The 52,255-nt window shown below is 70.0% G+C and carries 76 protein-coding genes (1 of these 76 cut by a window edge); 49 read left to right on the top strand and 27 right to left on the bottom strand.

Features of this window, described 5'->3' with window-relative positions:
- The 5 genes in view from MQP27_RS49670 to MQP27_RS49650 are tightly spaced (at most 14 nt apart) and all read left to right on the top strand, a layout consistent with a single transcriptional unit that may run on beyond the window.
- Positions 1 to 379, top strand: the 3' end of a protein-coding gene (locus MQP27_RS49670; protein WP_242778880.1) for a hypothetical protein. 488 nt of this gene lie to the left of the window's left edge; the window shows 379 of its 867 coding nt (coding positions 489–867); its start codon lies off the left edge, out of view; it ends in the stop codon at positions 377 to 379.
- Positions 376 to 852 carry a hypothetical protein gene (locus MQP27_RS49665; RefSeq protein ID WP_242778877.1) on the top strand — a complete coding sequence of 159 codons (477 nt, stop codon included), beginning with the start codon at positions 376 to 378 and terminating at the stop codon, positions 850 to 852. The genes MQP27_RS49670 and MQP27_RS49665 overlap by 4 nt, the downstream gene beginning before the upstream one ends.
- On the top strand, positions 849 to 1,409 hold the full coding sequence (locus tag MQP27_RS49660; protein WP_242778874.1) for a hypothetical protein: 561 nt from the start codon (positions 849 to 851) through the stop codon (positions 1,407 to 1,409). Before MQP27_RS49665 ends, MQP27_RS49660 begins: the two co-directional genes overlap by 4 nt.
- Before the next feature lie 14 nt (positions 1,410 to 1,423).
- Positions 1,424 to 1,768, top strand: a complete 345-nt coding sequence (locus tag MQP27_RS49655; RefSeq protein ID WP_242778871.1) for a hypothetical protein — start codon at positions 1,424 to 1,426, stop codon at positions 1,766 to 1,768.
- Positions 1,765 to 2,316 (top strand): helix-turn-helix domain-containing protein, encoded by a 552-nt coding sequence (locus MQP27_RS49650; RefSeq protein ID WP_242778868.1) that lies wholly within the window; start codon positions 1,765 to 1,767, stop codon positions 2,314 to 2,316. The genes MQP27_RS49655 and MQP27_RS49650 overlap by 4 nt, the downstream gene beginning before the upstream one ends.
- Before the next feature lie 62 nt (positions 2,317 to 2,378).
- On the opposite strand, the gene MQP27_RS49645 is transcribed toward MQP27_RS49650, so the two are convergent.
- A complete protein-coding gene (locus MQP27_RS49645; RefSeq protein ID WP_242778865.1) occupies positions 2,379 to 3,587 on the bottom strand; it encodes an RNA-guided endonuclease InsQ/TnpB family protein in 1,209 nt (402 codons plus the stop codon).
- A gap of 161 nt (positions 3,588 to 3,748) precedes the next feature.
- Here MQP27_RS49645 and MQP27_RS49640 point away from each other — a divergent pair, with 161 nt between their 5' ends.
- From MQP27_RS49640 to MQP27_RS49620, 5 genes are read left to right on the top strand one after another with little or no spacing between them, the layout of a single operon-like run.
- The gene (locus MQP27_RS49640) at positions 3,749 to 4,009 is read left to right on the top strand and encodes a hypothetical protein (protein WP_242778862.1); all 261 of its coding nucleotides are present in this window, start codon (positions 3,749 to 3,751) and stop codon (positions 4,007 to 4,009) included.
- On the top strand, positions 4,006 to 4,239 hold the full coding sequence (locus tag MQP27_RS49635) for a helix-turn-helix transcriptional regulator (RefSeq protein ID WP_242778859.1): 234 nt from the start codon (positions 4,006 to 4,008) through the stop codon (positions 4,237 to 4,239). Before MQP27_RS49640 ends, MQP27_RS49635 begins: the two co-directional genes overlap by 4 nt.
- Positions 4,236 to 4,784, top strand: coding sequence for a hypothetical protein (locus MQP27_RS49630; RefSeq protein WP_242778856.1), 549 nt, complete (start codon positions 4,236 to 4,238; stop codon positions 4,782 to 4,784). The genes MQP27_RS49635 and MQP27_RS49630 overlap by 4 nt, the downstream gene beginning before the upstream one ends.
- Positions 4,781 to 5,080, top strand: coding sequence for a hypothetical protein (locus MQP27_RS49625; RefSeq protein ID WP_242778853.1), 300 nt, complete (start codon positions 4,781 to 4,783; stop codon positions 5,078 to 5,080). Before MQP27_RS49630 ends, MQP27_RS49625 begins: the two co-directional genes overlap by 4 nt.
- Positions 5,077 to 5,733, top strand: coding sequence for a nuclease-related domain-containing protein (locus MQP27_RS49620; protein WP_242778850.1), 657 nt, complete (start codon positions 5,077 to 5,079; stop codon positions 5,731 to 5,733). The genes MQP27_RS49625 and MQP27_RS49620 overlap by 4 nt, the downstream gene beginning before the upstream one ends.
- An 83-nt stretch (positions 5,734 to 5,816) precedes the next feature.
- Here the strand turns inward: MQP27_RS49620 and MQP27_RS49615 are convergent, their stop codons facing one another.
- The 7 genes from MQP27_RS49615 to MQP27_RS49585 form a co-directional block, all read right to left on the bottom strand.
- Positions 5,817 to 6,581, bottom strand: a complete 765-nt coding sequence (locus tag MQP27_RS49615) for a M12 family metallo-peptidase (protein ID WP_242778847.1) — start codon at positions 6,579 to 6,581, stop codon at positions 5,817 to 5,819.
- Positions 6,582 to 6,804: 223 nt separating this feature from the next.
- Complete coding sequence (locus MQP27_RS49610) at positions 6,805 to 7,074, bottom strand: hypothetical protein (RefSeq protein WP_242778844.1); 270 nt, start codon at positions 7,072 to 7,074, stop codon at positions 6,805 to 6,807.
- A complete protein-coding gene (locus tag MQP27_RS49605; protein ID WP_242778841.1) occupies positions 7,071 to 7,460 on the bottom strand; it encodes a DUF7352 domain-containing protein in 390 nt (129 codons plus the stop codon). The genes MQP27_RS49610 and MQP27_RS49605 overlap by 4 nt, the downstream gene beginning before the upstream one ends.
- Positions 7,457 to 7,753 (bottom strand): hypothetical protein, encoded by a 297-nt coding sequence (locus MQP27_RS49600; protein ID WP_242778838.1) that lies wholly within the window; start codon positions 7,751 to 7,753, stop codon positions 7,457 to 7,459. Before MQP27_RS49600 ends, MQP27_RS49605 begins: the two co-directional genes overlap by 4 nt.
- Positions 7,750 to 8,220, bottom strand: a complete 471-nt coding sequence (locus tag MQP27_RS49595; protein WP_242778835.1) for a PDDEXK family nuclease — start codon at positions 8,218 to 8,220, stop codon at positions 7,750 to 7,752. Before MQP27_RS49595 ends, MQP27_RS49600 begins: the two co-directional genes overlap by 4 nt.
- Entirely contained in the window at positions 8,220 to 8,651 is a 432-nt protein-coding gene (locus MQP27_RS49590; protein WP_242778832.1) for a hypothetical protein, read from the bottom strand. The genes MQP27_RS49595 and MQP27_RS49590 overlap by 1 nt, the downstream gene beginning before the upstream one ends.
- Before the next feature lie 110 nt (positions 8,652 to 8,761).
- Positions 8,762 to 9,016, bottom strand: a complete 255-nt coding sequence (locus tag MQP27_RS49585) for a hypothetical protein (RefSeq protein ID WP_242778829.1) — start codon at positions 9,014 to 9,016, stop codon at positions 8,762 to 8,764.
- Between the two features lie 414 nt (positions 9,017 to 9,430).
- Between MQP27_RS49585 and MQP27_RS49580 the strand changes: the two genes are divergently transcribed.
- Positions 9,431 to 10,363, top strand: a complete 933-nt coding sequence (locus MQP27_RS49580; RefSeq protein ID WP_242778826.1) for a phospholipase D-like domain-containing protein — start codon at positions 9,431 to 9,433, stop codon at positions 10,361 to 10,363.
- A gap of 4 nt (positions 10,364 to 10,367) precedes the next feature.
- On the opposite strand, the gene MQP27_RS49575 is transcribed toward MQP27_RS49580, so the two are convergent.
- The 8 genes from MQP27_RS49575 to MQP27_RS49540 form a co-directional block, all read right to left on the bottom strand.
- The gene (locus MQP27_RS49575; RefSeq protein WP_242778823.1) at positions 10,368 to 10,541 is read right to left on the bottom strand and encodes a hypothetical protein; all 174 of its coding nucleotides are present in this window, start codon (positions 10,539 to 10,541) and stop codon (positions 10,368 to 10,370) included.
- A complete protein-coding gene (locus MQP27_RS49570; RefSeq protein WP_242778820.1) occupies positions 10,538 to 11,314 on the bottom strand; it encodes a hypothetical protein in 777 nt (258 codons plus the stop codon). The genes MQP27_RS49575 and MQP27_RS49570 overlap by 4 nt, the downstream gene beginning before the upstream one ends.
- A gap of 1 nt (position 11,315) precedes the next feature.
- Positions 11,316 to 11,786 (bottom strand): hypothetical protein, encoded by a 471-nt coding sequence (locus MQP27_RS49565; RefSeq protein ID WP_242778817.1) that lies wholly within the window; start codon positions 11,784 to 11,786, stop codon positions 11,316 to 11,318.
- Entirely contained in the window at positions 11,783 to 12,601 is an 819-nt protein-coding gene (locus MQP27_RS49560; protein WP_242778814.1) for an HIT family protein, read from the bottom strand. The genes MQP27_RS49565 and MQP27_RS49560 overlap by 4 nt, the downstream gene beginning before the upstream one ends.
- A complete protein-coding gene (locus tag MQP27_RS49555; protein ID WP_242778811.1) occupies positions 12,598 to 13,056 on the bottom strand; it encodes a hypothetical protein in 459 nt (152 codons plus the stop codon). Before MQP27_RS49555 ends, MQP27_RS49560 begins: the two co-directional genes overlap by 4 nt.
- Positions 13,053 to 14,177 carry a hypothetical protein gene (locus tag MQP27_RS49550; protein WP_242778808.1) on the bottom strand — a complete coding sequence of 375 codons (1,125 nt, stop codon included), beginning with the start codon at positions 14,175 to 14,177 and terminating at the stop codon, positions 13,053 to 13,055. The genes MQP27_RS49555 and MQP27_RS49550 overlap by 4 nt, the downstream gene beginning before the upstream one ends.
- A complete protein-coding gene (locus MQP27_RS49545; RefSeq protein ID WP_242778803.1) occupies positions 14,174 to 14,674 on the bottom strand; it encodes a hypothetical protein in 501 nt (166 codons plus the stop codon). The genes MQP27_RS49550 and MQP27_RS49545 overlap by 4 nt, the downstream gene beginning before the upstream one ends.
- A gap of 92 nt (positions 14,675 to 14,766) precedes the next feature.
- Positions 14,767 to 15,060 carry a hypothetical protein gene (locus tag MQP27_RS49540; RefSeq protein ID WP_242778800.1) on the bottom strand — a complete coding sequence of 98 codons (294 nt, stop codon included), beginning with the start codon at positions 15,058 to 15,060 and terminating at the stop codon, positions 14,767 to 14,769.
- A 371-nt stretch (positions 15,061 to 15,431) separates the two neighbouring features.
- On the opposite strand from MQP27_RS49540, the gene MQP27_RS49535 reads away from it, so the two are divergent.
- The gene (locus tag MQP27_RS49535; protein ID WP_242778797.1) at positions 15,432 to 15,662 is read left to right on the top strand and encodes a hypothetical protein; all 231 of its coding nucleotides are present in this window, start codon (positions 15,432 to 15,434) and stop codon (positions 15,660 to 15,662) included.
- A 146-nt stretch (positions 15,663 to 15,808) separates the two neighbouring features.
- Here MQP27_RS49535 and MQP27_RS49530 read toward each other — a convergent pair whose 3' ends face one another.
- The 3 genes from MQP27_RS49530 to MQP27_RS49520 all read right to left on the bottom strand — a co-directional run bounded on the left by MQP27_RS49530 (position 15,809) and on the right by MQP27_RS49520 (position 16,758).
- Complete coding sequence (locus MQP27_RS49530; protein ID WP_242778794.1) at positions 15,809 to 16,045, bottom strand: hypothetical protein; 237 nt, start codon at positions 16,043 to 16,045, stop codon at positions 15,809 to 15,811.
- A gap of 91 nt (positions 16,046 to 16,136) precedes the next feature.
- Positions 16,137 to 16,475, bottom strand: a complete 339-nt coding sequence (locus MQP27_RS49525; RefSeq protein ID WP_242778791.1) for a hypothetical protein — start codon at positions 16,473 to 16,475, stop codon at positions 16,137 to 16,139.
- Positions 16,476 to 16,563: 88 nt separating this feature from the next.
- The gene (locus MQP27_RS49520; RefSeq protein ID WP_242778787.1) at positions 16,564 to 16,758 is read right to left on the bottom strand and encodes a hypothetical protein; all 195 of its coding nucleotides are present in this window, start codon (positions 16,756 to 16,758) and stop codon (positions 16,564 to 16,566) included.
- Positions 16,759 to 16,891: 133 nt separating this feature from the next.
- Between MQP27_RS49520 and MQP27_RS49515 the strand changes: the two genes are divergently transcribed.
- On the top strand, positions 16,892 to 17,200 hold the full coding sequence (locus MQP27_RS49515; protein WP_242778784.1) for a sigma-70 family RNA polymerase sigma factor: 309 nt from the start codon (positions 16,892 to 16,894) through the stop codon (positions 17,198 to 17,200).
- A gap of 26 nt (positions 17,201 to 17,226) precedes the next feature.
- Here MQP27_RS49515 and MQP27_RS49510 read toward each other — a convergent pair whose 3' ends face one another.
- The 8 genes from MQP27_RS49510 to MQP27_RS49475 all read right to left on the bottom strand — a co-directional run bounded on the left by MQP27_RS49510 (position 17,227) and on the right by MQP27_RS49475 (position 22,035).
- Positions 17,227 to 17,655: a hypothetical protein gene (locus MQP27_RS49510; protein WP_242778781.1), complete on the bottom strand. Its 429-nt coding sequence runs from the start codon at positions 17,653 to 17,655 to the stop codon at positions 17,227 to 17,229.
- Between the two features lie 103 nt (positions 17,656 to 17,758).
- On the bottom strand, positions 17,759 to 18,001 hold the full coding sequence (locus tag MQP27_RS49505) for a hypothetical protein (RefSeq protein ID WP_242778778.1): 243 nt from the start codon (positions 17,999 to 18,001) through the stop codon (positions 17,759 to 17,761).
- Between the two features lie 131 nt (positions 18,002 to 18,132).
- A complete protein-coding gene (locus tag MQP27_RS49500; protein ID WP_242778775.1) occupies positions 18,133 to 18,300 on the bottom strand; it encodes a hypothetical protein in 168 nt (55 codons plus the stop codon).
- 224 nt (positions 18,301 to 18,524) lie between these two features.
- On the bottom strand, positions 18,525 to 19,166 hold the full coding sequence (locus MQP27_RS49495) for a GIY-YIG nuclease family protein (RefSeq protein WP_242778772.1): 642 nt from the start codon (positions 19,164 to 19,166) through the stop codon (positions 18,525 to 18,527).
- Positions 19,166 to 19,555, bottom strand: a complete 390-nt coding sequence (locus MQP27_RS49490; protein WP_242778769.1) for a hypothetical protein — start codon at positions 19,553 to 19,555, stop codon at positions 19,166 to 19,168. The genes MQP27_RS49495 and MQP27_RS49490 overlap by 1 nt, the downstream gene beginning before the upstream one ends.
- A gap of 109 nt (positions 19,556 to 19,664) precedes the next feature.
- Positions 19,665 to 20,204 carry a helix-turn-helix domain-containing protein gene (locus tag MQP27_RS49485; protein WP_242778766.1) on the bottom strand — a complete coding sequence of 180 codons (540 nt, stop codon included), beginning with the start codon at positions 20,202 to 20,204 and terminating at the stop codon, positions 19,665 to 19,667.
- A gap of 691 nt (positions 20,205 to 20,895) precedes the next feature.
- Complete coding sequence (locus MQP27_RS49480; RefSeq protein ID WP_242778763.1) at positions 20,896 to 21,624, bottom strand: GntR family transcriptional regulator; 729 nt, start codon at positions 21,622 to 21,624, stop codon at positions 20,896 to 20,898.
- A gap of 120 nt (positions 21,625 to 21,744) precedes the next feature.
- Complete coding sequence (locus tag MQP27_RS49475) at positions 21,745 to 22,035, bottom strand: hypothetical protein (RefSeq protein ID WP_242778760.1); 291 nt, start codon at positions 22,033 to 22,035, stop codon at positions 21,745 to 21,747.
- Positions 22,036 to 22,198: 163 nt separating this feature from the next.
- Between MQP27_RS49475 and MQP27_RS49470 the strand changes: the two genes are divergently transcribed.
- The 36 genes from MQP27_RS49470 to MQP27_RS49295 all read left to right on the top strand — a co-directional run.
- Positions 22,199 to 22,573 (top strand): hypothetical protein, encoded by a 375-nt coding sequence (locus MQP27_RS49470; RefSeq protein WP_242778757.1) that lies wholly within the window; start codon positions 22,199 to 22,201, stop codon positions 22,571 to 22,573.
- Entirely contained in the window at positions 22,573 to 22,752 is a 180-nt protein-coding gene (locus MQP27_RS49465) for a DUF8839 family protein (RefSeq protein ID WP_242778754.1), read from the top strand. Before MQP27_RS49470 ends, MQP27_RS49465 begins: the two co-directional genes overlap by 1 nt.
- Positions 22,752 to 23,138 (top strand): HNH endonuclease, encoded by a 387-nt coding sequence (locus MQP27_RS49460; protein ID WP_242778752.1) that lies wholly within the window; start codon positions 22,752 to 22,754, stop codon positions 23,136 to 23,138. Before MQP27_RS49465 ends, MQP27_RS49460 begins: the two co-directional genes overlap by 1 nt.
- On the top strand, positions 23,138 to 23,485 hold the full coding sequence (locus tag MQP27_RS49455; RefSeq protein ID WP_242778749.1) for a hypothetical protein: 348 nt from the start codon (positions 23,138 to 23,140) through the stop codon (positions 23,483 to 23,485). Before MQP27_RS49460 ends, MQP27_RS49455 begins: the two co-directional genes overlap by 1 nt.
- The gene (locus MQP27_RS49450) at positions 23,482 to 23,880 is read left to right on the top strand and encodes a hypothetical protein (protein ID WP_242778746.1); all 399 of its coding nucleotides are present in this window, start codon (positions 23,482 to 23,484) and stop codon (positions 23,878 to 23,880) included. The genes MQP27_RS49455 and MQP27_RS49450 overlap by 4 nt, the downstream gene beginning before the upstream one ends.
- 23 nt (positions 23,881 to 23,903) lie before the next feature.
- A complete protein-coding gene (locus tag MQP27_RS49445) occupies positions 23,904 to 24,086 on the top strand; it encodes a hypothetical protein (protein ID WP_242778743.1) in 183 nt (60 codons plus the stop codon).
- A gap of 141 nt (positions 24,087 to 24,227) precedes the next feature.
- The gene (locus MQP27_RS49440; RefSeq protein ID WP_242778740.1) at positions 24,228 to 24,680 is read left to right on the top strand and encodes a hypothetical protein; all 453 of its coding nucleotides are present in this window, start codon (positions 24,228 to 24,230) and stop codon (positions 24,678 to 24,680) included.
- Positions 24,677 to 24,853 carry a hypothetical protein gene (locus MQP27_RS49435; RefSeq protein ID WP_242778737.1) on the top strand — a complete coding sequence of 59 codons (177 nt, stop codon included), beginning with the start codon at positions 24,677 to 24,679 and terminating at the stop codon, positions 24,851 to 24,853. Before MQP27_RS49440 ends, MQP27_RS49435 begins: the two co-directional genes overlap by 4 nt.
- A gap of 28 nt (positions 24,854 to 24,881) precedes the next feature.
- Positions 24,882 to 25,052, top strand: coding sequence for a hypothetical protein (locus MQP27_RS49430; protein ID WP_242778734.1), 171 nt, complete (start codon positions 24,882 to 24,884; stop codon positions 25,050 to 25,052).
- A gap of 72 nt (positions 25,053 to 25,124) precedes the next feature.
- The gene (locus MQP27_RS49425; protein ID WP_242778731.1) at positions 25,125 to 26,303 is read left to right on the top strand and encodes a hypothetical protein; all 1,179 of its coding nucleotides are present in this window, start codon (positions 25,125 to 25,127) and stop codon (positions 26,301 to 26,303) included.
- A gap of 22 nt (positions 26,304 to 26,325) precedes the next feature.
- Positions 26,326 to 26,877, top strand: a complete 552-nt coding sequence (locus MQP27_RS49420) for a TraA-like protein (RefSeq protein ID WP_242778728.1) — start codon at positions 26,326 to 26,328, stop codon at positions 26,875 to 26,877.
- On the top strand, positions 26,874 to 27,098 hold the full coding sequence (locus MQP27_RS49415) for a hypothetical protein (protein ID WP_242778725.1): 225 nt from the start codon (positions 26,874 to 26,876) through the stop codon (positions 27,096 to 27,098). The genes MQP27_RS49420 and MQP27_RS49415 overlap by 4 nt, the downstream gene beginning before the upstream one ends.
- A gap of 121 nt (positions 27,099 to 27,219) precedes the next feature.
- The gene (locus MQP27_RS49410; RefSeq protein ID WP_242778722.1) at positions 27,220 to 29,508 is read left to right on the top strand and encodes a hypothetical protein; all 2,289 of its coding nucleotides are present in this window, start codon (positions 27,220 to 27,222) and stop codon (positions 29,506 to 29,508) included.
- A gap of 11 nt (positions 29,509 to 29,519) precedes the next feature.
- Complete coding sequence (locus tag MQP27_RS49405) at positions 29,520 to 30,011, top strand: conjugal transfer protein TraB (protein WP_242778718.1); 492 nt, start codon at positions 29,520 to 29,522, stop codon at positions 30,009 to 30,011.
- Between the two features lie 28 nt (positions 30,012 to 30,039).
- Positions 30,040 to 32,307: a hypothetical protein gene (locus MQP27_RS49400; RefSeq protein WP_242778715.1), complete on the top strand. Its 2,268-nt coding sequence runs from the start codon at positions 30,040 to 30,042 to the stop codon at positions 32,305 to 32,307.
- Between the two features lie 29 nt (positions 32,308 to 32,336).
- Complete coding sequence (locus MQP27_RS49395; RefSeq protein WP_242779038.1) at positions 32,337 to 32,930, top strand: hypothetical protein; 594 nt, start codon at positions 32,337 to 32,339, stop codon at positions 32,928 to 32,930.
- Between the two features lie 16 nt (positions 32,931 to 32,946).
- The gene (locus tag MQP27_RS51295) at positions 32,947 to 33,612 is read left to right on the top strand and encodes a restriction endonuclease (RefSeq protein ID WP_278197444.1); all 666 of its coding nucleotides are present in this window, start codon (positions 32,947 to 32,949) and stop codon (positions 33,610 to 33,612) included.
- 341 nt (positions 33,613 to 33,953) lie between these two features.
- Positions 33,954 to 34,508: a hypothetical protein gene (locus MQP27_RS49385; RefSeq protein WP_242778712.1), complete on the top strand. Its 555-nt coding sequence runs from the start codon at positions 33,954 to 33,956 to the stop codon at positions 34,506 to 34,508.
- Entirely contained in the window at positions 34,505 to 36,037 is a 1,533-nt protein-coding gene (locus MQP27_RS49380) for a terminase large subunit domain-containing protein (RefSeq protein WP_242778709.1), read from the top strand. Before MQP27_RS49385 ends, MQP27_RS49380 begins: the two co-directional genes overlap by 4 nt.
- A 10-nt stretch (positions 36,038 to 36,047) precedes the next feature.
- A complete protein-coding gene (locus MQP27_RS49375) occupies positions 36,048 to 36,425 on the top strand; it encodes a thermonuclease family protein (protein ID WP_242778706.1) in 378 nt (125 codons plus the stop codon).
- A 39-nt stretch (positions 36,426 to 36,464) separates the two neighbouring features.
- Positions 36,465 to 38,387 carry a hypothetical protein gene (locus MQP27_RS49370; protein ID WP_242778703.1) on the top strand — a complete coding sequence of 641 codons (1,923 nt, stop codon included), beginning with the start codon at positions 36,465 to 36,467 and terminating at the stop codon, positions 38,385 to 38,387.
- A 62-nt stretch (positions 38,388 to 38,449) separates the two neighbouring features.
- The gene (locus tag MQP27_RS49365; RefSeq protein ID WP_242779035.1) at positions 38,450 to 39,280 is read left to right on the top strand and encodes a hypothetical protein; all 831 of its coding nucleotides are present in this window, start codon (positions 38,450 to 38,452) and stop codon (positions 39,278 to 39,280) included.
- Positions 39,281 to 39,389: 109 nt separating this feature from the next.
- Positions 39,390 to 40,124, top strand: a complete 735-nt coding sequence (locus MQP27_RS49360; protein WP_242778700.1) for a hypothetical protein — start codon at positions 39,390 to 39,392, stop codon at positions 40,122 to 40,124.
- A 13-nt stretch (positions 40,125 to 40,137) separates the two neighbouring features.
- Positions 40,138 to 41,199 (top strand): major capsid protein, encoded by a 1,062-nt coding sequence (locus MQP27_RS49355; protein WP_242778697.1) that lies wholly within the window; start codon positions 40,138 to 40,140, stop codon positions 41,197 to 41,199.
- A gap of 6 nt (positions 41,200 to 41,205) precedes the next feature.
- Positions 41,206 to 41,586: a hypothetical protein gene (locus MQP27_RS49350; protein ID WP_242778694.1), complete on the top strand. Its 381-nt coding sequence runs from the start codon at positions 41,206 to 41,208 to the stop codon at positions 41,584 to 41,586.
- Positions 41,587 to 41,676: 90 nt separating this feature from the next.
- On the top strand, positions 41,677 to 42,012 hold the full coding sequence (locus MQP27_RS49345) for a hypothetical protein (protein WP_242778691.1): 336 nt from the start codon (positions 41,677 to 41,679) through the stop codon (positions 42,010 to 42,012).
- The gene (locus MQP27_RS49340) at positions 42,009 to 42,854 is read left to right on the top strand and encodes a hypothetical protein (protein ID WP_242778688.1); all 846 of its coding nucleotides are present in this window, start codon (positions 42,009 to 42,011) and stop codon (positions 42,852 to 42,854) included. Before MQP27_RS49345 ends, MQP27_RS49340 begins: the two co-directional genes overlap by 4 nt.
- Positions 42,851 to 43,306 (top strand): hypothetical protein, encoded by a 456-nt coding sequence (locus tag MQP27_RS49335; RefSeq protein ID WP_242778685.1) that lies wholly within the window; start codon positions 42,851 to 42,853, stop codon positions 43,304 to 43,306. Before MQP27_RS49340 ends, MQP27_RS49335 begins: the two co-directional genes overlap by 4 nt.
- Complete coding sequence (locus MQP27_RS49330; RefSeq protein ID WP_242778682.1) at positions 43,303 to 43,686, top strand: hypothetical protein; 384 nt, start codon at positions 43,303 to 43,305, stop codon at positions 43,684 to 43,686. Before MQP27_RS49335 ends, MQP27_RS49330 begins: the two co-directional genes overlap by 4 nt.
- A complete protein-coding gene (locus MQP27_RS49325) occupies positions 43,686 to 44,135 on the top strand; it encodes a DUF6093 family protein (RefSeq protein WP_242778681.1) in 450 nt (149 codons plus the stop codon). The genes MQP27_RS49330 and MQP27_RS49325 overlap by 1 nt, the downstream gene beginning before the upstream one ends.
- A complete protein-coding gene (locus MQP27_RS49320) occupies positions 44,132 to 44,521 on the top strand; it encodes a hypothetical protein (protein WP_242778679.1) in 390 nt (129 codons plus the stop codon). The genes MQP27_RS49325 and MQP27_RS49320 overlap by 4 nt, the downstream gene beginning before the upstream one ends.
- Complete coding sequence (locus MQP27_RS49315; RefSeq protein ID WP_242778676.1) at positions 44,518 to 44,970, top strand: hypothetical protein; 453 nt, start codon at positions 44,518 to 44,520, stop codon at positions 44,968 to 44,970. The genes MQP27_RS49320 and MQP27_RS49315 overlap by 4 nt, the downstream gene beginning before the upstream one ends.
- Before the next feature lie 152 nt (positions 44,971 to 45,122).
- Positions 45,123 to 45,929 (top strand): phage tail tube protein, encoded by an 807-nt coding sequence (locus tag MQP27_RS49310; protein WP_242778673.1) that lies wholly within the window; start codon positions 45,123 to 45,125, stop codon positions 45,927 to 45,929.
- 113 nt (positions 45,930 to 46,042) lie between these two features.
- Entirely contained in the window at positions 46,043 to 46,603 is a 561-nt protein-coding gene (locus MQP27_RS49305) for a hypothetical protein (protein WP_242778670.1), read from the top strand.
- A 32-nt stretch (positions 46,604 to 46,635) separates the two neighbouring features.
- Complete coding sequence (locus tag MQP27_RS49300; protein ID WP_242778667.1) at positions 46,636 to 46,980, top strand: hypothetical protein; 345 nt, start codon at positions 46,636 to 46,638, stop codon at positions 46,978 to 46,980.
- A gap of 43 nt (positions 46,981 to 47,023) precedes the next feature.
- Positions 47,024 to 52,255: phage tail tape measure protein (locus MQP27_RS49295; RefSeq protein ID WP_242778664.1), on the top strand; the 5,232-nt coding region annotated here is incomplete at its 3' end.

Here is a 52,255-nt window from a genome sequence, read left to right as displayed (position 1 = left end):
TTTCGCCGAGCACCTGATGGACGTGTTCAAGGCGATGCCGAGGGTGCAGCACGTGTTCCACAACTACCAGGGCCGGGTCGGCGTGTACGTCGCCCTGAACATCCCCTTCGATCCGCCGCAGACCGTGTGGCAGGCCAACATCGGCCGCGGCGGGAAGAAGCTGAAGTCGGGCCGGAACGTGCCTCAGACGGTGTACCGGACGGTGAACCTTCCGATCCCCGACAACGTCGCCGCCGTCACGTACGAGCAGGCCCTGACGGTGTGGGAGGAGCAGGCCGCGTTCTGGACCAGCGTCGTGGAGTCAACCCAGGTCGCCGCCTGCGGGGCCTGCGGCGGTACCGGGCACGTCACGCACGGCTCCGAGGAGTACGCCCGATGACCATCTCCCGCCTGCATCCCGACGTCATCGCCACGAAGTACGCGACGCTCAAGCACTGGCAGTACAGCCGCGTGAAAGGCCGGCACGCGTTCCTCGGCGGCTGGCAGACGGCCCGCCTGGACGACGGCACAGTGCATGTGTCCGCGCGGATCCGGGGCCGGGACGCCGCCGAGGCGTTGCGCGCGTTCATGAACCATCAGGAACTGTTTCTGGCGCAGCGGATCGGCCCGAACAGCGGGCATCTGCTGCCGTTCCTGGACGTGTCGCAGCCGGGCCGTACGGCGGCGTGCTGGCGGCTGTCGGGGGTGTGGGTCGAGGTCTGGCACTCGGACGACGTTCCCGCGCCTTCTCCGCCCGTCCAGGGCCTTCCCGTCTCATCCTCCGCCGGTCCGGTGCCGTCCAGTCCGGGCGGCCGCCTACCGCACACCCGTAAGCGCCGCACCACCAACCCGAAGGAGACCACCAGCCGATGAGCAGCACCGTGACGGAGCAGGCGGTCGTCGGCCGCCGCATCGAGTTCACCTACTACCGCGACCTCAACACCCCCAACCCGCCCCGACACCCCGGCACCATCACCGCCCTGATCCCCGACCAGGGCGCCTGCGTGAAGCTGCGCCTCGACGGGACCCGGCACTCCCTGCACGTCCCGCCCGACTACGAGGGCCTCACCTACCTCGACGAGATCCTCCCGGTGCCCGTGCTGCCGATGGGCCGCTTCACGCCGACCGTGGAGCAGATGGGTGGGGAGTGGGCGGGTGTCCCGGTGTGCCTGCTGCAGTCCGAGCCGACCGGCGCCGAGCACGTCATCGCCCTCACCGCAGACCCGGCCGCGGCACGTACCGCGGTCACCTCCTACCTGACGCAGACCGGCTGGGACCTCGACTACGTCGACCTGGACCAGTTGGAGCTGCGGTGGGCGGTCTTCGAGTGGGGTCCGGAGGACGACGACATCCCGTGGACCGCGAACTGGGACGCCTGCGAGGGCGACGAGCAGGCGATCCGCATCCACCTGCTGCCGCTACCCGCCTGAGGAGACGAACTCGCATGACGCTCACACCCGAGACCACCACCGACAACAAGCCGCACCTGATCCTGGCCGGACTCGCCCAGCAGGCCGCCTACGCCTACCGGTTCGCGAAGACCGGCCACACCACCGAGGCACTGGAGCACGCTGACGCCATCGAGCGCCTCATCTCCGCCTACAAGAGCGCCGTCATCCCGCTGCAGCAGCCCGAGCCGGAGGGATGTCATGCCGGTCTGCTGCCGCTGGACGACCTGGCGGCGCCGGTCGAGCGGTGCACCGTGCGCGGCAAGCACACGGTGCACGAGACCACCGAGGGCCGGAAGTGGACCAACGCGGACGCGGGGATCGAGGAGCTGGACACGTGACCGCGCCCGTCCTGGTGGGCCCGCAACCGCCGGGTGGCGGGCCCGTACCGTCCCTGGACTGGGACGACGCCCTTGCCGACATCGGCGACCGTGTGCGCGCCGAACGTGAGGCCCGCGGCTGGTCACAGACCCAACTCGCCCGGACAGCCGGCGTCGGCCTGAACACCATCCGCCGCCTGGAGCGAGGCGATGCGTCCATGCGCTGCTTCGTGCAGGCCTGCACGGCCCTGCAGATCCCGGTGGGCATGCTGCTGTCACCGCAGTGGCAGAAACCCGAACCCAAGCCGACCCGGATCGGCGTGGCCGCCGCCCGCCCGATCGCCCTGTCGCCGCGGCAGACAGAGGTGCTGCGCGAGGCCGCGTCCGGGGATTCTCTGGCCGCGGTTGGCGCCCGGCTGGGATTGGACGTCGGCACGGTCGGATCGACCCTCTCGCGGGTCTACCGGCGCCTCGGTGTCGCCTGTCTGCCGCGCGATGAGCGTCGCGCCGCAGCCGCCCAGGTGGCACTGAAGCACGGCCTTTTCACCCCGGGAAACCGGACATCTTAGACACCGCCACCGGCGGGTAAGACCGATCACCGCCCTGGAGCCCCTTTGACTTCCTCCCCCACCTAAAGGCGGGGGATTCCAGCGGTCGCCCGCTGGGTTTCCTGCTTCACCGACGACCGCCCCGTCCGGGAGGACTCCCGTTGAGGTCTTACACCGTCTCCACAGGCAGAGGCCGCCAGCCCGGCGGCCAGGATGTTGCGTGCCGCGTTTACGTCACGGTCGTGCACCGCGCCGCACTCGCACGTCCACTCGCGGACGTTCAGCGGCATCTTCGCGGCGACCGTGCCGCAGGTTCCGCACAGCTTGGAGCTGGGGAACCAGCGGTCGATCATCACGAGTTCGCGCCCGTACCAGGCGCACTTGTACTCCAGCATCATGCGGAGGTCCGTCCAGGCCGCGTCGGAGATGGCGCGCGCGAGGCGGCCGTTCTTCAGCAGGTTGCGGACGGTGAGGTCCTCGATCACGACCGTTTGGTTCTCGCGGACGAGTCGAGTGGTGAGCTTGTGCAGAAAGTCGCGGCGCCGGTCGGCGATCCGGGCGTGGACCTTGGCGACGCGGCGCCGGGCCTTGTCCCGGTTCGCGGAGCCCTTCGTCTTGCGGGACAGCTCGCGCTGTGCGCGGGCCAGGCGGGCGCGGTCGCGCCGTTCGTGCCGGGGGTTGGCGATCTTCTCGCCGGTGGACAGGGTTACCAGGGAGGTGATCCCGGCGTCGATGCCGACCGCCGCGGTGGTGGCGGGGGCCGGGGCGATGGTGTCCTCGCAGAGCAGGGACACGAACCAGCGGCCCGCCGCGTCACGGGACACGGTCGCCGTGGTCGGCTCCGCGCCCTCGGGCAGTGGACGCGACCAGCGGATGTCCAGCGGCTCGGCCATCTTCGCCAGCGTCAGGTGCCCGTCGCGCCACTTGAAGGCGCTGCGGGTGTACTCGGCCGACGCCCGGGACTTCTTCCTGCTCTTGTACCGGGGGTACTTGGCGCGCTTGGCGAAGAAGTTCCCGAACGCCGTCTGGAGATGGCGCAGCGCCTGCTGGAGCGGGACCGAGGACACCTCGGCCAGGAAGGCCAGTTCCTCAGTCTTCTTCCACTCCGTCAGCGCGGCCGAGGACTGCACGTAGGAGACCCTGCGCTGCTCGCCGTACCAGGCCCGGGTGCGTTCTTCGAGCGCCTTGTTGTAGACGAGGCGGACGCAGCCGAACGTGCGGGACAGCTCAGCTGCCTGCTCGTCCGTGGGGTAAAAGCGGTACTTGAAAGCCCGCTTGACCTGCTGCGTCACGCCTCACACCGTATCAGATTCCGTGTGAGCGGCGGATGCCGACCGGTGGATGGTAGACGCCGGTCCGCCCTGGCGGCGAACCGGCTGTCCCTGCCCTGCTCCGCAGGAGCTTCGTTTCCTCCCCGGCCTGAAGGCCGGGGTATCCACAAAGGAGAACTCTGATGAGCATGCGCCGTATCGCCTCCGACGTCCTCCTGCCTGCCGGCATCGCGCTCGCCGTCGTCGGCTTCTGGTTCTGGGCCACTGGGGACTTCACCCCGCCCGTGCTGGCCGTGGTCGGCCTGGCCCTGTTCTCGGTCGGCCTGTCCATCGTCGCCGAGTGGGTTGCCCGCCGGGTGGTGTACGCGCTGCGGCGGCGCCGTAGCGGCTGTACGGCCCGGCACCGCAGGCCTGCCACTTCAACCGTCGAGGGGGAAGCGTGAGCGCCTACCTCCTGGACATGCCCGAGCTGTACCGGCGTCTCGACGCGCAGCGCTACCAGCGCAGCCTGGCGTGGAAGGACGTCGCATCCGAGCTGGGCATCAGCCCGTCCACGTTCACCCGCATGTCCCAGGGCAGCCGCCCGGACGCGGACGCCCTGGTGACGCTGCTGGTGTGGCTGGACCTGGACAACGAACTCGCCATCCTGATCAAACCGAACGGAGCACCGTGAACAAGAGAAACGCGGCTCCTGCCGTGCTGCCGCGGCTCACCAGCACCCAGCTCGCCCAGTTCCTGGCTGCGGAGGAGCGCGCCACACAGGACCCCGACACCGTCCGGCCGGACTGCACCGTCTGCGGCGCGCCCGTGACCGGCTGGGTCGTCGGGCTCGGCATGGAGCATGAGGACGAGCGGGTGGTGACGGTGCAACCGTGCAGGCACCAGGCGACGTACAGCGTGAAGGTCGCCGAGGTGGTGGCCGCCAACGTGCGAGCCCAGGCAGCCGCCGAGGCCACCGATCTGGACAAGACGCGCGTGTACCTGATGCCCGTGGCGCGCCTCGAGTTGGCAGACGAGCCAGACGTTACGCACCTGGCCCTGTACTCGTGGTGCGAGCCCGTGAAGGAGTGGACGCACGGCATGGGTATCTGCGGCCGGTCGACGACGCAGGGAGCGCTTCCGGACGACACCGAAGTGACGTGCCCGGGCTGTCTGAAGTGGAAGCCGGTCTATGACCAGATCCTGGCCCAGCGGAACCAGAAGGAGGCCAGCCGGTGAGTGTGTGGGGAACGATCCTGGACCTCGAGAACGGCGAGGACGGGCCGCCGTACGCCTACCAGGGCTCGCACATCCTTCCCAGCCAGGACGACCGCCGGGACGGTGTCGTGCAACTCGCCGAGGTCCCCTCGCACATCACCCGGGACGGCCGGGACGACCAGCCGGAGGACGGGACGCCCTGGCCGTGGATGCGCCTGTCCGTGAACGCGTCCGACGTGGTCCTTCATGCTCGGCAGGTGCGCGAGGTGTGGGAGTCGATGGGCGCGTGGCTCGAGCAGGTGGAGGGCGAGCGGTGACGTCGTACGAGAACAGTGCGATGCGGTGGGCGGAGGAGACCCGGAAGGCTGCCCGCAGGGGCCTGTGGCGGCGTCTGACGGCCGCCCTGGGGGTGAGTGCGCAGGCGCGGCGGGCGGACGCTCTGGCGGCCCGCAGGGAGCACGGCGGCCGCGGTGAAGCCGTCACCGCCGCCCTCCTCGCCCAACTCCAGGGCCAGGGCTGGGCGGTGCGGCACGATCGGCGGATCCCGTACGGCGCCCAGCTGGACCACGTCCTGGTCCCGCCGACGGGGACGGCGGTGGTGGTGCTGGATACGAAGACGTGGCATCGCGGCTGGCCCACCGTCGTACGGAACGGCCGGGTGTGCTGCGGCACGGAGGACCGGCACGACCAGGTCGTGAAGGTCGCCGGGTATGCGGCCCGCGTGCAGCAGGCGCTCGGTTTGCCGGGGGTGGTGGTGTGGCCGCTGCTCGTCGTCCACAACTCCCCGGTGGCGGGCGGGGAGCTCGCGGTGCGCGTGCCGGGCTGGGACGACTTCGTGTACGTGCTGGAGACGAGCCGGCTGATACCCCGCCTGGCCGGCGCCTTGTACGGGCCGGCGGATCCGGTGGGCGCGGCGGCGATCGTGGAGCGGGTGGATCGGGTGCTGCGCCCGTACGGGGAGGGCGGGTGAGACGTAGGGTGGGCGTCACCGCAATGGGGGGCGCCCTGCGTGGCCGTGGCCCGTCTCTTCGGAGGCGGGCCGCTTTCGTGCGTTCAGAGCTGCCGCAGCGCGTAGTTCCTCAGCAACTGCCGCAGCCCGGGAAGGTCGTACTCCGCCGTGTACCGTCCCGCATCCGCCGCAGCTGCGGCGCCGCGGTTCTTCGAGCACATGACCGGCTTGCGGCCGGCGGTCGACTTCACGCACTCCCCGGACGTGATCGTGCCGTCCTTGTTCAGGTCCGCGTTGGGGTGGTCAAGTCCGAGGGCGTGCCCGAGCTCGTGGGCCACCGTGTCCTTGCGGTAGTTGTTGTTCACCGTCGGGTCGGTGGAGAACCAGGCCGTGGTGGACCAGTACTCGGTGTCGATCAGGATGTGCCCGCCCCATGCGGAGCCGTCGACGGTGTTGTGGCAGGCGCGGGTCTGCGACATGCCCTTCAACCCCATGGGCCGGTACGTGTAGTGGACGACGATCCTGTGCCGCGGCGGGCATGCGGCGGCCGGGGTGGTGTCGATGATCGTCGACACGGTGATGGGAACGCCCACGGCCGTAGTGACCTGGCCGGCCGGCCCCTTCAGGTAGGGGGTGAGGCGGGTGCGGGCGGTCGCGTCGGCGAAGACGATGGTGTACCCGTCAGGGGCGAGACTGTAGATCCCGTTCGACGTCCACGCCTTCCAGCCGGTGCCCTTGTACACGGGCGTCGTGGTCGCGGCGTGTGCGTGCGGCGCGGCCAGCAGTCCGAGGACGGCGGCCAGGGCGGCGATGACGGCTGCGGCGAGGGTGTGGCGGCGGGTTCGAGTGGTGCGGGCGGGGAGAGGCATGCTCTTCAGTCTGGACACGATCCGCGCCCACGTTGCCCCCTACCCGGCGGGGCCGGGCCGTGTGGCGGCCCCATCCCGACGGGGGAACGGGATGGGGCCACCTACCAGTGTGGCATCCGGGACCAACAACGGCCCGGGGCCCGCGCCCCGCCGACAGGGCACGGGCCGTTGGGCCACGTCTACCCTCCCACCCGCCACTGACAACAGGCCGCCTGGCGCGGGGTCAGTCCTGGAGGATCTCGCCGCGCCGCATCGTCAGCGCGTAGTCGAGGAGGCCCATCACCCGGTGGTACGGGACGTCCATGCCGTCCGGCAGCCACTGCCCGATCTGCACCTTGGGGTCGCCGTCCTCGTCGTACCGCTGATGCGCGGTGACCACGATCCACTCCAGCATGACGCCCTGCGCGCCCTCCAGCCGGGCCACGTCGCCGATCGCTTCTTCGAGGCGCCGGTAGGCGCTCTTCAGGTCGTCTGCAGGATCGCTGTGGCTCATACCGGAACCCAGCCCGATCCGCGCTTTCCGCTCAATCCGACACGGCAGGCCGGGCACTCCGTGCCGACCACCTGGTGGTCGGTCAGGTCTTCCGGAGCCGGCAGCGAGTGCGGGCAGAGGTTCTCCAGGACGTGCCACACGAGATGGCTGTCCGGCGAGACCGCTGACTTATGGTGGCGGTGCAGGCCTGCGGCGAAGGGCTGGCCGGTGCCGACGATCTGGAAGCTGCGCCGCATGTGCTCCTGGTCGTTCCTGCGGGCCACGTACCAGACGTCGACGCTGCCGAATCTCCGTACGGCGGCATGGAGGATGTCCCCGGAGAGGTCGATGCCGTGCGGGCGGTCGTCGATGGGGAGTTCGGCACGGTGGATGGTGTCGGTGGTCACGCCCATTCGAACGTCACCTCCTGCCACCCGGACGCCTCGTCCAGGTCGCCGCGCTTCATCATGTAGCCGTGCTTCATCGCGATCAGGTCGGCCTGCTCCAGGAGCCTGGCGTCCAGGTAGCGCTCGCGGGGCAGCGTGTGCAGGGTCTTCGCCATGGCGAGCTCCTGATCCAGGGCGCCGCACGTCATCCCCGCGACGACCGCTGCGTCGTCGTACGGTCCGCCGTTGGTCTTGGCCAGGATGATCGGCATGACCATCTCGTACTCGCCCTGCCCGGGCTCGGGCTCGCTCATGCCGGGATCCATTCGTCGTTCAGCTTCACCAGCGGGGTGGGACACCACAGGCAGATCCCGGGCGTCTGGGAGTTGGCGAACTCCGGGGTCTCGACGACGTCCTCGTGCCCGCACGGCGGCGGGTCCTCGGTGCTCAGCCACGGCTTCAGCGTCTCCAGCTGGCGGGACAGCTCCTGCCAGGCGTAAGAGGAGGGCGTGTCGACGCGGAGGGCAGCCACGTCGGCGGCAAGGATCTGGTCGGCGGGGATGTCTATCCGTACGGCGTCGATTCCGGCGCTGAACAGGTCGTGCTCGGACTCCTCCAGCTCGATGTGCAGGGTGGGCACCTCGTCGCTGGTGTAGGCGATGCTGGCCTCGGCGAGGTAGCCGCTGGTGGTGCCGCCGTGGGCGGTGACGTGGAGGCGCCGGTCCCCGCCAGGCAACTGGCGGAGCCGCGTGTAGGGGCTGGTCGGGTTCACCTTGGCCATCAGGCACCGTCCGGGGAGGACTGCGGAAGGTCTGCTGGCTTGCTGCGGTGGAGCGGGGTGGTGGCGATATCGCCCGCGGCTTCCTGCTCGGAGATCAGGTAGTACGTCTTCCCGCCGTCGGTAGACATGGCTTCCGGGTTCCGCTTGGACTGCCAGAACGGGGTGGGGAAGAGGCCTTCGGCGTGCCGGTCGATCCACTCGCTTGGGTCGTCGGTGAGTTCGGACAACGGCTGGAAGCGCAGGAGGCGTTCCAGGTAGGCGATAGCGTGCGGGGCGCTTCCTCCGCTGTGGCCCATGTCGGCGAAGGAGCGGATGACCTTGCACAGGCCGGTGATGACGAAGTCGTCTTCGCCGATGAGCCGAAGCTCGTGGCGGGCATGGGCGACGAGCGGGGTGTCTTCGCGGGAGGTCTTTCTGGGCGTTGGGGGCATGCCTCCACGGTGCCGTGGTTTCGGGCGGGTGTTGCCCCCTGCCGGTGGTGCGTGGGGTCTGGTGGGTGCCGCTTCCCCTTCGGGCGCCCGCCAGACCCCACGCAGTCCTGTCAGCCCCAGCCGGTGTCGTCCAGGTAGACGGCCGTACCGCCGCTGTCCGTGCCGGTGTCGCTGTCGACGACGGTGGTGGTGTCGGGGGCGCCCCAGCCGGTGTCGGCCGGCGTGGCCGAGGTGACGGCGCCGTCGGCCAGCCCGATCCCGGTGGCCGCCGCGGCCGCGAATCCTGCGGCGGCGGCGAGGCGGCGCAAGCTGATCTTCCTGGCGGGCGCGGGTGTCCTGGGGGCGCGGTGTCGTCCTTGGCTCACGGGATGCTCCTCTGTACGGGTGTGGAGAAACAGTAAAGGGGCGTCTGGCCCGATTCTCGTGCGTTGGCCCTGCTGCGATTCCCCGGGGCGGGCACGCGGTTTCCTGGCAGTAGTCGCGTGTGGCGTGGGGGAGGACCGTGGATACGAGCGTCGGGGGACGCCCCACAAGGATGCTGTCGTATCGTCTTTGCTGTCTCAATCGTTTCTTCGTGCGGTTTCCCGCACCGCGGGAAACCGCAGTTGATCTAGCGTGTCGGGGTTCGGGGGAGTAGATCGTTGGTCATGAATCCGGGTGACGGCTACACGATCGGTGATTTGTCCGAACAAGCGAAAAGGTTGTACAAGGCAATCTGCCGTGAGGAATGGGAAACCGTCGACGCCCTGAACTCCGCAGATCAGAATGCCCGCCGGGAATTGATCGCCTGGAATCTGATCAGCGACGATCCCCGGACCGTCGCCCGGGACCCGCAGCCCGCCTACCGGAACATGGTGTCGCTGGTCCTGGACGAGGTACGCCGCGGCATCGACCGGGTAGCGGCGATGCCGGAGTCGTCCCGGGACCTGATCCAGGAGTACCGGGCCGTGCAGCTGCGGGCGTCGGGGTCGAGCGTGTACCTCGCCGACCCGCAGACCGTGAACGCACGCCTGCAGGACGTGGTGGGGGATGCCCGGCGGGAGATCCTCGCCGCGCAGCCCGGCGGACCTAGGAAGCGGGAAGTCCTCGAGGGCGCCGTCTCCCGCGACAGCCACGCGCTGGACCGGGGGGTGGAGTTGCGCACCATCTACCGCGACACCGTCCGCGACCACGCCCTGACGGCCGAGTACGCGCGGACGATGGCGGCCCGTACGGGGGGCCGGCCCGCCCAGTACCGCACCGTGGTGGGGGACTTCGAGCGGATGGTGATCGTGGACCGGGAGCAGGCGGTCGTGCCCGATCACATCGTGGAGGGCTCGGCGCCGCATGCGGCGTGGCTGGTGACGGATCCGGCGGTGGTCGCGGTGCTGGCGCAGGTGTTTGAGGCGGAGTGGCGGCGCGGCCAGCCCTGGTCGGGGGAGTTGCGTGCTCGGGGCGGGGTGGTGGACACGGTGTCGGGGACGGGCGGGGTGCGGACGAACGCCCGGCAGCGGGTCATCCTCCGCTACCTGTGCGCGGAGGAGTCGCAGCCGTCGATCGCCCGGAAGTTGGAGGTGTCGAAGCGGGCGCTGGAGACGGAGATCGCCGAGTTGAAGGCCCTGTGGGGGGTGCACACCCTGAACGGGCTGGTCTTCCAGTACGCGCTGTCCCCGGACCGGCTCATCGACGACAGCGCGGCGGCCGAGGACGGGCCCGAGACCGCGGTCGCGTAGCCGGTCAGGACGGCCGCCGGCCGGTCGCGTTGACCTGTTCTTCACGCTGGCAGAGCAGCAGGAACAGATCTCTTGCCCGGTCGGCCCACAGGTCAGCGAGAGCCTGGGCGCGTTCGTATTGGGCGCGGATGGCGTCGGTGCTGGCGTGTTCGACGAAATCGGGGCGCAGGCCGCTCACGCGTCGTCCTCGAGGTCGGCGCCCCCGATGACGAGGCGCAGACGGGCCCGCTGCACAACCGGATTCGGGTCACGCCCGGGCACGGGCCAGTCGTCGGCCCGGTAGCCGTACGACGCCGATGGCTTCCAGTCCCAACCCAGCGCCCACGAGTACACGCGCACCCAGTCCGAGTCGAAGTAACACGGCAGCAGGCCGCCCTTGTTCGGGATCGGCTCCGGCGCCGCCTCGTTCTGCGCGCGGACCTGCTCACGCACGCGCACCAGGTGGTCGCGGTGGCGGGTGCAGAACCACCGGTTGGTGTGCCATCCGGTGACCGGGTCCTTCTCGATGACCTTGTCCTGGGCGCGGGCTCCGCAGAGCTTCTCCTTGTTGCGCCAGTCGTCCGGGCCGTCGGGGTGCGGGCGGACACGCGGTCCGGCGCACAGCTGGTCCATGGGGTCGGTGCCGTACCGATGCCCGGGCGCCTCGTAGGTCGGGATGTCGCCGCGCACCAGCTCCTGGAGGGACCCGCGGTGGCGCAGACGAGGCTGGCCGAGGGTCTTGGCGGTCTCCTTCCACACGCTGCGCTCGTCGTCGAGGGGAACCATGGTGATGACGTAGGCGATGGCCAGGAGCAGGCTGCGGGTCTCCGTGTTCGCCCGGTCGTCCTGGTAGATGCGGGAGGCGTACTGGGCGAACTTGCCGCCGTCTCCGCCGCCCTTGCGCTTCGGCTTGCGGGACTTTGGCGGTGCGGGCTGGTGGGCGTGCGCGAGGTGCAGGGCTGCTGCTCCCACGTCAGGTCTCCTTCTGCTGCTGGGTGTTGGGGACGCCTGCGGCGTCGAGGGCGGCGTGTACGGCGTGCCAGATCATGGCGTTGCGGTCGACGACGGTGGTGGGCAGGAAGTCGCGCGGCTGCTGCCGGATGTAGGCGAACACGGCGTCGTAGGCGGCCTGCCTGGGGTCGGCGTCGTCCAGGGCGGGCCCGGCGGCTTCGCGGATGTGCTTCAGGCAGGCGAGGTAGGCGCCGTCGAAGTCCGCGTTCGTGGGGTTGGCGCGCACTTCGCGTTCGATGCGGTCGCATTCCCGCAGGATCCGTACCAGGGCGGCCGAGGCCGGGGGTTCGGGCTGCTCGATGTCGAGGATGCCGGCGAGGGCGATGGCCAGGCCGACGTCGCCGCCCGGACGGTCCCGCCACAGGACGACGGCCTCCGTGACCGCCTGGAGGCGCTTCTCCGCGGTCTGCTGCTCTTCGGGCTGCTCGGTCATGACGGGCGCTCCCCGGTCGCGTTGGACGGCTGCACGCCCTTCAGGACGGCCAGCTCCCGCTCGAGCGCGGTCAGCTTGGTCAGGTACTCGGCGGCCTGCGCCTTCCACTCCGGCTGCATGCCCTCCCGTATCCGGCCGGTCATCAGCCGGTCCCAGCCGGCCAGCGCGTACTCGAGGTCGGTGATGCGGTCCCGCAGCCCGTCCGGGTCGCGGTCCTGGCGGAGTTCGTACAGGGTGGCCTGGAGCCAGCGGACGTGTTCGGCGGTGCGCATCTCCTGGCGTTCCTGGCCGCGCTGGTAGCCGCGCTGGAACGCGGCCCGCTTGTCCTCGCAGCCGGTGAGGTCCTCGTACCCGGAGTTCCAGGGCAGTGCCAGCCCGTCGTCGACGGCCCTTGGAACTAGGTGAACGTGGAGATGGAAGACGGTCTGGGTGGCTTCCGGGCCCTTGCTGGTGATCAGGTTCATGGGGCCGCCCATCTTGTGGGCGAGGATCGACGCCTTGCTCATGGTGCGGGAGGCGACGTAGGCGGCGGCCGCGAAGTCCTCCACGTGCGTCTTCGGGATGACGAGGGTGTGTCCGTCGACGACCGGGTTGCGTGGGGTGATGGCGATGGTGTCGTCCCACTCCCGCACGACCTGGGCGGGGGCCTGGCTGGCGACGATGTCGCAGAACGGGCAGCCGGGCTTGATGACCCGCTCGGCGAGGGGGATGAGGCCGTTGTTGTAGTGCGGGTGGGCCGGGTTGCCGAGGCAGACGGCGGGGTCCTCGTCCTCGCAGTGCCAGCAGGCGTGCGGCGCGGGCAGGGTGTCGGTCACCCTTCCTCCTCGGTGAGGTCGTCGAATTCGTCGGTGGGTAGGCCGAGCAGGACGTGGATGCGGCGCATGCGGTCCCGGTTGTCACCGCAGCAGCCGCACAGCATGCGCACCTCGGCGGCCACCTGCTTGCGGTAGGCGATCAGCGCGGAGGCGACCGCGGACTGGTGGATGTCGGAGAAGAACGCGGGCGCGCTGGCCCCGAAGGCGTGGCGCGCGTCGTCCAGGGTGACCTTGTAGGCGCCCCACACGGCCTGGAACCCGTCGGCGTCCCGCTCGTCCTGGAGCTGTTCCCGGTATTCGGTGGTCAGCATGGTGCGGCAGTCCGCGCAGGAGACGCCGGACGGGTGGCTGACGGACCGGCAGGAGCGATGGCCGTCGGCGTTCGTGTCGTGGGAGTCCCAGGGGTGGCCGCACGAGTAGCAGATCCTGGGCTGCTCCTGCTGCTGGCCGGTCATCGGCAGTCCGCGCAGGGGGAGACGCCGCACAGGGAGTGGTCGCGCGGACCGTCGATCTCGGTCAGTTCGAAGCGCAGCGTCGGCCAGCCGAGGATCCGGATCGCTGCCTGGATCTCGCTCATCGGCCGGTCGGCGATGTAGCGGGCGAGCGCGGCGCCCGTCTCCTCGCGGGGCGGCTCGGCGTCCTGGCACTCGGGTCCGCAGAAGCAGTGCTCGCCCTCGGCGTGGGCCGCTTCGCGTTCGTGGTTCGTGCACGGCTCGCCAGACTCCGCGTCGCACTGGCTCGGCCCGGGCCCGCACAGCGTCTCGGTGTCGCACGCGGGCTCGGACTCGCACTCGCGCAGCCAGGAACCGGAGATCGACGCCGAGCACTCGGTCTGCTGCGCCTCGGCGGCCAGACGGCGCAGCTCGGTCATCACGTCCAGGGCGCCATTGCTGCGCTCGAACTCGTGGTGGGCGCGAAGCTTCTCGGCGACCTCCTCGGCGAAGTCGGCGGCCCACGCCAGGACGGCGCCCCGGTCGGAGGACGCCTCGACGGCTGCTTGCTCGGCGGTCTCCTCGCGGTCGATCGCGTCGTTCGCCCGCTGGTTCTCCCGGCGCAGCAGGTCCCGCATCTGGGCGAGTTCGGCTTGCAGGGTGAGGATCTGGTCATGCAGGCGCTCGATGTCGGCGGGCAGCCCGGCCAGCACAGCGTCCGCGAGGTGGCCGGACAGTTGGGCGTCCTCAGTGGCCTCCGGGTCGAAGGACTCGAACGCGGTGTCCAGCACGTCGACGATGTGGTCGCGGAGGCTGCCGTCGGCACGACCGGGACCGGCGCTCGGGTTGTTCTGCTGGGCGAGTTCGGCGATCCAGTCGGGCCAGTCGCTCGTGTCGCCGTCGATGGCGTCGTAGTAGCGGTCGATGGGCGCGTCGGTGGCTTCGCCGTCGTCGCGGACCCAGGTCCCGGTGATGAAGACGTGCCGGCCGTCGGGGGTGCGGGAGTTGCCGTAGTCGAGGCGCAGGCCGGTGACGCGGATGTGGCCGGTGCCCCACCGGTTGGGGATGTCGGGGTAGCCGGTGACGTGGAGGGCGATGGACTGGCCGGCGACCGTCGTGGTCGGTCCGTGCTGCGTGTTGGTCACTGCTTGCACCACCCGATCAGGGTCAGCGGGCCAATCCTGCCCTCCAACTCGGTACGGTCCACGGCCTCCACGGACACTATCTGGAGCGGCACGACGTGGTCACTGCGCGGGGAGGTCAAGTACTCGATCCACGGGTCGCCGTCCTCGTCGAGGTAGATGGCCGCGTGGTCGGCTGACGGGGGCGTGGAGGTGTCCGGATCGTGCAGGCGCGCCTCTTCCGCCAGCCACTTGGGCCACGCGTCCGGATCGCCGTAGAGCCAGCGTCCGACGGGCTTGTCCATCGGGACGCGTTTGCCATCCTGCATCCACCAGCCCTTCACGTACACGGAGACGCGGCCCAGCTGTCCGTCGGCAACGGCCCGGTAGTTGAGGGTGATCTCCGTGGGGGCGATGGTGCGCGCCGTGTTGTACTCGTCCCCGATCTCAGGTGCGCCGCGGACGGCGTAGGTGACGCTGCGGCCGATCGGGATGCGGTCGATGGCGGTGTGGTCTGCCATGGGCGGGGCCTCCGGGGCGGGTTGGGGCTGGTTTCAGGCTGCCGCAGGCGCGGGCAGCGCGTTGCCCCCGCACAACGGCGGGGGCACGGGGGTCAGGCGCCCAGGGACCGCTTGGTGCGGACGGTGTGCGGTTCGAGGGCGAGCCACTCGGACATGCCGGACAGGTGCAGGGCCCCGTCGTCGCTCGCGCGCGGGTTATAGATCTTCCCGTTGCCCTGTGCGATCTGTGCCGCGTGGGTGAGGAAGTCGCCGAGGGCCAGTTCGCGGTCCAGGTAGACGTCGATGATGTCGCCGCCTTCCTGGAGGATTCCCTTCGAGAGGATCCAGACGACCGGGCTAGCCTGCTGCGTGGACGTGGTGTCGGCGGCGAGCTGAATGTCCGTCATGGGGTTCCCCTCGGTGGCTGGTCGATACTGCCAGTCTAACCCATATCCCATTGCTTAGCCATAGGTTCGACGTGATGGATCCCCGCCCCACCGCAACCCGGACGCCGCCCGCTCGTTAGCCCCGTACGTGACGGCGGGCCCGTCCCGGGGGGAGTTCCTCGGGCCGGGCCCGCAGCTACACCCCCGCGCCTCTACCGCCCGGCTCGCGGGCGCGTCACCCTGGACGGTGCCCACCAACCCCTGGGGAGGCCGACCGTGAACTGCCCCAACTGCGGAGCGCAGGCCCAGCAGGGCCCGAACGGCTCCTGGCTGTGCCCGAACTGCGGCCCCATCTCGGGTTCGGCGGCGGCCCCGCGGGTAGGGTCGCCGTCGTGACCCGGTCGAAGAACGCTCCGCGCCGCAGGGCGGCCGCCCCGCCGCCGGAGACGGCTGCTGCCGCGGCCGCGTTCCTGGACTCGCAGGAGATCACCACGACGGACTGCCGCCAGTGCGGTACGCAGATCTCGGGAGTGAACGGCCGGTATGCGTGTGCCTGTGGGTGGATGAACCACTGGTCGGAGGGGCATACGGAGTTGCCGACTGCGGGGCAGGATCGGGCGTAGGCGCGAAGTAGCCCCGGATTGCGTCGGTCCGGGGCTCCCCAGCTCTTCCGCTCGCCGCTCGGGGCGGGTCGTGGCGGCGCTTACAGGGTCGTCCCATGCAGGGACACGCCCAGCATGCCGCGGCACGGCTGCCCGCGTTCCCCCGCTCAGTCGTCCGGGGCGGGCGGGCGCAGCGTGTAGTTGGGGCAGCGCACCGTCAGCCCCCACGTGGTGTGTGCCCGGGTGGCGCCACACCACGGGCACGGCAGTACCGGCCGGGCCTGGGCGCCTTCCTGCCCGCAGTGCCCGATGTCACCGTAGTCGTGGGTGGGGTACACGACGGTGGCCTGCCGGCCGCACGTGCACAGCTCACCAGGCTCGGCGGGACGGGACTCGCTGCTCATGACCGCCAGTCTTCCAGGCGCGAGCACGCGAAAGGCCCCGGTCGCCGAGAGGGGGACGGCGGCCGGGGCCCGGCGGGGGAGGGGCGTCGGGTCAGGACACCTCGGTGATCCACAGCCAGGCCGGTTCCTGCAAGCCGTCCAGGTCGCCGAAGCCCAGCGCGGACACGGCACGCGCCAGCTGCGCATCCCACACGGCGCGGTGCTCCGGGGTGGCGTCGGCACGGACGTGCGTGCCGGGCGGGACGTACTCGCGGTAGGTGACCAGGAACAGCTGCTCCTGCGTGTCGTCGCCGCCGGCCATGTAGCTGACGTCGGGGCAGTCGGGGAGCTGGGCGAGCTGCTCGTCGAGGCCTTCGGTGGCCTGCCAGGCGGAGGCCTTGACGGGGATGTGGATGCCGTAGGCGGCGAAGGCGCTGTTGGTGTCCATCATGAGCTGGCCTTTCGTCGCGGGGCCGGACTGACTCGGCTGCCAAGGACGGTGCGTAGGGGCCCGGGTTTCCCCAGGCCCCTCGGTTGATCTACTGGTTCCACTCGCCGACGCCGCTCTCCCGGTGGACGATGGTGCCTCCGTCGACCAGCTCGATCTTGTGGGAGCTGTCGTGGCAGCCGCCGGCGAGCTCGACGCTGTCGAGTGCCGCCACCTGGTCGTCGGAGACGGGGTACGAGGTGACGATGTTGCCGTTGCCGTCCTTGATCTGGATCTTGTGGCCCATTTCCGGGTTCCCTCTCTGTTGAGTTCTGAAGGTGTCGTGCTGCTTGCGATACCTCCAAGTTAGTGGGTACCCATCAATCGCGTCAAGTGGGTACCCACTAGATTTTTTAGCGGGTACCCACTAGAGTTGCCGCATGAACGAACCACCCGAGCTCCCCGAGGTCTTCAAACCGCTGGCCAGCCTGTTCGAGGGACCCGAGACCATCGAGCAGGCCGCCCTGCTCAGCGTCGCCCTCCGGGCGATCCCCGACCTGCAGAAGGCCCTGCGCAAGCGCCGGGAACACGTCGTCGTGACCCTGAACGAACGCGACGGCATCAGTTACACCGACATGGCCCCGCACCTCAAGGTCAAGCCCGAACGGGTCTCCGGCATCGCGCGCGGGCACAGCCGGACACCGCGACCCAGGAAGCGCGCGACGGCGGAGGGCGAACAGAATGACTGACCGAAGCCGTCTGACCTTCTGCCAGGTCAGTACGCGCCGGTCTCCCGGAGCTCGGCGGTGACCGCGTCCATGTACTTCGGGCAGTACGCCTTCACACCGGCGATGAGGAGCCGGTCGGCGTTCGCCTCCTTGGTGCCCCAGTCGAGGCCGATCGGGTACAGGTCGCCGCCTCCGCCGGAGAACATCCACTCCACGGAGTGCCCGTCGTCCAGGGCCGCGCACCACTTGGGTGGGTAGGCGAGCAGCTCGTCGTTAGAGGGGCGTCGGCTGGTGAAGGGGATGTCCTGGGAGGCGAGGATGTACTGGCCTTCCCGCTCGGCTCTGGTGGTCGGGGATGGGGTGCCGGTGGTGGCGGGCTTGCTGCCGCCCGTACCGCTGTTGCTGCTGCCGCAGGCTGTGGCGGTGAGCGTGGACAGCAGGACGGCGACGGCGGCTCTGGTGACGGTGTGACGCATGAATCCCCCGGAGGTTGCTTGGGCGGGATCGTACCGGGCCCACGACACGGCAAGGCCCCGGTCGCCAGGAGCACGGCGGCCAGGGCCAGGAAGTGAAAGGCCTTCAGCGCTTCATGAGGATGTCGGCCAGCTCGAGGTAGTCGGCGCGGCGCCGCTCGGGGATCGGGCCGGCGGCCGCGTCCCACAGGGACACGTTTTCGACGAGCTGGTCGAAGGAGTCGAGGTTGGCGCCGCCGTGGGTGATGGCGAGTCCGGCGGCTTCGAGGTAGTGGTGGTCGGTTCGGGTGGGGGTGGTGGTGTCGTCCCACCGGTAGAGGGCGTATCCGAGGGTTTCCCGCTGGTCCATGTCGGGTCTCCTTTCGCGGGGAGGGTCTCAGGTCAGTGTCGCGGTTATGTCGCGGGCCCGGCTGCCAGAGGGGAGGACAGCCGGGCCGTGGGGTGCCGGCCGTCATGGGGGCACGGCCGGGCGGTACACGTTCACCTCCTTCCCGGAAGCAGGGCGAGAGCGATACCGAGGAGACCGGTGAACGACTGCACCCGGTCGGTGGGCAGGAGCAGGGAGAGCGCCGCGCATGTCGTGATGACGAACATCAGGGTGCGCGGGTCGGTCGGGAATCGGTCGTTGTGCAGGTGGTTCTCGGTCACGGTGTCCCCCGTTGGGAAGGCTGGTGCGGCTGGACGGTCCAGACTGCGCACGCGGGCCTTCCCTTCGGGGAGGTTCGTGTAGGGCCCGCACCCGGGGGGAATGTCCTTCGAGGGGTTGAACCCCCGGGGCGGTACGACCACCGTAACCCCTATCTCATTGCTAAGCAATAGGTCCCGCGTGATGGGCGCCCCAGACCCGAAGACCCGAGACGCCGCGCGGTCGGTCAGGCTGCGTCAGGCTCATCGCCCTCGAACTGGCGAAGGAAGGCCCTCGCAGCAGCGTCGATCTCTTTCACGGGGTCTGCGACATCGCGGAAGTCGAACCACTCGCCACTGATCCTCCGATCCGCGAACGTATTGTGCAGATGCCGCTCCAGCGGGTACCCGCCGCGTTCACTCCAGCGCAGCAAGATCGGGGACGGGCATCCCACTTGTAGCGACCTCAGCCGCCTCGGAATGTCCGTGGCGACGCCGATCTTTATGGCTCTTGGATCAGTCTCGGACGACACGGCGTACACCCAGCGTTCGTCCAGCGTGGGAGCTGGCGCGGGCTGCTTCGGCTGCTGGGGAGCGTCTTCCGTCTGGTCGTCGAGTTCGTCGAACGACAAGTACTTGGAGTACCCGTCGCGCATCTTCTCGTTGATCGTTGTGGCGATGTGGTTGAGGACGTTGCGAGCCTCCTCAGCCGATACGGCGCCTGCGACAACCAGGTCCAGCAGCTCGATGACGGCGGGAACTTCAACCTCTGTGCCGTAGCTGGGGGATTCGCTGCGTTCCCCTCCCTGGGTGGCTCCGCCCCATGCCCACCACGTGCCGGGGATGCGGTGGCCGGCCACGTCGATGTGCACGCTGAAGGTCTGGCCCATCAGGCAGTCACGTCCTCTCGGCAACCGGGACACAAGCCCGGCTGAGGTGACCGGAAGGCGTGGTCGCAGCGATCACAGTTCTGCAAGGGGATGACGGTCTGACGGGGGAGCGTAGCGACGCCCACTGACATCGCCGACATGTACGTGCCGGCCCCCACGGTCTCGGGGACCGGACCAGACAACGCCTGCCGAATCCGGCCCGAGATGATCGCCCCGACGGTCGTCGTGATCTCGTCCGGCAACGGCCGTCCGGCAATCACCTGGCGCAGCTGCTCCGGCGTCCAACCCGACGCCAGCATGCCGGCCACGGCCATCCCCTGATCCCGCAGCGTTTGTCCGGTCAGAAGGAACTCTGGTTTCTCGGCGCCGATCGCCACCAACAGATCCACGCCCGGATTCCTGACGATTCGACGGGGGACTGATGCGCCGTCCGTCCTTCCATCCGCTCCCGCAGCATCGTCGGCCGGGACGGAAGGACGGGGAGGTTGCAGGGGTGGGTTAGTAGGGGAGGTTTGGGGGACTTGTAGTCCCCCCCTCCTGTCCGGTTTGACCGGGGGACTCAGAGTCCTCCCCCCGGGGACTTGTAGTCCCCCCGTCGGCTGCAGCCTTCTTCCGGCGCCTCCCCTTGTCGGCCCGTGCCTTCCGCGGCGGAGCCTCTGCCAGATCGGGCCGGTCCTGCGGGGTGAGAGGGCGAAGGCCTCGCCCGACCCGCTCGGAGTTCACCCGCTCCATGTCCGCCGGGGACCACCAGGAGTACGGGATCAGCAGGTCGTACACCGTCGGCCGGAAGTGCTCCGGGATCCGGCGGGCGGCATCCTGGTTCCCCTCCGCGATCAGACCGCGCTCCATCAGGGTGCGCAGCCGGCGCTGCACCGTCTTCGCGTCGATCAGCGCCACCTGGGCGATCGACTTCTTCGACGGATACGCATCAGTCCCGTCGCTGGACGCCCGGTCGGCCAGCGCCACCAGGATCAGACGCTCCTCGGCGTCGGCCACAGGCGCACTGTTGATGGCCCACAGGATCGGCCACAGGCTCATGCGGACACCCCCGCCGTGCGGATGATCACGCAGGTGCCACTTGCCGTGAGGCTCACTAGTACGGGTACCCTCACTTCGGGGACCCCTTTCGCTTGGTGGGACTCGATGAACCCAGCGGCTTGCACCCCGCTGGTCTTGCTTGACGGCCGGTGGAGGAGCTGCGAACTCCACGCCGGCCGTTCTGCGTGTCCGGGGCAGGTCTGCGAAACCCAGGCCCGGGCGCCGTTCATGACTTCCTCGTGCGGCCTCTGCCGCCTCGAGGTGGGCCGTCCTGGAAGTACGACAGGAAGGTCCCGGTCTCCATGGTTCTGGTGTTGCCGACTCTCCCGTACGGCAGCTTCCCCGGCGTGTCGCCGAATGGCCACGACTTCACCTCACGGGCGATGTAGCGGAGGCCGTCGGGCGTGATGCTGTCGACCAGGCCGCGTTCCACAAGTAGGGCAGCACCGGTCTTAAAGGTGACGAACAGGGGCGTTCCATCCGGTGATGCGGGGTCGCCATGACTGGGAATCTTCGATGGCTCCGAAGATTTAGATACGCTCGACACGTACAGATCCTTCTTCCTCAAGGGGTTCTCTGTGCAGCCGGGACGCATTCGCAGTGCGCCGGCGTGGAGACGGTCGGCCGAGGCAACTCGGTTCGGCCGTCTCTGCTGTTCAGGGCTGGTCAGCCATCTGCTCCCACTCCTCAGTCACTCGTCGTCTGATTGCCATAGCGATGGCCCATAGACGTCCTCCCAGTACTCCAACGGCCCATCCTCGTCGTGGAACACGTTCACCAAGATGAGAACAGGCACGGGAACGCTCTCGGGCACTCGCACTTCCAGCAGGTCCAGCTCGTTCTGGGAGGCCAGGCGAGCGGTCCGCCTCTCCGGCGACTTGGTGACCGTCCGACCAGTCCTCTCCGTGTAGATCTCCTGCCAGAACCGACCCATCGGCTCGGTACTGAGCAACTCCGGGACCGCTTCAAGAGCCCGCACATGGATGCAGGACAAGGCCGCGATTGTCGGAGTGGTGTCTCGCACGAATACGCGGGTACGCAGCACGATCTCGTCGTGCAGATCGATGTGGAGAGCCTCCGCCACCGCCGCGTCAGCTGACCGCAGAGCCGCAGTGTGTTTGATGGACTTCTCCTTGTAGCCGTACGGGTCGCCCGTGCGGCCGATCCTCTTCAGGCGCGCCGCGGCCGTCGTGGCGACGCGGGGCCGTTCAGCCACCACGGTGCCTACGCCTGGCTTCCCCACGGTGAGGCGTTCCGCCTTGAGGATCTGGAACGCCCTATTGGCCGTGGCGATCGCGACGCCGAACTGCTTACAGACGTCCTTCATCGTCGGCATCGGCTCGCCAGGGACGAGCGTGCCGTCCGAAATCAGCCGCCGGTAGTGGGTGGCGATCTCGGCATATCCGGCCTTACCGCTCATGTGCACGCCCCTTTCTCGCTCGAGGTATTGGTGTGAGCACTATAGTAGTGCTCTACTGACCCGAGCAGGGCAAGCCGGTGCGGCAGGTAGGGGAGGCGGCGACGTGCCTGTTGGGGCGCTTTACTCATCCGAGTCACCCGCCTGTCGGCGCGGCACCTTGTTGGGGCCTCGCCCGCGCGAAGTGCGCTGCCTGAAGAACTCCTCAATGGGGTCCCAGGGCATCGCCCAGGCGTTACCGACCTTCATCCACTGCTCTTGCGGTACCGGCCATGCCGGGTCCGTTTCTGCGATGTGGCGGACGCCTTGCCGTGTGATCGGTCTTGAGACCAGGTTCCGCTCGGTCACACGCTTGGCGATCTCCGTGAACGTCACCATCTCGGGGATTTCCCTCCTCTCTGCGGCTGAAGACATGAACTCACTCCTACCTAGTACTTGTCAATGCGCCAGTACTCACGTACTGTCGGTACAGCAAGAAACCCCGGTCGGTCTCAGGCCGACCGGGGCTCCCGGTCCCGCCCGGTGTCTCACCACCGGAACGGACAGCCGAACCCCTGCATCACCAGGAGGTCGACCCATGCGTGATGGTACTTGCGCATCGACAACCAGTTCCAGCGTCCTCGTCGACAACGTCCACCAGGTTCCCGCCCGTACCGCGAACTTCCACTACGCCCGGATGCGCTGCGCTGAGGCCACGGCGGCCCGGCTGTCCGTCTCGCGGGGCGAGCTCGCCGATGCGGCGGCCGTCCGGGATTCGTACTACCTGCTGGCGGCCGCGCACCGCAGCGCCGCCCGGCGTTGCGAGAAGCGCGCCCAGCGGCAGCTGGCCTGGTCGGATTTCAAGGCTCGCCCGTTCGTTCAGATCGGCATCATGGCCGGCGACCGGGCGCGGAGCGCGCGCCGTAAGGCCAGCCGTCTGGTCCGTACGATCCGCCGGGCGGTGAGCCTGTGATGGCCGCCGACACGCCCACCCAGACCACCACCGTCCTCGAACGCTTCCCGGCGGGTGGCCCGCGTGGCAGCTGGACGGCGGAGGAGTTCGCCGACGCTCGCCGCGCCGAGGGCCTGACCGTCACCGTCGTCATGAACCTCGCCACCGACACGTTCGACGTGAAGGCGGTGACGGTCTGATGCCCGCCACCACCGCTATCGCCATGCGCTGCGTGCCCGCGCCGGACGCCTGGTACCAGGCCGCCGGAAGGTCCAGGAAGAGGATCTGCAACCGGGCCGACAAGCGCAGCGCTCTGGCCAGGCGCCACGGCAAGAAGTGCACCTACTGCGGTGCCAAGTTCCGCAACTTCCACCAGGACGCGACGCTGGACCACGTCATCCCGAACCGGCTGGTGAAGAACATCGGCCTGAGGAACCTGGTGCTGGCCTGCGAGCCGTGCAACCAGGCGAAGGGCGACCAGATCCCCGCCGCGTTCATGCCGCTCCTGGCCGTCCTGGTGTACCGCCTCACCAAGCTGAACGCGGCGCCGGTAGAGCGCTCCGTGGTCCCGGTGGGGGGTGCGTGATGGCCGATCAGACGCCGGAGAGGCCGCACATCCCGAATCCGCGGGAACTCGCCGAACTCCTCCTCCACCAGCTCCAGCACCTCGACCCGGACGGCATCCCCGCCCTCATGGTCACCCTCCGCCTCGCGGACGGCACGTACATCGGTGACGCGAACCTGTCCCTGCCCGCCGAGGACGGCCTCGTCGACGCGGTCATCTCCTTCTCCAACTACATGGACTGCACCGGGGGCGCCGAACCGGCCGCGGCCCCGCTGCCGCTCGCCGAGGACGACCTCACCGACGCGGACGTCGACGACGTCCTGACCGGCTTTGCGACGCTCCTCGGCTCCGAGGATGGTGAGCTGTGAACGGCCCGCACGGTGTCCACGCCGCCGGCAACGCCGTCCCTCCGCTCGACGGGGAGCTCGCCGGGATCCTCGACGACCTGGACGGCATCCACCCCGGCATCGATTTGATCCGCGACGGCATCCGCCACCTCGCCCTGGACCGGCACACGCTGGACGCCACGCAGACCTTGATCGCCGCGGTCGCGGGCGGCTCGGACGGCACCAACGTGGTCAACGCCCTCGGACAGCTCATCGCCCGCCTCGCCACCGCCGACTCGAACCCGGCCCTGCGCACGCTCCCGCTCGACCAGCAGAAGGTCGCCCAACTCAACGGGGAGACCACCGCGTTCGTCCTCGCCCACCCCGACCTCGCCCAGTTCGCATCCGACACATCCGCCGCCATCGACGGCATCTGACCCCGCCCCGAAAGGACCGCCCCATGTTCCGTCGCGACACCGACACCGGAGAAGAGATCGCGTTCCGCGTGACGACGCCGCAGGGCAACACCGTCATCAGCGGCTACAGCGAGGACTTCTGGCGGCAGACGCCCGGTGCCGAAGTCGAGGAAGTCCGCGGCCACTCGCAGCCGGATGGCTTCGTCGTCGAGCGGACCGTCGCCTGACCACCCCGCCCCCGGGGTCCGGACCTGCCGGGCCCCGCTGGACTCGCCGGAGTCCGATCAGCCGCCACCCGCCCCGGCTGATCGGGCCCCCGCAAGCCCAGAAACCACCCGCCGCACCGCACCGCACCAGAAAGGACCACCGTGAACAAGCCACTCCTCAAGCCCCGAGCCCAACTCGCCTTCGAAACCCTCCACGCCAGCACCTACCTCACCGCCGCCGCCCTCGGCACCACCACCGGCTACACCCTCTACAACCTCCCCGGCCCGAAAACCCTCACCACCCTCCTCGCCGCCATGACCGCCGGATACGGCATCGCCCACACCACCCGCCGCCTCCTCAACCGCCTCCTCACCCCGAGCCTGGACCGACTGTGGAACGCCGCCCGCCCCACCCCCCTGCACGGCCAGCGCATCCAACTCACCACCCCCATCGAAGCCGCCAGCACCCGCCACCCCGCCGGAGCCACCGGAACCGTCCACAGCAGCAACCTCACCAACGGCCGCCTCACCGTCCACATGGACGACGGCCGCACCGCCTTCCCCCACACCAGCGAAACCCAGCCCGTGCCCACCACCCCGGAGCAGGCGCGATGACCGGCCTGGAGTTCCGCGAGAGCCACGGCAACCCCGCCGTCTGGACCGACGACGCCTACGAGCTGTACGCGCTGGTCGCCACCCCCGGCGCCCCAGCGCCTGCGCATGTCCTCGACTTCATCAAGCAGCCTCCGCCCACCAAGACCAGCCCCGACTACCAGCCCGCCGCCTGACCCCCAGACCCGAAAGGACCCCATCCTCATGGCCCGCAACCTCGACGAGTTCGCCTCCGACCTCAACCAGGTCACCACCCAGGTCATCGCCGCCGCCACCGAGGGCGCCAAGGCCCGCGACCTCAACACCGCCATCCACAACGGCGACGAAGCCGCCGCCCGCCGCATCGCCTCCACTATGTCCACCACCCAGCTCTAGCGCATCCAGCGCAAGAACAGCTGACCCCACCGGCCCCGACCGCGCCCACGATCCGAAAGGACACCGATCCCCATGAACACCACCCCGGCCGGCAACGAGCCGCACCGCCCCGGCGGACCCCTCGCGCCCACCGCGCCGGGGAACACCCCCCACACCGACCAGACCACCCCCCGCAAGCTGTCCCGCGGACAGATCGCGGTCCTCGCCGCCGCCACCGTCATCATGGCCGCCGTCGGCGCAGCCGGAGCCGTCGGCACCTACGCCAACGCCAACGCCATCCTCCACCGCTCGGAGACCGCCCTCGGTGTCGTCGCCGCCGGCGAAGGCGCCACCCTCGTCGCCGCCCTCGTCATGATCGGCGTCACCATGCTCGGCCAGGCCGCCCCCCGCGTCGCCCGAGCCGCCCTCTGGCTGCTGCCCATGGCCGCCTCCCTCATGGGCCTTGCGATCGCCCCCACGATCCGCGAAGCCGTCATCTACGCCCTCACCCCCCTCGCCATGACCGCCGCAGCCGAAGGCATCAGCTTCCTCGCCCGCCGCATCGTCGTACACCGCACCGGCACCGACACCGAAGCCCAGCGCCGCAACGCCGAGACCATGCGGCAGATCGCCTTCCACGCCGCCCAGGCCGAACGCCACCCCACCAAGGAGATCCGGGAAGCCTCCGCGCTCAAGGCGTGGAAGCTGATGAAGGAGATCGGCGAAGGCGACGCACAGCTCGGCTCAGGGCTCATCACCGTTCAGCGCGACCGGCTCACCGAAGGCGCCGACATCGCCCTCATGGCCATGCTCACCGGCACCAGTGAGCCGACCCGGGCTCAAACCGTGAGCCGAGCCCTTGAGCCCGCCGAGCCCCAGGCTGAGCCGACCGACCACACCCTGATCCTCACCCCCCAGCACACGGCGGCTCACCAGCCCGCCATGAGCCCGGCCCTGCCCACCACCCGACCGATCATCCAGGCCGGTGACCAGGACATTCGCCGTGATCCCGTCTTGAGCCCGTCCGAGCCCACCTTCGCCAAGGCTGCTGAGACCGCCCCTGAGACGGACTCCGGCGAGACGACTGAGCCCGAGCCGGGAGCCGACGAGAAGGACCAGCAGATCGCGGAACTGGCTCACCGGCTCAGGACCGGCGAGCGGCTCACCAAGACGACCGCGGCTCAGATCCTCGGCGTGAGCCAGGCGACCGCGGGCCGTCGGCTCAAGGACGCCCGCACTCTGATCGGCGACGGCACCGGCCAGTACCTGTAACCCCCACGAGGAGAGATCACCGATGGACATGGACGCCCTGATGACCCGCGAGGGCATGCGGACCACCACCAGCGAACAGCGCGACACCTGGGTCAACGACGCCGTCCAGATCCGGCAGATGGCCCAGATCATCCAGGCCCGCATCGCGAACACCCACGTCGACGGCGACAACGGGCAGGGCCCGGCCCGCCGCCGTGCCGCGAAGGTATCCCGACGGTGGCGCCGTGCCGCCCGCCTGGTGGAGAAGGCCGCCGCCGAGATCGAAGCCGCCGACGCCGTCTACCTGCGGGAAGTCCTCGAACTCCCCGACCGGCGCGCCAAGGACCTCGAGCGGAAAGCCGACCGCAAGAACCGCCTCGGCCTCGCCACCGGGGCCGTCCACGAGCAGGTCACGAACTCCCTCACCACCTCCGCAGCCACCCTGGCCGGACCCCCGCCGGTCGGGAACCCGCAGGTCACACCCGCCCAGCAGCCCATCCAGTACACCAACCCGCACGCCTTCCCGCTCGGACCCACCGGCCACACGGTGCCGGTCCCGAACATCGGCGACCTCTTCAACCAGGAGGCCATGTGACCACCCCCCAGCAGGCCGCGGCGGCCCGGCTGCAGAACCAGGCCGACCACTACAACGCCGCCCAGGCGAAGGCCGCCCAGGGCGGGCCGATGGCGCTCATCACGTTCTGGACGAACGTGAACCGCAAGCTCGTCAAGGACGCCCTCGCATCCGGTGACCGAAGCCTCGCGGACCGGCTCGCCAAGCACCTCAACGACTTCTACCAGGCTCACGCACGGTGACCATCTTCATCATCATCACCCGGCCTGAACCCGGTGGTGAGGGCCCCTACGCGCATGCGCAACGCGCACGCGCGAGGATCACCGATCCGACTACCCACTGTCAACCCCGGAAGGAGGGGCGATGAGCGACACCACCAGCAGCGGCGACGGCACGAACGTCATCAACTTCCCCCGCCTCGGGTTCACCCTGACACCCACCGCCGTTCCCCAGCCCTCCGCCACACCCGTGGTGCCGTCGGTACCGAACACGCCGCCGTACGCCCCCAGCGTCGGCCGGCGCAGCCCCCTCGACCTCCTCGCCGCCCTCCCCGACCCGTCCGTCCTCACCCCCGCCCTCCCGCCCACCGCCCCGGCCGTGCCCGGGACGGTGCCGGACACCTTCCGCTCCGAACCCGCCTCGGATTTGGTCGGCCCCCGCCTCGGCGCCCTGTCCCTGGCGGCGATCCTCGCCGTCGCCGTCGCCGCCGTCCGCGGCACCCACACCTACCTCACCGACCGGCGCACCCGCCGCCTCGCCGACCAGACCGAAACCGACGCCCTCCGCCAGGCCCGCGCCAAGCAGCAACTCGCCGAGCTCGAGGCCCACGGCAAGCACCAGCAGGCCATGCAGGGCATCGCCGACAAGGCCGCCCAGCAGCGGGCGAAGAACAAGGTGCCCTCCAGCCAGGAGTTCGGCCGCAAGTCCCTGGCCGGCCGCTCCGGCGCGGCCGGTGGCGGTTCCGGGTCGGGTGGCCGCGGCAGTGGTGGGGGAGCGGGCCGTAGTGCGGGGGGCGGGAAGAAGCCCGGCAGCGGTTCCGGATCATCGTCGTCTCGTACGAACGGGCCCGGCGCCAAGGGCCGCGGCAACGGCGCCGGTGCGGGTGCTGGGGGGAAGAAGTCCCCGCTCGGCGGCGGCCGGAAGGACGGCGGGAAGAACACCGGCCTCAAGCAGCCGGGCGCCGGCGATGGCCGTAAGGGGAAGAAGGGCCCGTCCCCGACCGGCGGGAAGTCGCCCAGCACGTCCGCGAGCAGTCCGGCCATGGAGCGTGCCCGGCGCCGTCAGGACCGCGCCGACAAACGCCAAGCCGCCCGCCTTGAGCGGCGCGCCAAGGACCAAGATGCCGCCCGCGACCGCAAGAACACGGCCAAGCAGGCCCGCCAGGCCGTACGGGACAAGGTCCGCGACGACCGTATCCAGGCCAAGGAGGCGTGCCGGGAGAAGGCCCGGGACGCGAAGTTCGAGGCCAAGCAGAAGCAGCGGGAGGCCGCCGCCGACGCCCAGCAGCAGAAGAAGGCTGACGCCGCGCAGGAGAAGGCCGACCGCACCGGCCTGCCCGACGCGGTGGCCAAGGAGGCACGCCGCCGCCTGAAGAAGCGCCGCAAGAACCTCGACCCGCCCGTCCTGTCCAAGCAGCAGAAGAAGGGTGGCGCTGCTGGTCCTGCCGCGGCGGGGGCGAGCACGCCCAAGGTGAGCCTGAAGAAGAAGCGCAAGGTCAATCTGAGGAAGCCGAAGGGCGCGGGTGCCACGCCGGGCGCCGGCGCCGCCAACCAGAAGCAGAAGAGCCAGAGCCGGTGGGCTCGGGCCCGCGCGTACGCCCGGAAGAAGACCACCCGCAGCACCGGACCGACTGCCGGGCCGGCCGGGAACGACCCGCACACCGGACAGCCCGGCCCGCAGGCGGGCCAGAACGGCGGAACCCGGCAGCGCCGCACACCCTTCCAGAACGCCGCCCAGGCAGCCGGGAACGCCGCCGGGTCCACGCACACCGTCACCAGCGACCACGTGCCCGGCAGCCGCGCCAAACGGTGGGAACCGGACGCGATCGGCCGCCCCGCCCCCGCCCTCCCCGCCACCGGCCCGAGCGCCCTCGATGCGGCGCCCACCATCAACCCGCCCCGCCCCGGCACCACCCGCCCCAAGGAGCCGATCCCCATGCCGCCAGCCTCCGCACCCGTTCCCGCCGGCAAGCCGGACCCGCGCATCACCAAGGCCAAGAAGCAGGCCGCCCGCGCCGCGACGCGCACCGTCGGACGGCGCATGGACGCCCAGCACGCCACCGAGATCACCCTCGACGACGCCTGCGACGGCGCCGACAAGCTCATGGGCGACGGATTCAAGACCCACGACCAGGCCGCCAAACTCGCAGGCCACGCACGCAGCCTCCGCGACGCCTGGATCGTTCTCGCCGAAGACTGCGCCACCAACAGCAACCTGACCGGCGCCCTCTACACCACCGCCTCCATCAAGTTCGCCGAGTCTATGGAGCTCGTCGCCCGCATGGCCGACGAGATGCGCGCCTCAAGTCTCGAAGCAGCCGAGCAGTCCGAGACTGCCGGCAACGAACTCAACGACGCCTACCGACCCATCACCCAGGCCACCGCCGACGCAGGCCTCACCACCCCGTCCGCACCCGTCCACAACGAGGTCTGAGGAAGACGACCATGAGCGACGCCATCGAACCCACCAACGTCCAGTCCGGATCAGAAGTCGCCGCGAACTCGGGCAGCAACCTTCCAGCGACCACCGACAACGCCCCCAAGCCGACCTTCGGCGGACTCATCAACGGCATCATCAACTTCCTCACCCTCACCGCCCGATTCGTCGCCCTCGCCGCGGCCGCCCTTCTGCTCAAGGAGCAACTGCACCTGCTGAAGGCGCGCATGCGCAGCGACGCCGCCTTCGCCCGCAAGGTCGCCGAACTGTGCGGGCAGGCAGGCGTAGACGCCTACTTCCTCGGCCTGTTCTTCGAGACCGCCAACGCCTTTGACCGGGTTGCTGAAGCCTCCGGCGAACTCGCGAACGCAGCCGACCAGATGGAAGCCGACGCCCGCGGCGTCCACGCCGCCCACGAAGCCGAATACCGCGGCATCTACGAAGCCGTTCAGGCCTCCCCGTACCGGCAGCCCAAGCCCGGCTTCAACAAGGTCCGCTAACCCGCCTACCGGCAGAAGGGAGGCCCGCATGGCCGCCACCGAAAACACCCCCACCCCCCAGCCCGTTGAGGCACGGCTTGTGCCCGCGGCCAGCGTGCGCCGCCGAGCCCGCCTCGAACAGACCATCTACGGCACCGCCACCCTGGGCATCACCATCGCCTCCCAGCAGCCCACCTGGTGGCCCGCCCACCTCACCGCCCTCGCCGTCGGGGGCGCCTCTGCGTGGCGCCTGTTGGACCGCCTCGACGACGCCACCGGGTGGGGTCTGCTGCGCGCCTGCCAGAAGGCCGTCCCCGCCCTGTCCGCTACAGCCGTCTACCTCACCAACCTCCTGGCGCCAGGCGCCCCCTGGTGGGAATGGGCGCTGCCCTCCGCATGGGGCACCGTCATGGCTCTGACGACGCCGGTCACCCACGCCGCGAACCTCATCCCCGCCGCCCTCCCCACCCGTCCCGAACCGGCCGCCCTCGACTCTTCCCCGGCCGCCACCACCGTCCCCGCACAGGGGACCGGGGCGCCGACGACGTACGGCGAATACCGGGCCTGGGAATGGGCCAACGCCAAAGCCACCGGCGACACCCTCCTCACCAGCGTCACCCTCTACCAGGAGGGCGTCCGTGACTTCTGGGGCATCGTCATCGCCCCCCAAGGCCAGGCCGTCCCCGACCTCAACGACACCACCCTCGCCGGCGTCTTCGACCTCCCCCCCGGCACCGTCAAACTCCAGCTCATCGACGGCTCCGGCCCCGGCCGCAAGCTCCTGGCCGCCCGCCCCACCCTCGACCAGCTCGAGCAGCACACCGCCGACCCCGTGCAGCGCCTGTTCACCGAGAAACTCGCCTGCCCCGGCGGCGGCGCCACCGGCATGCACTTCGTGGGCGCCAAGACCGAGCCCAACCGTGTCGCGATCCGCGTCACCGCCCCCGACAACGAACTCATCCAGCTCAACCAGAAGCAGATCACCCGCGCCATCGGCTACAAGGACCCCGCCCTCGTCATGGTCGAAACCGACGGCCTCGGCGACGGACTCATCTCCATCTACCAAAGGCACCCGCTCATGGACGTACGCGAAGCCACCGCCGACGACCTGCGCATGCGCGAGGACGGCAGCATCCAGATCGGCATCCGCCCCGACGGCCGCGCCGCCCGCATGCAGCTCTACGACCCCCAGCTCGGCGCCCTCACCGACCTGTTCGTCGGCGCCATGGGCGCCGGCAAATCCGTCACCCTCAACACGATCCTGGCCGCCGAGCGGATCTCCGGCGTCGTCTCCATCGTCGCCGACGCCCAAAACGGCATGAGCCTCCCGGAGGCCGACGGCCGCACCTACCACTTCGGGAAGGGGGAAGCCGCCGTCGCCGCCACGCTCGCCGCCGCCTACGAGGTGGCCCAGTATCGGGAGAAGGTCTCCGCCGCCAACGGCTGGGCCGGCTTCGAACTGGGCGACCCTTGGCCGCTCGCGAACCTGACCCTCGACGAGCTCAACCGGATCCTGTCCGCGGACGCCGTCGTGCCCCGGCCGTTCAAGCAGTGGGTCGTCGGCCTCGTCGCGAACTTCCAGTCCACCGGCCGCAAGTTCGGCATGGGGATCAGGTTCGCCGCCCAGGCCATCCACCTCGCCGACCTCGGCGACAAGGACAAGATCCGCGCCAACGCGAAGAACGGCACCGTCTGGCTGGGCCGCACCAACTCCTCCACCACCCAGCACATGGCCACCGACGGCGTCATCCCGCTCGGCGTCACCCTCGAGCCCATCGCCCCCAACTTCCAGCTCTCCAGCGACATCGACGCCGCCTTCACCGGCACAGAAGCCGCCAAAGGGCCGCGCACCGCCGGCATGGCCAACATGATCCAGGGCGGGTCGGTGTTCCTCTCCCGCACCTTCAACGCCCGCAAAGAGAACAAGACCTACCCCGGCCTCATCGGCCTGTACGAGTCCGCCCCCATCCCCACTCTCACCCCGGCCGAGCACGACATCTTCACCCGCGCCTACGCCAAGTGGCTCCCGCACGCCGAGCAACTCCTCGCCGGCGACGACCCGCAGGACACCACCACAGGCACCGAGTACGCCCCGGGCGCCCCCGTCGGCGACGAGGACGACCAGCCGTCCGTCGGCTCCATCAAGGACCGCATCCTCGACCTCCTCGCCGACGGCCAGCCCTGGGCATTGAAGGACGTCCGCGGCCGCCTCTCCGACGTCACCCCCGGCAGCGTCAACAACGCCATGAGCGAACTCCGCGAAGCCGGCCACGTCCAGCCCGCCGGAAACCGCGGCACCTACCAGATCACCCGCTAACCCACCGCCCCGACAGGAGACCCCACACCGTGAACCAGCCCGGCCACCACCCGCAGCCCACCGCCACCCCGGCCGGGCAGCCCCACCCCACCGACCGCACCGAGCTCCTCAAGCTCGCCGGGGAAGTCGACGACGCCCTCGCCGAGGCCATCGCAGAGCAAAAGCAGTGCACCGCCATCCGCATCGAGGACCCGACCATCCCCTCCTGGAAGGACGGAGCCCGCATCGGCACCACCCCGCCCATCACCGACCAGCCCGGCACCCGGCGGCCCGCCATGAGCCAGAGAGCGGTCGACGCCAGCACCCTCATGCTCTCCGGCAGCGTCGCCTACGCCGTCGTCGCCGGCTCAACCAGTGTCGTCCTGTGGGCCACCAACTTCGCCGACCCCAAGGTCATCGCGATGCTGTGCGCCGTACCACCGGCCATCGCCGTGCCGATCCTCGCCACCTGCGCCGTCCTGAAGAAGGCCAAGGACGTCGTGGCCGCCGCACCGGCCGACATCAACCAGCACTACCACGGCCACGTCGATCAGCGCTCCGTCCACGTCCACACCCGGACCCGCGGCGGCATCGTCGCCGTCACCCGCAACCAGACACCCGAACTCCCGCCCGCCAACCACTAACCCACGGGGGAACCCCATGACCGCACCCACCACCACCCGCCGCACCAGCCGGACCGTACGACGGCGCGTCTTACCCCGCCTCGGCTGGCGCTGGCTCATCATCGCCCTCGCCCTCTACCTCACCGCCAAGACCTGGCCCCTCTACACCGCACTCGCCGTCGGACTGATAGCCACCACCGCCGTGCTCGCCGTCGTACGGCCCCGACGCCTCGCCCCCGCCATCGACCGGGCCACCGCAGCCGCCGCAGCCCTCAACAACCGGCGCACCCACCTCCCCGCACCCGGACAGCGCACCCTCGCCGCGTTCCAACGCCTCAACCCCACCCAGTTCGAGAAAGCCATCGCCGCCCTCGCCCGGGAAGACACCCGCGTCGCCCACGCCGAGCACGTCGGGCAGGCCAACGACCGCGGCGCCGACGTCATCGTCACCCTCAACACCGGCCACCGCGTACTGGTCCAGTGCAAGAAGTACCGGCCCGGCAACAACGTCGGCAGCGAGACCGTGCAGACCATCAACGGCGTCTACCGGGACATCCACCACTGCCACGCCGCGGTCATCGTCACCACCGCCACCTTCACCGCCTCCGCCTGCCACACCAACGCCCTTCTCCCCGCCCCCATCCGCCTCATCGACGGCCACGCCCTCGAACACTGGGCCAGCGGCGGACACACACCCTGGTAACCCCAGCGCCGGGCAGGGGGGAAGGCGGCTCAGACAAACCTCCGGATGTACGGCAGCATCAGATGGTGTCGGCCCAGACGGTCACTCGTGCTCCGGTGTCCCCGCGCCCAGCACAAGCCCAACTGGGCCGACACACCCCACCCTTCCAGGGCGTCAACCACCCCCGGTAGCCCCTGGAAGCCACGGCCCCAAAGCGACCGCCCCACCCCATCCCCCCGGGAGCGGCCCGCCGCGGGGCCGTCGGCATCCCCCGGCAAAGGGGGAACACCCGCCCCGAAATCAGCGATCATCCAAAGCAAGGCGCGGGGCCCTGACAACCACACAGCGGGAGCCCCACCGCCATGGCCTGGTCCAAACTCAAACTCGACGAAGTCCGCGTACGCCGTACCGAACTCCTCAAGCTACGCCGCGAAGGCGTCCGCTACGACGACGACCGCATCATGCAGCTTGGCTACGCCAGCACCGAAGCCGCCCGACGCGACCTCAACCGCGCCCTCGAACAGCACCGCGACGAGGAACGCGCCGAAGTCTCCATCTACCGGCAGATGGAGAACGAGCGCCTGGACGCGCTCCTCGAGGCCTGCTGGCCGCAGGCCACCAAGCCGCAGCCCGTCCTGGACAAGGAGGGCGAGATCGTCGGCACCACCCTCGACATGCGGGCCGTCGACACCGTGCTGCGCCTCATGGACCGGCGGGCCAAGCTCAACGGGCTCGACATGCCCGCCAAGACCGAGGTCACCGGCGCCGACGGCGGGCCGCTGGCCGTGTCCACCGCGGACCCCGACAAGCTGGCCGCGCTCATCGCCTCCACCAGCCGCCTGGACAGCCCCGCCCCGGTCAACACCGCCACCTCCACCCCGGACGAGGACGACGAAGACGAGGACCCGGCGGGGTGACAGCCCGGCTTGAGTCCCAGGTCGCCGCCTACCGGACCCTGCCCGCCGAGCAGCGCCAGGAGATCGTCCGCCTGGCCGGCCCCGAGGAACGCGCCCTGCTGGAGTGGGCGGAACGGCAGATGGCCATCGAACGCTCACCCGGTTCGATGGCCGCCGCCCTCACCGGCGGCCGGGAGTGGCAGGCCCGTCACCTGGACCTCATCGACAGGGCGTTCGTGCGCATCGCCAACGGCGAGCGGATGCGCGTCCTGCTCAACATGCCTCCACGGCACGGGAAATCGGCGAGGGCGGCCCGGTGGGCGCCGCTGTGGTACCTGGCCCGGCATCCCGACCACCGCGTCATGATCGCCTCCTATGCGGCCAAGCTCGCCGAGGGGCACGGCCGGTGGATCCGCGACAGCATCAAGGAGTTCGGCGACCAGATCGGCATCCAGCTGCGCTACGGGTCCATGGCCGCCAACCGGTTCGACCTGGAGGGCACGCCCGGCGGCCTGGTCACCGCGGGCGTCGGAGGATCTTTGACCGGCATGGGCGCAAATGTCGCAATTGTCGACGACCCCCTGAAGGACGCGAAGGAAGCCGACAGCCCCGTCAAACTCGCCAACCTGTGGGACTGGTGGCAGCAAGTCATCAACACCCGCATGGAACCCAACGGCTCCATCGTGGTCATCCAGACCAGGTGGTCGCAGAACGACCTGGCCGGACGCATCCTCCAGGACGGCGCCGACGGCTGGACCGTCCTCAACCTGCCCGCCATCGCCATGACCGAAGGCGACCCCCTCGGCCGCCAGGTCGGCGAACCCCTCTGGCCCGAACGCTTCCGCCTCAAGCACCTCGAGCGCTTCAAGAAGGACGTCGGCGAACGCGGCTGGTGGGCCCTCTACCAGCAAGAACCACGCCCCCTTGAGGGCGGCGTGTGGAAATGGCCGTGGATCACCACCAACCGCATCACCCCCGAGGCCTACCGCGCCGTCACCCTCACCCGCAGCCTCGTCGCCATCGACACCGCCGGCGGCCGCGAGGACAGCGACGAAGTCGGCCTCATCGGCGGCGGCCGCGACGCCGCCGGCGAGATGTACCTCCTCGCCGACCGCTCCGCCAAGATGGGCGCCGCGGAATGGGGTCGCGCAGCCTGCCTGCTGGCCATCGAACTCCAGGCCGACGCCTTCGTCGTCGAATCCAACTTCGGCGGCGACATGGCCGCCCAGATCCTCCGCCAGGCCTGGGCCGAGCTCCAGCGCGAAGGCCTGACCGAGGGCATGCTGATGCCCCGCATCATCGAGGTCACCGCCAAGGTCGGCAAACGCCTGCGCGCCGAACCCGTCGCCCAGCTCTACGAGAACGGCCACGTCCACCACGTCGGCGAGTTCCCCGGCCTCGAGGTCCAGTACGTGTCCTGGATCCCCGGCATGGACTCCCCGGACCGCCTCGATGCCGCCGTGCACCTCCTGACCGAACTCGCCGACCCCTCCCACGAGGGACTCGGCACCCAGCACTACACCGACCAGCGCCTCCGCGGCCGCCGATAGGAGCCACCTGATGTATGAGTACGCCGCCCGCTGCGACAAAGTGATCGACGGGGACACACTTGACGTTCTTGCAGACGTCGGTTTCGGTATCCACGTCCAGCAGCGCATCCGGCTCCTGGGTATCAACTGCCCCGAGCACGGGACCGTCGGCGGAGACGACGCGACCGCCTACACCAAGGCGTGGCTTGAGCAACACGGGCCCGATCTGGTCCTCCGAACGGTCAAGGACCGCCGTGAGAAATTCGGACGGTACCTTGGCCAGATCATCGCGGGCGGGCGCATGCTCAACAACGACCTCGTCACGTCCGGGCACGCGGTCGACTACGACGGCGGCCGCCGTACCCTCCCGTGGAAGGGGGAAGCAGATCCCGCACACCCCGTACCCTGATCGATAGGCGCGGGGCCTGGATCAGCGGGAAGGACTGCTGTGGGCCTCTTCTCCGGCGTTAAGAAGGTCGTCGTCGACCGCTGGTCGTGGCTCAACTACAAGACCATCTACAGCGACAGCCTGGGCATGCCCAACCGCCGGGCGTTCCCCGAGGCGCACGCCACCTGGGTACCGGCGCAGGATGAACGCCGCCTGGCCGCCTACACGATGCTCACCGCCTACGACAACAACCAGGTCGGTGAACTGTCCGCGATCCGCGACGGCGACGAGGCCCGCGAGCGCCGCGAGTTCGGCGACCCGTCCATGTTCGTCGACACCCTCACCTCCCACGTCCTGGGTGACGAGCAGACACTGACCGTGCCCGGCGCCGAGCAGGCATCCGAGGACAACCCCACCCCCGACGCGGTCACCGCCGAACGCGTGCAGACCCTGCTGCGCGAGTGGGCGGACGAAGAACTCCTGCCGATGCGGCTGCTGCAGACCGAACGCAAGGCCGTCGGGTTGGGTGACGGCGTCTACCTGTTGTACTGGGACGCCGACAAGCAGCGCGTCCGCATCAAGGCCTACGACCCCGGCTTCTACTTCCCCGTCATCGACGAGGACTCCGACGGCTCCGACTTCCCCGACCGCATCCACTTCGCATGGGAGTTGCCGGAGGACAAGAAGCGCCACCTGCCCGCACGGCTCCGCAGGATCACCTACCACCTGGACTTCATCCGCCCGCAGACCTCCAGCGCCGTCGAACCGTCCGGACGCCCGGTGCGCGCCACGGTCATGTCGCAGGCCACCGACACCGAGCCCGCCCAGCCGGTCCTCGCCCCCGGCGACAGCCTGGACGCCACCGGCTCCATCACCCGCATGTACCCGTGGAGCGACAAGCCCTCCTACAAGACCGTCTACCTCACCGACGCCACCTGGGAACTCGGCGACCTCAAGGGACCCGACGACATCGACTCCCTGCCCCTGGACAAGGCCCAGTTCGCGACCAACGCCCAGGGCGAGGTCCTCGACCGCCTCGACCTGTACCAGGACTTCGTCCCGGTCATCCACGTCCCCAACACTGTGCCCCCGGCCGGCGAGCACTGGGGAGCCAGCAGCCTCGCCAAGGTGTTGCAGGTCTTCGACGAGCTGTCCGGGTCCGACACCGACTCCTCCAAGGCCTCCGCGACCACCGGCGCCCCGATCCTCGCGATCTCCGGGAAGGCCGTGACCGCGCAGCAGCACTATCAGGTCGCCCCCGGCATGGTGTTCACGCTTGGTGAGGGCGGCTCCATGACATCGGTGGAGACCGCCGGGAACCTGGCCGAGTTGCGCTCCCGCGTCCACGACCTCCAGGACCGGGCCTCCGCCGTCGCCCGCATCCCCGCCGTCTCGTTGGGCACCGCGGACGCCGCCCAATTCCCGAGCGGGTACGCCCTCGAACTCGCCCTGGGCCCGCTCGACTCCCTCATCTCCGCCATGCGCCTGGCCCGCGACCACGCCGACCGGCTCCTGCCCAAGTTCGTGCAGAGGTTGTTCCAGGCCGGCCAGCACCCCGACTGGGTCGGCCTCCCGGTCCTTCCCGCGAAGTTGATGCGGGGCGCCTACACCCCGACCGACAAGGCTGCCGTCCTCGAGGAAGTCGCCACTGCCCGCAAGGCCGGCCTGATCTCCCTGGAGACCGCCATCCGCCGCTTGCAGGACATCGGGTGGCCCATCGAGGACGCCCAGGAGGAGATCAAGCGGATCGACGCCCGCTCCTTTGCCGACGCCCGTGATCTCGCCGACGCCCTCGGCAACCCCGACGAAGTCGCCTCCTTCCTCGGCCGTGAAGCCCCCGACGTGCCGGAGGCGCCGGCCGTGCAGCTGCCCGGCCTGCCGTCCGACACGGCCGCCGGAAACGGCGACACCGCGCTCGGCGACACCGCCAGCGCGGCCGCCGTCCCATCGGCCGCACAGGGAAGCGGGGGCAACACGTCATGAGAAATGTGCTCAACTTGGATCTAGGCGCGGGGCCTGACAGTCCAATGGGAGGACTCTCGCTCATGCGTCGCCCCGCGCAGCAGCCCTACGGTCCGGTCGCCTCCACGGCCTGGACCCACCCCTACCGCGGCATCCGCGGCCTCGGCGTGTTCTACAACTCCGGCACCCCCGGCACCGACCCGAGCACCCCGCCCGCGGTGCCCAGCCCGGCCGAACTCGCCGCCCGCGCCGGCCAACAGCCTCCCGCCACTCCGCCCGCGCCCGCCGTCCCGCCCGCTCCAGCCACGGATCCGGCCGAGGTGAAGGTGGAGTTCACCCAGCGCCGCCTCAACAAGATCATGGCCGATGAGAAGGAAGAGGGACGGCGCGCCGCCTTCCGGACCGTAGCCGAGGCCGCCGGCATCGACCCGGACTCCTTCGACCCCGCCCAGTTCGGCGACATCTTCAAGCAGGCCGAGCAGGCACGCCAGCAGCAACTGTCCGAAGAACAGCGCCGCCTTGAGGAAGTCGAGCGGCGCGAGCAGGCCATACAGGCCCGCGAGGACGCCGCCGCGGCGAAGGAGAAGGCCGCCCAGGACCGCGACCGGGCCAGCCGTATCCGCGCTGCCCTCGTCACCCTCGGCGCCACCGGAGCCGACCTTGAGGACGCGGCCGCCCTGCTGCGCGTCCCGGACGACGCCTCGGATGACGACATCACCAAGGCTGCGGAGGAACTCAAGGGCCGCCGCAAGGAGATGTTCGGCGCCGCCCCCGACCCGCAGACCCTTCCCCCGGCCCCGTCCGGCGGACCCGCGGGCGGCAACGCACCGCGCACCCCGTCCAGCAGCAAGGACGCCGTCCGTGACGCTGCCCGGGAGCGGGCCGAACGAATGGGGCTGCGCCGCACCGCCTGACCGCTCAGACCAGCACCACCCTGGGACCACGCCCGAACCCCCCGTGGACGGCACCCGATAGCGGGCGCCCTCACCACACACCCGCGTATTTCGCGAAAGGGGCTACGGCGTGGACATCCAGCCGTACACCAGCACCGAGACGCTCGCTGTCGGCCGCCCGTGGCTCATGAGCACCCTCGGCATCGAAGCCAACCAGACCGTCACCCTCGACCTCACCCAGTTCTCCGAGACCCTCCACTGGACCGAGGCCTCCAAGTACCAGCCGGAGCGGAAGCTGAAGTCCGGTATCCCGCTCGGCAAGAACACCACGACCGGCCTGTACGAGCCGTACTCCCCGGTCACCAACGAGGTGCAGACCGCCACCATCACCGGCTCCCCGACCGGCGGCACCTTCACGTTGACCTTCAGCGGGCAGACCACCGCGGCGATCGCCTACAACGCCACCGCCGCGGCCGTCCAGACCGCGCTGGAGGCGCTGTCGAACGTCAACCCGGGCGACATCGTCGTCACCGGCAACGCGGGCGGCCCCTACACGCTGACCTTCGGCGGCCAGTACCTCGGCGACAACGTCGCCTCCATCACCGCCACCGCCTCCCTGACCGGCGGCACCACGCCGGGCGTCACCATGGCGACCACCACCGCGGGCGGCACCGCCACCGCCACGGACGGAACCCAGCTGTTCCGCGGGTTCCTGTTCACCGAGGTGTCCTTCTACCCCGGCTCCACCAAGGCCGCCGCCCCGCTGATGGTCCACGGGCAGATCGACGTCGCCAAGCTGCCCGTCGCGTTCGACCCGGCCGACGCACCGGCCGGCTCCAACACCCAGTTCGTCTACAAGGTCTGAGAGGGGACCACCCATGCCTAACGACATGCTTGAGGTCCTCCTCAGGGGCATCAACCCGACCGAGATCAACGCGTTCGTGCGCGAGATCCAGACCCCGGCGGACTACCTCCTCACCCAGTCCGTCATCCCCGAGCGCACCGTCAACTCCGTCAAGTACGAGATCCGCGGCGGATCCAGGCGCGTGGCCGCGGCCTCCTACCGCGCGTGGGACGCCCAGACCAAGGTCGCCTCCCGCGAGATCACCCGCTGGGTGACCGAGGGCAAGCTCCTCCCGCTCGGCCAGAAGTACATCGTGGGCGAGCTGGAGACCATCCTCCAGAACGTGCAGCGCGGCATGGACGGCCAGGACCTCGTCGACGCCGTATACGACGACGTCGCCGCGCACGTGCTGTCCATCAAGCACCGCATGGAACTCGCCGCCGGCGACCTCCTCGTCGACGGCAAGTTCACCCTCACCGGAGAGAACGGCCTGACCATCGAGGCCAACCACAACGTGCCCTCGGCGAACATGCCGACCGCGTCCGTGAACTGGTCCAACCCGGCCGCCGACATCCTCGCCGACGAGCTCGCCTGGATCGAGGTGCTGCGCGCCTCCGGTGCCCCCGCCCCCACGAGGGCACTCACCTCTTACAAGACGTGGGCGTACATGCTGGCCAACAACAGCTACCGGGCCGCCTACTACAACTCCGTCAGCCCCTCCGCGACCCCGACCGCGCTCCTGGCCCGCAACGAGGTCAACGTGGTCCGCGACCGCTACGGGCTGCCGCCGATCACCACGTACGACGTGAAGATCCCCCTGGACGACGGCACCGACAAGCGGCCGCTGCCGGAGAACATGTTCTTCCTGCTGCCGCCCAACGCCACCCAGATGGCGGAGACCCAGTACGGGCTCACCGCCGAAGGCATCGTCCTCTCCAGTGGCGGCAACCCGTCCATCGAGCGGGAAGACGCCCCCGGCATCATCGTCACCTCCGGCTACGACGACGACCCGGTCCGCGTGTGGACCAAGGGCGCCGCCGCCGCGCTGCCGGTGATGTACACCCCGGACATCCACATCGCCGCGACGGTGTGGTGACCGGACATGGCGAAGGAACAGCTCGCAGCCACGGTGTACGTGACGGATCCCGACACGCACCAGACGGTCGAACTGGCCCCGGGCACGCTCCCGGAGCCGCGTCTGGCCGCGCTGGTGACGAACCCGGTCGCCTGGATCGGCGGGAAGATGCCGGCCGCAGCCAAGGAGGCGGCCGCGCAGCAGGAGGACGCGGGTCAGGTCCCTACCGGCGACGGCCCGGGCGGCGCCTCTGGCGCAGCCTCGGACGCCTCCGGCGCCGCTGAGCAAGTACCCGCGCAGCCGGACGGGCAAGCCGCCCCGGCGAAGAAGACCGCCGCACGCAAGACAGCGGCCAGCAAGCCGGCCCGGGGCCGGGACGCCGCCGACCAGGGCGACGGCGGCGAATAGCGGCGTGCGGGCCCGCCCCTGTGGTGGGGGCGCCAACCGGCGGGCCCGCACCCCGTTCCCTTCCCCCTCCCACGCCCCTCTGGAGGCCCGATGGACGCCGCCACCCAGGCCTGGCTCATCTCCCAACTCGGCACCACCACCGACCTGACTGACCTCACCACCCGCTACACGCGTCTGGGCACCGCCCGCGCCGTCGCCCTGGAAATCCTCAACCAGCGCCTGGCCGACCTGCGTGCCGACGTCGCTAAGGTGGCCGTCTCCAGCGTCGTCAGCGTCGACTACACCGCGAACATCCTCGCCTACGAACGCCAGATCGCCGCGTTGGAGTCCGGCGGCTCGCCCGCACCGGACGAGCCAGCCGGTGGCATCGACCCCGACGCGGTCCTGCTCGGCACCTTCCAGCTCGTCGAACGACGTCGCCGATGACCAGCCCCGCCCAGACCAGCGGCGACCGGGACGAGCTGACGGCCGTCATCACCGCGGCCGTCACCGAACTCGTACGCCACTGGAGGCGCCTGTCCACCGCCCAGGACGCCCTCCTGAGCTCCCTGGAACGCCTGCGCCGCGGCACCGGCTCCACCACCCGCATCCGCCCCCTCATCCTTCGTTTCCAGCAGGAGGTCGGAGAGTTCGACCGGCTCGCCCGCGCCGTCGCCGAACGCTGGGCCGCACAGGACCTGCCCGTCATCTACCGCGACGGCGCCCTGCGCGCCCTGCGGCAGGCTGGCGCCGACCTCACCCTGTTCCGCTGGACCTCCGACCACCAGGCCGCCCTCACGGCCCTGACCGCGTCCTTCTACGTCGACCTCATCGGCCGTATCCAGGAAGCCGTCCGCCGCGCCCAGGCGTTCGCGCGCGCCGCCCAGGACGCCGCCCGCGAGGTCACCCTCGGCCGCAACCAAGCTGGCCTCGACTCCGCGCGGCTGACCGCAGAGCACTCGCTGTCGACGATCGTGTACCGCAACGACGCCCGGCATCCCGTGCAGGCGTGGGCCACCTCCGCGCTCACCTACCAGGGAGCCGTCACCGCGAACCACGCCGCTATCAACACCGGCAGCCTAGAGCTGGAGGCGGCCTGGTTCGAGTGCGTCGACGGGCCGGATTGCGGGTTCACCAATCACGCTGATACGGATCACGCCAGCGGGACCATCCGGTCCGCCGACGACGCGGCCGCCTACCCCATCGCCCACCACGGCTGCATCAGGTCGTGGATCCCCCGCCCCGGCCTCAACGGCCAACGAGGCCTTGTCTCCGGAGACCCCCTGTGACCGACGCCCCCCTCGCCTACACCGTCCACCCCGGTGGCCCCCTCGCTTCCGAGGAACTCCAGCACGCCCTGACGCAGTGGCTGCGCGCCAACGGCATCAACCCCAGCCTGGTGTCCGTCGACGCCCCCATCAGCGTGCTGCCCCTCCCGCACCCAGGGCCCGACGGACAGACGTGGCTGATCCAGGTCATCGTGCTCGAGCAGTTCCACATCGACCACCTCGGCGCCAAGGAAATCAACCTGATCACCGGACGCCCGGTGACTTTCCAACGCACCATCCCCCTGACCGTCCCCTTCCCGAACCAGCCCGCAACCGGCGCCGAACACCAGACCGATGGCGGCCCGGCAGGAAGTCAGAGCGCAGCAGACGAAGGCCTGGACCAGCAGGGTGAAGCGGTAGCCGATACCGACGGCGACGCCGAGACGGCACCGGATGAGGCAGGTGGACAGTGACTGAGCAGCCCATCCCGCCGCGCGCGTACGGCGTGCACATCGAGGCCACCCCCGGCGACGCTGTGATCCGCCTCGACGGCGAGCCCCTGCCCCCAGGACAGGTCACCGGCTACGTGCTCCAGCACGACGTGCATGGCGCGCTGCCGTCGCTGATCCTGCACACCCGGCAGCCACACGGCGTCCTCTTCGAAGGCCTCGCCACGGTCGCCGTGGCCGTGCAGCAGGACCATGGGGACGTCATCGAGGAGTTCCTGTCCGGGATCGACCCGGCCGGCCTGTCACGGGCCGCCCTGGACCGTGACGACCTCGATCCGGGCAAGCACGGCGTCGCCGAGGCGATGCTCAAGCAGCTGGCGGACTGGGCGAAGGGGAGAAGCTGATGCCCGGACTGGACACGGCGCTCGCCGGGGTCGCGAAGTGGCTGGACGGGAACGTCCTCCTGGACACCGTCCGCGTCGAACTCCCCGCCTCCGGGACACCGGTCCTCAACGAGGACACGGGAGAACTCGTGCGCCCGCAGGGCGAGATCCTGTACGAGGGGCCGGGCGCCGTGCAGGGCGGCGTCAACCAGTCGGAGATCCAGTCCACGCCGGGCGCGCTCACCCCCTGGGTGCAGGAGACGAAGTCCCGCTACCGGATGCTGACCCCACTCGGGGCGCCAGTCCCACGGAAGGACGCCATCGTCACCGTCGTCCGCGTCCACAACCCGGCCAACACCGCGCTCATCGGACGGGCGTGGATCTGCCAGGACCCCGGCCGCGCCGCAACCGTGGAGGTCGTCCGGATCACCCCCCTGGACCAGATCGAGGACCGGGGAGGAACATCGTGACCCCCGACGAGCTCGCCGACCGGCTGGAGCACGCCGCCATGAAGATCGGGCCCGCGGTCCAGAAGGGCGTCAAGCACACCGCGACCGTGGGCGCGGCCCGTATCCGCGGGAACGCCTCCGGCCGCCCGGGACCGAACGTCATCAGCGGCGACTACCGCAACTCGTGGCAGCCCGCCCCTGTGGTGCCGCTGCCGTACGGGGCGATGTGCACGATCGGCACGGACCGGCCGCAGGGGCGCCGTCTGGAGTGGGGGTTCGTCGGCACCGACAGCCTGGGGCGCTCCTACGACCAGCCGCCCTTCCCGCACGTCGAACCGGCCATCGGGTTCATCGGGGAGACCTTGCTGGCGCAGATGCGGCTCGCGGTAGCGGAGGTCCTCCTGTGATCGACAAGCGTCCGTTCACGAAAGCCCTGGCCGCCCTGATCGCCGCCGCGACCGGCAAGCAGGTGGGGGAGGGCCGCCGCCCGGATGGGGCCGGCCTGTCGCACTACTACATCCTCTACGCCCTACCGGGCACCTTCTCCGGCGCCCCCATCTCCGACCTCACCGAGGACGCCACCCTCACCTACCAGGTCACCTCCGTGTCCGGCCCGGACCCGGCCGACCCGGACAGCTACGGCACCCAGGACCAGTTGCAGTGGCTGGACGACAAGGCCCGCCGCGCGATCCTCGAACGCAACCCGGTCACCGGGAAGTGGCTCAACCCGCTTGCCGCGCCCGGCATCAAGGTCATGTCCCGTCAGCACGCCGGGGAAGCGGGGGAAACACCCGACGCAACCGATGCAATCATGAGTTCAGCGCAGAGATTCACCTTCCAGGTGACCAGCGTCTGACCCTCCTCAGGGCAGGCGCCAGTTTGACCGCACCGCGGCGGGACCCCACGCGGACGCCACCACCACAGGTGGCCGCCACCCATACACCACGTGTAAGGGGCCAGGTCCCGCCAAGGAGGGATTGAACGGCCCCGGGAACCAAGGGGCCCCACATGCTGCTGGCCAAGCCGAAGAAGTACATGCGGCGCGGCACGTCGAAGTTCTTCTTCGTGCCGACCATCGCCGCCGACTCGATGATCCCGACCCGGAGTGAGCTGTCCGCTGGCACCAACTTCTCCTCGTTCATCGCCGCGATGGACGGATGGACGGTCGCCAACCAGGAGATCGACACCCCGGACATGGCGGACACCTACGACTCCACCATCCCCGGCTCCGACAAGGCCGACTCCAGCTCTTTCACGTTCTACGAGGACGAAGAGGACGCCGACCTCGAGGGCATCTTCGCCAAGGGAACCACCGGGCATGTAGTCATCCTCCGCAAGGGCGACATCCCCGGCAACAACTCGATGGACGTGTTCGAGATCCGGGTCGCCTCGCAGTCCCCGCAGTACACCGCGGACAACGAGGCCGCGAAGTTCATGGTGACCTGCTCCATCACCTCCCGCCCGCTGCAGGGCGCTCCGGTGCCGGCCGCCGGCGTCGACGAGGTCCAGACGGTCACCATCACCGGCACCCCCACCGGGGGCACCTACACGCTCACCTTCTCCGGGCAGACCACGGCCGGGATCGCCTACAACGCGTCCGCGGCTGCGGTGCAGTCCGCGCTGGAGGCACTGTCGAACATCGCGGTCGGCGATGTGGTGTGCGCGGGCGGACCGCACCCCGGAACCCCGGTCACGGTCACCTTCGGCGGGAACTACGACGGCGCCGACGTCCCGCAGATGACCGCCTCCGCCTCCGGCCTCACCGGCGGCACCAGCCCGGCGGTCACCGTCACCACCACCACCCCCGGCGGCTGACCAGCGACCGCTGCCGTCCCCTTCAGTTCCTGGCCGGGCGCTCACATCGCTCCGGGAAGGGCGCTCGTCCGCCCGGCCAGGTCCGCCCCCGCTGACGAAGGACCCCACCTGCCATGACCGCCACCAAGAACGCCACCCCACCCGAGCCGCCCGCCGCCGCCGTGGCCGCGGACGCGCACTGGGCCGCCACCCGCGAACGCCTCCGCAACCGGCAGCGGCCCACCGCAACCCTGACGATCTGCGACGACGCCGACGCCAAGAAGGCACTGGTCGACGCCGAGTTCGCCGTACGTGCCGTCACCGCCTCCCTCCAGTCGGAGCCCGACGACCCCGGCCTGAAGGGGGACCTGGCCACCGCCGAGGAGACGCTCACCGCCGCCAGGACGGCCTTCGACGAGGTGGCGATCGTGCTGCGCTTCCAGGCGCTGCGCCGCCCCGACTTCGAGGACCTCAAGGCCAAGCACCCGCCGACCGAGGCCCAGGCCGAGGACAACCTCGTCGTCAACGTGGAAACCCTCGGCCCCGAACTGATCTCCGCGTCGTCCCTGGACGGGATCACCGCGGAGGACGCCAAGTACTACCTGGAGGAGTGGGGCGAAGGCGAGGCATCGGCGCTGTTCAACACGGCCTGGCACGTGCAGTCCAACGCCCGCATGGACCTGGGAAAAGGCTGACCGCCGATGCCCGCCTCCGCAGCGAACTCGCCGTGTGCCGCCAGTACGGGATCCCGCACAGCCAGTTCAAGGGCGTCGGAAACGGCACCTGGACCGAACGCGACCAGCACAAGGCACTCGCCTACGAGGAGTACTTGCGCGGCGCCTGCCCGCAGTGCGGCACCCGCGAGTCCGACTGGACCGACCCCGACGGCGAGTACGTGGAGGCGTACGTCGCCCAGTCCCACAAGTGCTTCGGCTGCGAGGAGATCGCCATGAAGCAGCGGGAGATCCCCGAAGGCCGGGCCGGGGACGGCATGAAGGTCCTCCTCATCCCAGCCAGCGTGCTGGCCGCCCAGCACATCCTCGACGAACTCGCTCACGCCCAGCAGCAGTAGCACAACACCCAGGAACGGACACGGAAAGGGAGGGGAGGGGCCGGTGCCCAACTGGAACCTGTCGGTGGACCTGCGCGGCCACGGCAACGACCTCGCCCAGTCCCTGAAGTCGTCCGCCAAGCACGCCCGTTCCCTCGGCTCCGCCGCCCGCACCGCCAAGAGCGAAGTCCGCGAACTCGGGACCGCCTCCCAGAACGCGGCCCGGCACATCAAGACCCTCGGCCGCGAGGCGAACACCGCGCAGCGGCACGTCAACCGGCTCGGCGACCAGGCGAACACCACCGCCCGACGGCTGGGCCGGTACGGGGACGCGGCCCGCACCGCCAACCGCAACGTCAACGCGCTCGGCGACCACTCCCGTACGGCGGGCCGGGACCTGGCCCGCATGTCCAGCCAGATCAACACCGCCGTCCGCGACCTGACCCGCCTCGCCCGGGCGGCCAGCGCCGCGGATGCCCGCCTGAACCGGATCGGCGGCGCCGGCGTCCTCGGGATGCGCCGCTACCGGCAGGAGACCAGCCGGGTGCGGGAGAGCGTCAAATCCCTGGCCGGGCTGGCGGCCGGGGTCGGCCTGACGCTGGGCGCGGTAGAGGTCGTCAAGGAGGGCAACGAGTACCAGCAGGCGATGAACGCGTTCGGGGCGACCACGAACGCCACCCAGCTGCAGATGCAGCGGGCCGCGGCCACCGCCAACCAGCTCGGCAACGACCTGAAACTCCCGGGGGCGACCGCCACCGACGCCGCCGAGGCCATGGTGGAACTCGCCAAGGCAGGCTTCCGCACCGACCAGGCCATCTCCGCGACCGGCGCCTCCCTCACTCTCGCATCCGCCGCCCAGGTCAATGCCGCCGACAGCGCGAAGTACCTCGGCGACATGATGGACCAGTTCGGCATGGGCGCCGACCAGGCCGGCCGTGCCGCCGACACCCTCGCCGCGACCGCCAACGCCGCGTCCGGCGACATCATCGACATCTACTACGCGATGAAGTACGCCGGGCCGGTGGCGCACGGCATGGGCGTCTCCATGCAGGAAGCCGCCTCCGCGGTCGGCATGCTCGGCAAGGCCGGCATCCTCGGCCAGACCGCCGGAACCACCCTGCGCGGCATGCTCGCCAACCTGGCCTCCCCGACCGCGCAGATGACCGAAGGCCTCGACGCCCTCGGCATCAGCGCCTTCGACGCGCAGGGCAACTTCAAGGGCCTGCGCTACGTCATCGACGGCCTGTCCAAGGCCCAGCACAAGATGTCCCAGCAGGATTTCGCCGCCGCCGTGAAGAAGGCCATGGGCAAACCGGCGATGGCGGGCGCGATCGCGCTGGCCCACCAGGGCACCGACAGCTTCGACGCGATGATGCAGGCCGTCTCCCAGACCGGCGCCGCCTCCCAGATCGCCGCCGCCAAGGGCAAGGGCCTCGCCGGCGCCATGCTCCAGCTGAAGACGCAGGCCCGCCAGACCGGCCTGACGCTCTACAAAGGGATGGCGCCCGGCCTGGAGTTCCTTACCCGCGGGCTGACCAAGGGCCTCTCCGACGCCACCCCGAGGATCGAACACTTTTTCAAGTACCTCAACGACGCCGCCAGCCTCTTCGGCCCGGACGTCGCGGCAGCCGCCCGCAGCGAGTTCTCCGGCATCAAGAACTCCGTCGCGGAGGTGGCCGACGGGTTCAAAGACCTGGGGCAGCAGGGCCTGGCCGACTTCCTGCACCTGCTGCTGACCATCGGCCAGACCGCCGTCGACGTCCTCACCAACCTGGCACACGGCGTCACCCCCGTCGTCGACGCGCTGGCCGACCTGTCGGGCGAGTCCGGCACAGTCGCCTCTACCCTGGACCTGGCCGTCACCGCCCTCGACCTTGCGGCGGGCGCCGTCAGTGCCCTGTCCACCGTCCTGGTCCCCATCGGACACCTGGTGGCGGGCCTGGTATCCGGATTCGCGAGCCTGCCCGGCCCAGTGCAGCAGTTCGTCCTGGCCGCACTCCTCGTCCGCCGCATCCAAGGCCCCATGGCTGGCCTCGCCGGCACCGTGTCCGGGCGCGTCACCGGCGCCTTCCGCGGCCTGAACGACCAGATGACCGTGCAGCGCACCCTCGCGGCGAACGCGGGCGTGTCCCTGTCCCGCTACGGCGCCGCCATGGCCGTCCTGCAGACCCGGGTCCCGGCCATCGGCCGGATGGGTACCGCGTTCCGTGACGCCGCCACCCAAGGCACGGGCTTCGCAGGAACCCTGCGCGGTATCACCGCTGCGGCCGGCACGGGGCTGCGCGGCGCAATGTCCGGCCTGATGGGCGCCATGGGCGGCCCGTGGGGTGTCGCCCTGACCGGGCTGACAGTCGGTCTCGGCCTGCTGGCCTCCTCCCAGCAGCAGGCCGCGGCGAAGGCAGCCGAGCACAAGGCCAACATCGACGGACTGACCTCCGCCATGCGCCAGTCCAACGGCGTCATCGACGAGAACGTCCGCCAGCAGGCCGCCCAGACCATCCAGAACACAAAAGCCACCGACGAGTTCGTACACGGCAACACGAAGCTCATGGACGTCATGGGCCAGCTGGGCTACAGCCTGTCCGATGTCACCGACTCCTACCTCGGCCAGGGCGAAAGCATCGACCAGCTTGCCAGCAAACTGGAGGTCCTCGCCAAGAAGAAGTACCAGGAGGCCAACCAGGAATCCCACGGACTCGGTGTCCTGGACCGACGCTCCGACGAGGCCAAGGCGGTAGAAAAGCAGTCGCAGCTCTACGGGGCCGCCGCCAAGGCCCTGCGAGGCATGTCCGGGGACGCGAAGGAGGCCGCGAAGAACGCCAAGGACCTGGACGCCGCCACCAAGGGCACCGGCGACGGGGCATCGGCCTACGACCGGCTGAAGGCGGCAGCCAAGGGCCTCGCCGACACCACCGCCGACGCCGACTCCCGCACCCGCGCCCTGCGCGAGGCGCTCGACCTGCTGTCCGGCGGCAGCGTGTCCCTGCAGGCCGCGCAGGCACGCGTGAACGAGGCCATCACCAACGCCAACGAGGCGATGAAGCAGGGCATCGACCACGCCGACGGCTGGGGCAAGGCGCTCATCCAGACCAACGGCACCCTGAACACCACCACGAAGAACGGCCAGTCCCTCTTCAACACCCTCAACACGATCGCCGACAGCAGCGCCCAGGCGTCGATCGCCGCCTACGACTTCGCCCAGTCCCAGGGCAAGGGCCTGCCGGAGTCCCTGAAGGCAGCCCAGGGGGAGATGACCAAGGCCCGCAAGGCCGCCACCGACCTTTTGGGCAGCTACGGCCTGACCGCCGCGCAGGCCGGGAAGGTCGCCGACTCCCTCGGCCTGATCCCCGGCCAGGTGTCGATCCTGCTGTCCACGAAGGGCGTCGACTCCACCCTCGCCGAGCTGATCGCGGTGCAGGCCGAGTTCCAGCAGTTCCCGACGAAGAAAACCGTGCGGGTCGACGCGCTCGGCGCGGGCGCGAAGAAGGAACTGGAGGAGATCGGCTACAAGATCGAGCTGATTCCCGGCACCCGCGAATACAAGATCACCGCGCCGACGAAGGCCGCCCGGGACCAACTCGACCTCCTCATCAACAAGCTGTCCGCAACCCCGGACGGCAAGGACGTGAAGGTCGACGCGAAGACCGCAGCCGCCATCAAGGATCTCGAGACGGTCCAGGCCAAGGTCAGCGCCACCAAGGGCAAGACCATCACCATGAGGGCGCCCACGGCTCAGGCGCGCGCCCAGCTCGAAGCCCTCGGATTCAAGATCCGCGACGTTCCGGGGTCGAAGAACGTCACCATTACCGTCCCCGCCGGAACCGCCAAGTCGCAGGTCGCTGCGATCCAGGCGGCCATCAACAGCCTCCATGGCAAGACGGTCACCAACTACGTCAACTCCATCGTCACCACGACGAAGAAGTCGGTGCACGAGGTAGTCGGCAAGGCGGACGGCGGCGTCGTCGACTACTACGCGTCCGGCGGCATCCAGCGCGGCGGCGTACGCCACTTCGCCGGCGGCACAGAGAACCACGTCGCGCAGATCGCCCCCGCCGGATCGTGGCGGGTATGGGGGGAGCCAGAGACTTTGGGGGAGGGCTACGTGCCCTTCGCCCCCTCCAAGCGGCCCCGCTCCCGGAAGATCACCGAGGAGATCGTGCGGCGCCTCGGCGGGAACCCAGCGGGCATCCAGTGGAACGCCGACGGCAACGTCACCGACTGGCGCTACGACCCGAACACCGGCTCCCTGTACTCCGCCTCCGACGCCGGGCAGGCCGGCCACAAGACCAAGAAAGTCAAGGTCAAGGTCAAGGGGAAGTGGCAGACCAAGGACGTCGAGTACTTCGACATCTCCGCGGTGGAGAAGAAGCTGAAGTCCGCCGCGAAGGCCACCCTGGCATGGAACAAGGACCTCGAGACCGTCGCGTCCCGCGCGGGCGGGGATGTCGCCGACGCGCTCGCCGCGATGGGCGAGGACGGCATGAAGATCGCCCACAAGATGGCCACCGGCTCCACCAAGTACATCAACGACATGGCCAAGGCCCTGCGCGACCTGCAGAAGACCGCCAAGGCCACCCTCACCGACTACACCCGGCAACTCGGCAACGCGAACAAGCTGAACAAGACGTTCTCCGACCAGCTGGCCCAGCTCGCCGCTATGGGCTACGGCGACCTCGCCGCCCAGCTGGCCGCGCAGAACGACGAGGCCGCCCAGCAGCTCGCCGCGGAGGCCGTGAAGAACCCGAAGAAGGCCGCCGAAGCGAACAAGCAGGCCCGCTCCGCGAACGACGCGCTCACCGCCGACCAGGTGTCCGAACTCGTCCAGATCATCGGCGCCATCCACAACCCGACCATCGGGATCCACCAGGTCGCCGCCGCCACCAGCCTCGGCGAAGACGAGATCATCGCGGTGGCGAACAAGGCGAAATCGCAGATCAGCAAGGCGCTGGGCAGCAAGGCCGTGAAGTTCCTCGCCGACCTGGGCCGCGCTAACAAGGGCCTCTCGTACGCCGACGGCGGCATCCGGGCCGGGATCTACGCCACCCAGGGCGGCCTCGTACGGTTCGCGGAGCCGGAGACCCACGGCGAGGCCTACGTCCCGCTCAGTCCCTCCAAGCGGCGCACCGCGCTGCCCGTCCTGAACGACGTGGCGCACCGCTTCGGTGTCGGCCTGACCGACGTGGCTGCATCCCGCGCTGTCCTCATCATCCGCGAGGGCGGCGATACCCACGTGCAGGTGACCGCCGTACGCACCGGCGCCACCGCCAGCGATATCGGAACGCAGGTCGGACGCAGC

Source organism: Streptomyces cylindrosporus (assembly GCF_022698165.1).
Classification (GTDB): Bacteria; Actinomycetota; Actinomycetes; order Streptomycetales; family Streptomycetaceae; genus Streptomyces; species Streptomyces cylindrosporus.
This window is presented reverse-complemented; position numbering and strand designations above follow the sequence as displayed.

Excerpts from the sequence above, each read along its gene's own strand:
- MQP27_RS49665 (WP_242778877.1), top strand. The coding sequence starts at position 376 with ATGACCATCTCCCGCCTGCATCCCGACGTCATCGCCACGAAGTACGCG.
- MQP27_RS49660 (WP_242778874.1), top strand. The coding sequence starts at position 849 with ATGAGCAGCACCGTGACGGAGCAGGCGGTCGTCGGCCGCCGCATCGAG.
- MQP27_RS49655 (WP_242778871.1), top strand. The coding sequence starts at position 1,424 with ATGACGCTCACACCCGAGACCACCACCGACAACAAGCCGCACCTGATC.
- MQP27_RS49640 (WP_242778862.1), top strand. The coding sequence starts at position 3,749 with ATGAGCATGCGCCGTATCGCCTCCGACGTCCTCCTGCCTGCCGGCATC.
- MQP27_RS49615 (WP_242778847.1), bottom strand. The coding sequence starts at position 6,581 with ATGCCTCTCCCCGCCCGCACCACTCGAACCCGCCGCCACACCCTCGCC.
- MQP27_RS49610 (WP_242778844.1), bottom strand. The coding sequence starts at position 7,074 with ATGAGCCACAGCGATCCTGCAGACGACCTGAAGAGCGCCTACCGGCGC.
- MQP27_RS49600 (WP_242778838.1), bottom strand. The coding sequence starts at position 7,753 with ATGAGCGAGCCCGAGCCCGGGCAGGGCGAGTACGAGATGGTCATGCCG.
- MQP27_RS49595 (WP_242778835.1), bottom strand. The coding sequence starts at position 8,220 with ATGGCCAAGGTGAACCCGACCAGCCCCTACACGCGGCTCCGCCAGTTG.
- MQP27_RS49590 (WP_242778832.1), bottom strand. The coding sequence starts at position 8,651 with ATGCCCCCAACGCCCAGAAAGACCTCCCGCGAAGACACCCCGCTCGTC.
- MQP27_RS49565 (WP_242778817.1), bottom strand. The coding sequence starts at position 11,786 with ATGACCGAGCAGCCCGAAGAGCAGCAGACCGCGGAGAAGCGCCTCCAG.
- MQP27_RS49555 (WP_242778811.1), bottom strand. The coding sequence starts at position 13,056 with ATGACCGGCCAGCAGCAGGAGCAGCCCAGGATCTGCTACTCGTGCGGC.
- MQP27_RS49545 (WP_242778803.1), bottom strand. The coding sequence starts at position 14,674 with ATGGCAGACCACACCGCCATCGACCGCATCCCGATCGGCCGCAGCGTC.
- MQP27_RS49540 (WP_242778800.1), bottom strand. The coding sequence starts at position 15,060 with ATGACGGACATTCAGCTCGCCGCCGACACCACGTCCACGCAGCAGGCT.
- MQP27_RS49530 (WP_242778794.1), bottom strand. The coding sequence starts at position 16,045 with ATGAGCAGCGAGTCCCGTCCCGCCGAGCCTGGTGAGCTGTGCACGTGC.
- MQP27_RS49525 (WP_242778791.1), bottom strand. The coding sequence starts at position 16,475 with ATGATGGACACCAACAGCGCCTTCGCCGCCTACGGCATCCACATCCCC.
- MQP27_RS49520 (WP_242778787.1), bottom strand. The coding sequence starts at position 16,758 with ATGGGCCACAAGATCCAGATCAAGGACGGCAACGGCAACATCGTCACC.
- MQP27_RS49515 (WP_242778784.1), top strand. The coding sequence starts at position 16,892 with ATGAACGAACCACCCGAGCTCCCCGAGGTCTTCAAACCGCTGGCCAGC.
- MQP27_RS49510 (WP_242778781.1), bottom strand. The coding sequence starts at position 17,655 with ATGCGTCACACCGTCACCAGAGCCGCCGTCGCCGTCCTGCTGTCCACG.
- MQP27_RS49505 (WP_242778778.1), bottom strand. The coding sequence starts at position 18,001 with ATGGACCAGCGGGAAACCCTCGGATACGCCCTCTACCGGTGGGACGAC.
- MQP27_RS49495 (WP_242778772.1), bottom strand. The coding sequence starts at position 19,166 with ATGGGCCAGACCTTCAGCGTGCACATCGACGTGGCCGGCCACCGCATC.
- MQP27_RS49485 (WP_242778766.1), bottom strand. The coding sequence starts at position 20,204 with ATGAGCCTGTGGCCGATCCTGTGGGCCATCAACAGTGCGCCTGTGGCC.
- MQP27_RS49480 (WP_242778763.1), bottom strand. The coding sequence starts at position 21,624 with ATGAGCGGTAAGGCCGGATATGCCGAGATCGCCACCCACTACCGGCGG.
- MQP27_RS49475 (WP_242778760.1), bottom strand. The coding sequence starts at position 22,035 with ATGTCTTCAGCCGCAGAGAGGAGGGAAATCCCCGAGATGGTGACGTTC.
- MQP27_RS49470 (WP_242778757.1), top strand. The coding sequence starts at position 22,199 with ATGCGTGATGGTACTTGCGCATCGACAACCAGTTCCAGCGTCCTCGTC.
- MQP27_RS49465 (WP_242778754.1), top strand. The coding sequence starts at position 22,573 with ATGGCCGCCGACACGCCCACCCAGACCACCACCGTCCTCGAACGCTTC.
- MQP27_RS49460 (WP_242778752.1), top strand. The coding sequence starts at position 22,752 with ATGCCCGCCACCACCGCTATCGCCATGCGCTGCGTGCCCGCGCCGGAC.
- MQP27_RS49455 (WP_242778749.1), top strand. The coding sequence starts at position 23,138 with ATGGCCGATCAGACGCCGGAGAGGCCGCACATCCCGAATCCGCGGGAA.
- MQP27_RS49445 (WP_242778743.1), top strand. The coding sequence starts at position 23,904 with ATGTTCCGTCGCGACACCGACACCGGAGAAGAGATCGCGTTCCGCGTG.
- MQP27_RS49435 (WP_242778737.1), top strand. The coding sequence starts at position 24,677 with ATGACCGGCCTGGAGTTCCGCGAGAGCCACGGCAACCCCGCCGTCTGG.
- MQP27_RS49430 (WP_242778734.1), top strand. The coding sequence starts at position 24,882 with ATGGCCCGCAACCTCGACGAGTTCGCCTCCGACCTCAACCAGGTCACC.
- MQP27_RS49425 (WP_242778731.1), top strand. The coding sequence starts at position 25,125 with ATGAACACCACCCCGGCCGGCAACGAGCCGCACCGCCCCGGCGGACCC.
- MQP27_RS49420 (WP_242778728.1), top strand. The coding sequence starts at position 26,326 with ATGGACATGGACGCCCTGATGACCCGCGAGGGCATGCGGACCACCACC.
- MQP27_RS49410 (WP_242778722.1), top strand. The coding sequence starts at position 27,220 with ATGAGCGACACCACCAGCAGCGGCGACGGCACGAACGTCATCAACTTC.
- MQP27_RS49405 (WP_242778718.1), top strand. The coding sequence starts at position 29,520 with ATGAGCGACGCCATCGAACCCACCAACGTCCAGTCCGGATCAGAAGTC.
- MQP27_RS49400 (WP_242778715.1), top strand. The coding sequence starts at position 30,040 with ATGGCCGCCACCGAAAACACCCCCACCCCCCAGCCCGTTGAGGCACGG.
- MQP27_RS51295 (WP_278197444.1), top strand. The coding sequence starts at position 32,947 with ATGACCGCACCCACCACCACCCGCCGCACCAGCCGGACCGTACGACGG.
- MQP27_RS49385 (WP_242778712.1), top strand. The coding sequence starts at position 33,954 with ATGGCCTGGTCCAAACTCAAACTCGACGAAGTCCGCGTACGCCGTACC.
- MQP27_RS49375 (WP_242778706.1), top strand. The coding sequence starts at position 36,048 with ATGTATGAGTACGCCGCCCGCTGCGACAAAGTGATCGACGGGGACACA.
- MQP27_RS49365 (WP_242779035.1), top strand. The coding sequence starts at position 38,450 with ATGCGTCGCCCCGCGCAGCAGCCCTACGGTCCGGTCGCCTCCACGGCC.
- MQP27_RS49355 (WP_242778697.1), top strand. The coding sequence starts at position 40,138 with ATGCCTAACGACATGCTTGAGGTCCTCCTCAGGGGCATCAACCCGACC.
- MQP27_RS49350 (WP_242778694.1), top strand. The coding sequence starts at position 41,206 with ATGGCGAAGGAACAGCTCGCAGCCACGGTGTACGTGACGGATCCCGAC.
- MQP27_RS49345 (WP_242778691.1), top strand. The coding sequence starts at position 41,677 with ATGGACGCCGCCACCCAGGCCTGGCTCATCTCCCAACTCGGCACCACC.
- MQP27_RS49340 (WP_242778688.1), top strand. The coding sequence starts at position 42,009 with ATGACCAGCCCCGCCCAGACCAGCGGCGACCGGGACGAGCTGACGGCC.
- MQP27_RS49325 (WP_242778681.1), top strand. The coding sequence starts at position 43,686 with ATGCCCGGACTGGACACGGCGCTCGCCGGGGTCGCGAAGTGGCTGGAC.
- MQP27_RS49310 (WP_242778673.1), top strand. The coding sequence starts at position 45,123 with ATGCTGCTGGCCAAGCCGAAGAAGTACATGCGGCGCGGCACGTCGAAG.
- MQP27_RS49305 (WP_242778670.1), top strand. The coding sequence starts at position 46,043 with ATGACCGCCACCAAGAACGCCACCCCACCCGAGCCGCCCGCCGCCGCC.